The organism is Nocardia sp. NPDC051030, assembly GCF_040683015.1.
Classification (GTDB): domain Bacteria; phylum Actinomycetota; class Actinomycetes; order Mycobacteriales; family Mycobacteriaceae; genus Nocardia.
This window is the reverse complement of the sequence record NZ_JBFBCD010000001.1, coordinates 237,756-294,276: the sequence shown is the minus strand read 5'-3', so window position 1 is coordinate 294,276 and position 56,521 is coordinate 237,756. Positions and strand designations below refer to the sequence as shown.

The window sequence follows — 56,521 nt, the reverse complement described above, 5'->3', positions numbered from 1 at the left end:
CGCCATCACCACCCACGCCGACCCGGCCGGGGCGGGGTCAGTTCCAGTCCGACCAGATCGGGGGCGGGCCGACGATGATGACGCCGTAGCTTTCGAGGAAGTCCAGGTGTTGGTCGTCTTGGCGCTCCTCGGCTGCGCCGATGCCCTTGAAATAGCCTTCGATCGCGCCGGGGGTGTTTCCCACCAGGACTTCGGCGGAGTCGGTGATCGACTGGAAGGTGTGTGGAATATTGCGGGGGCCGTACACGAATGAACCGGCGGGGGCCTCGGTGACGACGCATTCGGTCAGGGAGTACCCGCCGACCCAGAATCGGACGCTTCCGGACAGGATGACCCAGAACTCGTCCTCACGGGTGTGGTAGTGCAGCGGGGGCGCGTCGTCCGGGGTGCAGGAGGCCCGCATGACGGTGAGGGAGCCCGCGGTGTCCTGTTCCGACAGGGTCTGCTCGAAACTGCCTCCGTAGTACCGGGTTTCCGGCTGCGACCATGGTGCGCGAACTCCGACGGGGCCTGCGTAAACCATTGCGATCTCCTTTGCTGATGTTCGGGATCCGCATGAATCCCGAACACCAGCAAACCGATCAGGCATCAGCGGTGGATAAGTGGTTGATCACCGATCTCGATCCGCCGAGTGATCCGGCGGTGATCGGCTACCGCCTCCGGTACGCCGACCCCGCGGCCACGATGGCGACCACCGCGAGCCCGGCGCAGGTGAGGAATCCGATCGAGAACCCGTGCGACAGCGCGTCCGATACGACACCGGGTGACGGCGCGGTGCCGGTCAGTCGGTGCTGTGTCGCCCGGGACGCGATCGTCGCCAGCGCCGCGACTCCGACCGTGCCGCCCACCTGTTGCGCAGCGCCGAGCACTCCGGACATGACTCCCGAATCGGCCGCGGGAACTCCGTCGATGGCCGACAGCGTGACGCCGACCGTGACGCAGCTGACCGCCAACCCGAGCAGAATCAACCCGGGCAACAGCGTCGGGTAGGAGTCGCGGACATGCGCCGCCAACCAGAGGGCGACACCGAGGTAGCCGATCGCGCCCGCGACCATGAGCGGCTGCGGACCGGTCCGCACCACCAGCTGTTTGGCGATACCGGCCGCCACCAGCATGGCGAATCCGCACGGCAGGAACGCCAATCCCGTTTGCAGAGCCGAGAATTCGTGCACATCCTGCATCAGGCGGGTGCCGAAGAACAGGATCGGATACAGGCAGCCATAGGTTGCCGCCATGGTCACGATCGCGGCGCACCGCACGCGATCGTTCAATAGGCCGAGCGGCAACATCGGTGCGGCAGAGTATTTTTCGACAGCGCGGAAGATGAGCGCGAGAATTGCGGACATGGCGAGGAGCACCATCGTCAGTGGCTCTGTCCAACCATGCGCGCCCGCCCGAATCGCGCCGTACACCAGGCACGACAGGGCCGCGGTGCCGATGACGGCGCCGGGCAGATCCAGGCCGCGAGACCGTGCGCCCCGCGCGGCGGGCAGCGCCAGCGGAGCCACCGCGAGCAGCGCGATCCCCACCGGCACATTGACGAAGAAAACCCAACGCCAGGATAGGAATTCGGTGAATACCCCACCGAGCAGCTCGCCACCGATCGCGCCCAGTCCGGCCATTGCCGCGTACAGGGTCATGGCCCGCTGCCGCGCCGGGCCCGCCGCGTAGAGCACCGTCACCAGGGAGAGTGCCGCCGGTGCCACCGCGGCGGCCCCGAGGCCCTGAAGAACCCGTCCGGTGAGCAGAACCACAGGCGTGGTGGCCATTCCGCCGACCAGCGATCCCACGGTGAATACGGTGATGCCGAGCACGAACATCCGGCGGCGACCGAACAGATCCGCCGCCCGGCCACCGGCCAGAAGCAGTGCGCCGAAGACGAGCGTGTACGCGTCCACCACCCACGCCAGTCTGGAATCGGAGAACCCCAGCCCGCGCTGGATGGAGGGGATCGCGATATTCACGATGGCCACATCCAGCACCACCATGAACTGGGCGAGGCAGATGATCGGCAATGCCATGCGCCGCAGTCGATTCGACCCGGGATCAGATTCGACCAGGGTGTTCGATATGGACTGCCCGTCGATACGCGGTCGAGTCATCGGGAGACCTCCTGCGCGCCACGGGTCCGGTTCTCGAAGGTCTGGAGCCAGATCTCGCGACACCGGTTTCGGCGCAGTTTGCCGCTGGTGGTCACCGGTACGGTGCCTCGCGGTACGAGGTGGACGTCGGCGAGCGCCACACCATGTGTTGCCGCCACCGCCTGCCATACGGCACGCACCACCGCGCCTTCGGCTGTGGCGAAGGATGTTTCGGCCACCACTACGGTGCGTCCGTCCACCGTGAACGCTGCGCACGCATGGGAGCGAATCGCAGGGTGTGCCTTGGCCGCGGTTCGCTCCAGATCGGCCGGAAGGTGCCAACCGGACTCCAGCACAAGCAGATCCGCGCACCGGCCCAGGACGAACAGTTCACCGTCGATCAGGCAGCCGAGGTCTCCGGTGGGCAGCCAGCGGACAATGTCGACTCCCACGCCCGGTCTCGGTCCGGTCCAGTAGCGTCCCGTGACACTCGAACCGTTCAACAGAATCTCGCCGATCCGCCCGTCTGCGACGGGGTTGACGGTGCCCAGCTCGACGATCATGACCGAGACGCCGGGGCCGGGACGGCCACTCGACACCAGCGCGATGGTGTCCTCGGTTCCCGGACGTAATTCGCCGCCCGCCAAAGCCTTTCGATCCGCGTGCAGGACAACAGGCTCGACGCCCAGCGGCGCGATGCACACGTGTGCCACCGCTTCGGCGAGCCCGTATCCGGTATTGAGCACCCCTGCCCGCAGCCCCGCATCGGCGAAACCCGCGACGAATCCTGTCATTTTGACCGGATCCAAGGCCTCGGCGGCGATGCGTGCGATGCGCAAACTATCCAGCCGCAGGTCACCGCGCTGCTCGATGGGTATGCGCCGCAAGAGCATCTCGTAGCCGAATTCCGGCAGCGCGATAATGGTGGCGGCCCGCTCGGACACCAAGCGCAACCATCCGGCCGGGTCGGCGACGAAGTGCTGCGGTTGGGTCAGGACCGCCTCGAACCCGTCGAACAGCGGCTGGAGCACCTGGCTCACCACTCCGAGATCATGGAACAGCGGCAGCCACCCGACGAGGCGATCGTCCGGCGTGAGCGCGTGATCGGCGCTGGACAGGCGCAGGTTCGCCAGCACACTCGCATGGGTGTGCACCACTCCGCGCGGGGAACCCGTTGTGCCGCTGGTGTATTGCAGGTAGGCGATATCGGACGGCCGCACCTCCACCGGGATGTACGAGGCCGGGAGATGGGAGTATTCGTCCTCCGCCGGGTCGTCTGTCGCGAAAACCGCGAGCCCCGACGCCGCCAGCAGCGGTTGCCATTCGCTCACGGTGAGCACCAGTTCCGGCGCGCAGTCCGCCACAATGGCGGCAAACCGTTCGGCCGTCGCGCCGTGCAGCGGCGGTGGGCTGGGTACCGGGATCACGCCCTCGTACAGGCATCCGAAGAACGCCGCCACGAATTCCGGTCCGGTGGGGTAAACCAGCAGCGCCCGGCTGCCACGCGGTATGCGATTGCGCATATCCCGCGCGACCAGCCGGGCAGCGGCATCCAGTTCCGCCAGTGTCGGGGCGACCTCGCGCCAGTCCGGAAAGATCAGGGGTCGGGCATCGGGCTCGGATTGCGCACGCAGGGTGAGCATTTCGGTGAGAGTGTCGACTTCATGCATGCCTCCAGCCCACCGGCCGGGCATAAGCGTCCGATCAGAGCCCGCTCAGTGCGCCCGTCGCCTGGTTCAGGCTGTCGCGGCCTCGATCGGCAGCCCGCGAGCGCGCAGTGCGAGCTTGTCGACCTTCCCGATCGCATTGTGCGGCAGCGCATCCAGCAGACCGATGTGGACGGGCCGCTTGTACTTGGCCAACCGGCTCGCGCACCATGCGCTCAACTCGTCCGCCGTGGCCGGAGCGTCCTGGTTGAGCACCACGAAAGCAATGGGAATCTCACCGTATTTCGGGTCCGGCGCACCGACGACCGCCGCCTCGTACACCGCCGGGTGACCGCTCAGGACATCCTCGATCTCCTTCGGGTAGATGTTCTCCCCACCCCGGATGATCATGTCCTTGATCCGCCCGGCCACGATCAGGTAGCCGTCCTCGTCGAATCTGCCGATATCGCCGGTGTGCAGCCAGCCGCCGCGCAAGGCCTGCGCGGTCTCCTCCGGGCGATTCAGATAGCCGCGCATGACATTCGGTCCGGCGACGGCGATTTCGCCGAGCTCGCCGGGCGGCACCGGCACATCGTCCGGCCCCAGGATGGCGACCCGCTGGCCCGGGAACGGCAGCCCGACGGTTCCCGCCTTGCCGATGCCGAGCGGGGGATTGAGCGTCACCGCGCAGGTGGTCTCCGAAAGCCCGTATCCCTCACAGATTTTGATGCCGAATCGCGCCTCGAAGCCGGTCAGCAGCTCGGCGGAGGCGGGTGCGGCGCCACAGATCGCCAAGCGCACCGAGGAGGTGTCCGCGGTGACCTCCGGCGGCAGCGCCGCCAGCATCGCGAAAATGGTGGGTACTCCGGAGAAGTACGTCGGGCGCACGGTCTCGAGCGTGCGCAGGAAGGTGTGCGGTTCGAAGCGGCCGTGAATGGTGATCCGGCCACCGGCCCGCAGCGGCGCGAGCACGCTCACGACAATGCCGTTGACGTGGAACAGCGGCAGAATCAGCAGGGTGTGATCGCGCTCGTCGAATCCGAGGAATCCGTCCGCCAGCTCGAGCATGGCGAGCAGGTTGGCGTGATCGAGCATGACGCCCTTGGGTTTTCCGGTCGTGCCGCTGGTGTAGATCAGCAGTGCCAGCTCGGCCTCCACCGCGGGGGCGAGGTGCTCGATGTCCGACGCGGCGAATTCGGCCACCTCGAGAATCGGCGCATTCAGTGCGATCCCGTCGACAACCACGACGACCGCGTTCGAGTCCGCGATCTGGTACTCGGCTTCCGCGGCGGTCAGCGCGGGATTGATCGGGGTCACGGCCGCGCCGAGCCGCCAGGCGGCGAACATGAGCACGACGAATTCGACCCGATTGCCCAGCATCAGCGCGACCACATCGCCCGCGCCGACCCCTCGCGCGGCCAGGACGGCTGCGGCACGGCGCGTTTCGATGAGGAACTGAGCGTTGTCCAGGGCCCGGTCGTCGTCGGCGACGCAGGGCAGATTCGGCGATTCTTCGGCGCGAAGATCGGGTAGAGCGGCGAAGTGCATGTGTGTGCCCCTTTGGTTAAAAATATGAAGGCCTTAAAGTACGGCTTCGGCGAGACGGCTCACATCGTCGATGTCATCGGTGGCCGGGTTGAAAATCAGCTCGTCGATACCCGCATCGGCGTAGATCCGCACGGTTTCGCGGAGCGCCTCGGTCGCACTCTGGACTCCGGAAGCCATGGCGGCGGCACTTTGGCTGCCCAGCATGGAGTAGTAGTCGTGGACATTGGCGTGGCCCGCACCGGGATCGCCGAATGCGAAGTAGGACACCGCGACCAGGCGTGGCGCACCGGAGCGGCCCGCGTCCTTCCAGGCGGCTCGGGCCATCTCGAATGCGCCCAAGGCCATTGGGGCCGGAGCCGACGGACCGATGTAGCCCTGCCCCAGCCGTGCCATGCGCGCGTATGCCGCGGGTGCGAAAGCACCGAACAGCAAAGGGATCTCGCGAGTGCCCCGGGGCACCGCGGGATTGTCGCCGCCGACCGGCTTGCCCTGCCATATCTCCCGATAGATCTCGACGTCAGCGTCGAGCCGTCGTCCACGACCGCGGTGCGGCTGTCCGTCGGCGACGAAGTCGTCGGGCCGCTGATCGGTGCCCACGCCCAGGCCGAGGGTGAGCCGTCCACCCGAGACGCCGTCGATCCCCGCGGCCTCCTTGGCCAGCAGGGCCGCAGGCCATACCGGGCCGACCAGGATGGTGCTGATCAGCCCGATCCGAGTGGTCGCACCCGCCGCCGCGGCCAGTGCCACCGTGTCCATGACGCCCGGATAGGCGATGCGCCCGGTCGTGGCGAGCGATGAGAAGCCCAGGCTCTCGGCGCGCGTCGCCCATTCCGGGATGACCGTCGGGCGCAGGTCACGGACCTGATTGGGGAGTCCAATTCCGATTTTCACCGGTTTCTCCTGTGTTCGAGTGGTGGTTATGCGGCCAGGCCGCTACGAAGCAATTCGATGGGGCGGAACGGGTACCGCTGTGGATCGAGCAATGCGATCGTGCTGGTCAGTGCGAGCAGACCCGCGGCGTCGAGGCCGGGGCGCACCGCGTCGGCGTCCTGTGCGCGTTCGAGCAGACGGGTTGCCGAGGCGGTGAGCGCCGCATGCCAGCGTTCGAAGATCGGGCCCACATGCTCCGGACCGCATCCGGTGACCGCGAGTGCCAGCGGCGGTACCGAACCGACGTGATCGGCGAAGCGATCCAGCCAGGCGAACAATGCGGTCTCGGCATTCGGTGTGTCGAGTAATTCCGTTGCGAGCCCGATCAATTCATTGGCTTGGTCCTGGTACACGACCGCCAACAGGTCGGTCCGCACCGGAAAATTGCGGTAGAGCGTCGTGCTGCCCACGCCCGCGCGCCGCGCGACCTCATCCAGCACAAGATCCCAGCCGCGCTCGGAGATGAGTTGCCGGGCGGCGGACACGATGCACGCGGCGTTCCGGGCTGCATCCGCACGCCGCACCGGCATCAGATCGAGCACAGCGTTTATTTCGGGCACAGCATTTATTTCGGGCACAGCGTTCAGTTCCCGTAGAGACGAGCCTCAGCACGGGCGTGGGCCCGGCGTCCGACGAGCCGCCACAGCACGCGCGCCGGAACGGGAGCCTTGGCCAGGAAGGCCTTTCGCTCCTCGGGGGTGGCGACGGCCAGCAGTGAACTCAGCGCGGGCAGCAGATCCTTCTTCGCCAGCTTCTCCAGCCCACGCTCGCCCAGCTCCTCCCATTCGGCGACGGTGAGGTGCGCGGCGGCCAGGGGCAGGATCGTCTCCTCTTCCTCGGTCATATGCGCATCCACCACCGATCCCAGTTCCTCACACAGTCCGGCGGCGCGTTCGCGGATGTCGGCGTCGACATGGACATCCAATTCATTCAGTGCCGCGGTGAGTTTCGTGGTGAGAATGTCGAGCTGGTGATGCTGGTCCGTCATTCGGGAGATCGCCTCGGGCAGCGGGATGACCCGTTCCCGCAGTTTCGGCCACAGCAGGTCGTCCTCGCTGCTGTGATGCACCTCGAGCCCGGTCAGCAGGAAGCGCAGATGGTCGACGACCAGTCGAATGCGAGCCGTGTCACCCTCGCGCAGTCCGCGAATGAGCGCGGGCGCCCGGTCGAAGTTGTGCCGGAAATTGCGGTGCACCACGATCATGTCCTGCACGTCCGGCCTGGTATCCGCGATCGCGGGCATGGTCATCTCCTTCTCGTCGGCGCGGGTGATCCACCCGCCGGTTTCGATCATGCTGCGGGCTGATCACCGGCCGATAAGTGTTTGGTCAGTGACCCGGAAGCTTGGGTCGGCGCGGCGGAAAGAAGAGGTTGCCGCGACGGCTGCGGTCGCGCAGGGCCGCGCTGCGCCAGGTGAGCACCGGGTGGCTGGAGATGAAATTGGCGAACACGGTGAACAGGCCCCGCTCGGTGTACGCGGCTTCGGTGAACTCGTTCACGTCGACGACGCGATTGAGGTATTTCCCCGCCGCGAGCGTCGCCACCATGCCCGCCGCGCCTCGGTGGTTGTACGCGTAGCCGTAGTTGTCGGCGGTGTACTCCTGGGCGCGAATCACCGAGTTGCCCGCCATCGGGACCAGCCGGACGAGGGTCTCGCCCACCTGCCGCCAGAACGAGGTATGCCCGGCCGCGATATGGCCCACCTCATGGCCGATGACGAATGCCAGCGCGTCGGGATCCCTGGTGCTGTCGCCGAGTTCGAACAGGTCACTGTTCACCACGACGAAGCGGCGGAAGCCGTGCCCGGTGGCGTGCGCATTGATCTGGCCCTGGCCGATCAGCACATACGCGTCGGGAACCCGCTTCATGCCGAAGCGGGCGGCCGCCTCCTGAACCATGCGGTAGCCCTCGGGGAATTGGGTCGGCGACATCTTCACCGAGTCGACCCGCAATTTCGCCGCCTGCATCCCACGCGCGAAGTACAGGGCCAGCGGGGTTCCCAGGACGCCCCAGGTCACCGGTTCGGGCCCCTCGGCGTAGGCCACCAGCAAGGTGGCGATCACGACCAGTGCCATCAGCAGGCAGGCGATGGTCAGCAGCGGGATTTCCCACGGATGCCGGTCGGGCTTGGCGTATGGTGAAATAGCTTGCGGGGTAGGGTAATTCGCGAGGTGTGTCGGTGCGGGATACATCACCGTTGCGACGCTAGGGTCGGAAGATCAGCGTGTGATCAGTGGCAGATCAGCGCGATCTCGAACAGTGCGGTGAGCGGTTCAACGGGTCGCTTGCAGGCGGTCGTATGCGCCGTAGACGCGTTGCGCCGCAGCGACGTTCACATCGGCTCGGTCCGAACTCAAGGTGGTGAACAATTGGGCAACCTCCTTGTGGAAAGAGGCCGGGCTGGTCGGATCGTCGACGTCTCCGCCGACCGTCTCGGATTCGACGAAGTACTCGACGCCTTCCGCGTCCCGCCCTTGATCCGCCAGCACCGCCGCCAGTAGCCGGGTGGACATGTACAGCGAAAGTGGATCGCCGGTGGCGCGCTCGCGCCGAATCGCTTCGCGCAGATCGGTTTCCGCCGCCGCCAAGTCGCCGCGAATATAGGCGAGCCACGCGCGCGCGTGCCAGGCGCGGGCCCGCCAGGGCTCCGGGCCGTCGTTTCGCTCGGACGCGGCGACCGCCCGGTCCGCGAGTCGTTCCACTTCCCGCTGATGGGCGGGACCGGGGAAGAGGCCGCTCATTGCGATCACCGAGAGCGCGTCGACGACGATATGCGATCCACTCGGAATGTCGCGCAGCACATGAGAGAAGGCCGCGACCAGCAGCGTGTGCTCGCTCAGCAGCCAGGCGCGCGCCGCGTCCGCGTCGGCGAACCGCATGCCGGTGTGCTCCGTCGAGAACAGATTCGTGACGACCGAGGTGACCGGCGCGGTCGCGCTCATGGCTCGCAGCAGGGTGGCATACAGGAAGTCGACGAGCCGCATCAGGGCCGCGTCCCGATCCGCGGCGGACTCTTCCTCTCGCGCGCGGCCGACGGCGAACAAGCGCACCAGGTCGTGGAAGCGATAGCGGTCGTCGGCATGCGGTTCCAGCAGACCGGCCGCCACCAGATCTTCGAGCAGGTCCTCGGTTTCGGTTTCGGACCGGTCGAGCAGGACCGCGGCGACGGCGATCGGGAAGTCGGGCGCTTCCAGCAGCGCGCAGATCCGCAGCGCCCGCGCCTGCGCCGGAGTGCGGGCCTGGTACCCGACTCGGATAGTGGCTTCCACCGACACGTCTCCGACGCGCAATTCGTCGAGTCTGCGCCCCTCATCGCGTAACCGCGTCAGCAGCATGCCCAGCCCGCGTTCGGGCCGTGCCGCGGCGCGGGCGCCGAGAATGCGCAATGCCAAAGGCAGTTGCCCGCACGCCCGGACGAGTTCGCGCGCCTGTCCCGGTGCGACGGCGACCTGCTCGCCGCCGATGAACCGCGCCAGCATTGCCACCGCCTCGGATTCATCGGGTAGTGGCACCTGGAAACGTGCCGCTCCCGGTGGTGCGAGCAGCCGGTGCCGGGTGGTGATCAGTGCGGCATTGCCGGACGTGCCGGGAAGCAATGGCGTGACCTGCGCGGTGTCGAAGGCGTTGTCCAGCAGGACAAGTATTCGGCGATCGGCCGTCAGGGTGCGATAGGCCCCGATGCGTGCGGTGCGGGTCGCGGGAATCTCGGCGGCGGGCAGGCCGAGCGCGCGCAGGAAATCGGCGAGCACATCGGCGGAGTCCGCGGGCTCCTCGCCGTCACCGCGTAGATCCACATACAGCTGGCCGTCCGGGTAGTCGTCGCGAATGCGATGCGCGACCCGCAGCGCGAGTGAGGTCTTGCCCACTCCGCCGATACCGCTGAGTACGGTGACCGCGAGCGCATCCGCGCCGGGCCGCAGGGCGGCACGAATCCGATCCTGCAAGAGTTCGCGACCGATGAAATCCGCCGGGGCGGGCGGAAGCTCGCGCGGATGCACGGCAACCGGCTGCCTCAGGATGGAATCGGTTGCCGCCGAGACCGATTCGCCACCGTGTGATCGCGCCTCGATCTCAGACTTCGCGGGAGCCGCGAGATCACCGGCGAGGATCTGCTGCTGCAGGGCGGCGAGATCCGGGCCGGGCTCCACGCCGAGTTCCTCGATGAGGGTCCGGCGGATATCGGCGTACACCTCGAGCGCCTCGGCCTGCCGCCCCGAGCGCGACAAGGCGGTCATCAACTGCACGCGCAGACCCTCATCGAAGGGATATTCGGCGGTCAGGCTCATCAGCTCGCCGATCAGTTCCGCATGCCGCCCCAGTACGAGGTCCAGCTCTATCCGCAGGCGTCGCACCGCGAAGTGCTGTTCGAGGAGCCGAGCCCGATGCGCTTCGGCATACGGTCCGGGCACTCCCGACAGCGGTTCGCCGCGCCACACCGGTCGCAGCGAGATCAGTAGGGCGTGGGCGCGGGCCGGGTCACCGGCCGCGGCCACCTCGGTGGCCAGGCGGAAAGTGTCGGCGAAGGTGTCGCTATCGACCGCACCCGCGGGAAGCCGGAGGGTGTAGCCGTCTCCCGCCGAGACCAGGATCTCCGGTGGGGTGCGGGACTGGCGGTCGGGTTCGAGGACGGTGCGCAGGTCGGCGATGTGATTGCGGATCGCCCCGGCGGCGCGGGCCGGTGGTTCCGTCCCCCAGACGGCGTCGATCAATTGCGCCAGGCTCGCGGTGTGGTTGTGCTGCAACAGCAATGCGGCCAGTACGGCCTGTCGCTGTGGAGATCCCACGTCGAGCGCTGCCGTGCCGCGGTGGGCGGTCAGCGGTCCGAGCACCGCGAACCGAATCTCATTCATCCCAAAATCCTAAGCGTAGGTCACGACGGGAATATCCCTGTATGGGTCGAGGTTGGTTGCCACGTCCACCAAATTAGCAAGGAGTATCTCATGACCACCACCACCGCTCTCGCCGCCGGAACCTGGACCATCGATTCGGCGCACTCCACCCTCGGTTTCTCCGTCCGCCACATGATGGTGAGCAAGGTCCGCGGCCGCTTCACCGACTTCTCCGGCAAGCTCGTCATCGGCGAGGACGGCTCCACCAGCGCCGAGGCCGAGATCCGGGTGGACTCGGTGACCACCGACAACCCGCAGCGCGACGCCCACCTGCGCACCGCCGACTTCTTCAATGCCGAGAACTTCCCGCTCGCCACCTTCAAGTCCACCGGATTCCGGTTCGAGGGCGGGGACTTCGTGGTCGACGGCGAATTCAGCATCGGCGGGGTCACCAAGCCGGTCTCGCTGGAGGTCGAATACCTGGGCGTGAACCCGGGCGTGGGTCAGGGCGCGGTCGCGGGCTTCGAGGCCAAGACCGTCATCAATCGCCGTGACTTCGGCATCACCATCGATATGCCCCTCGCCGACGGCGGCGCGGTCATCGGCGACAAGATCACCCTGACCCTCGGCATCGAGGTCGTCCGCCAGGACTGAGCGAGGTCGACTGCTCTCGCACGGCATGGTCCGCCCGTAGGCCACCGGATATCCGGTGGCCTACGGGCATTTTCGGTGGGCGGTGATCAAACGCTGATTCGTAGCTGATGCCGGTTCGGTGTCCTTGTCTCGAGACGATTCGAGAACCGAGAGGGCATCACCATGGTTTACAGAGGTCCTGCGGGAGTTCGCGCTTTCCGCACCGCGATCGCATCGGCATCGGCCATCGCCGCGCTCTTGCTCACCGGATGCGATGACAGCGACACACAACCCATGCTGTTCCCGACCGGACCCACCGGCGTATTCGACTCGGCGAAACTCGGCGGCCCCGCCACCTGTGACACGACGAATACCACGGTCCACGTGCGCGAGATCTCTCGTCCGATCAATCACCTGGTCCTCGAGCTCACCAATATCAGCGCGGCATCGTGCGCCGCGTACTGGTATCCGCATCTGCGCTTCGACGACAATCCCGCCGCGATACCCGCCATGCCGGACAGCCGACCGCAGTCGGTGGTCGAGATCGCCCCCGGTGCATCGGCTTTCGCGGTGCTGCTGAAGTCCGCGGCGAACAATCCCGAAGTGGTTCCGGCGCAACGGATCACCATCACCTACTCCGACCGGAATGGTGACGAGACCACCGGCAGGGTCGAGTTCCCGCTCCCGGACAACACCAATATCGGGCGCGCTGCCAAGGTTTCCTGCTGGCAGAGCGACCTTCAACAGGCGCTGGTGTGGTGAACAACCCTTCTTCGGATCCCAAACGGCTGCTGTGGCTGCTGGGGTTGATCGCTCCGGGTTGCGCATTGCTTCCCTCACAGTTGGTGTTGCGCACCGGGTTTCCGGTGTTCTGGTGGATCGGTCCGATCATCGTGTTGATCGTGATCCCGGTGCTGGACCGGGTGGTGGGCGAGGACGGCGATAATCCGCGCGACGAGGATTACGAACGGCTCTCGGGCGACCGGTACTACCGGTGGTGTACCTACCTGTTCCTGCCGATCCAACTGGTGGGCTTGGGGATCGCGTCCGCCATGTGGGCGGGCAGCGATTTGAGCGTTATCGACAAACTGGGTCTGGCCGCGACGGTCGGCGTGGTCAGCGGCATCGGGATCAATGCCGCGCACGAACTCGGGCATCGGACCGAACGTCTGGAACGGTGGCTAGGGATGGTCGCGCTGGCGCAATCGGGGTACGGGCACTTCTATGTCGAGCACAACCGGGGTCATCACGCCCGGGTGGCCACGCCCGAGGATCCCGCCAGCGCGCGGTGGGGGGAGTCGCTGTGGGAGTTCCTGCCGCGCAGTGTGCTCGGCGGGCTCCGCTCGGCTGTGCATTTGGAGCGGGAACGACTGCGGCGCAAGGGATTGCGCTGGTGGAGCCGCCGCAACAATATTATGCGGGCCTGGTCGATGACCTTCGCGCTCTATGGGGTGCTGCTGATCGTGTTCGGCCCGGAGCTGCTGCCATACCTGTTGTTGCAGGCGATCATCGGCATCGGGCTCCTGGAGACGGTCAATTACGTCGAGCACTATGGCCTACTGCGAGGTCGGCGACCCAATGGGCGATGGGCGCGGTGCTCACCCGCCGACAGCTGGAACTCGGACCGATTGGTCACCAATATCTTTCTGTTCCACCTGCAACGGCACAGCGATCACCACGCGAACCCCGGCCGCCGCTACCAGACCCTGCGCACCACACCCGAATCGCCGCAGCTCCCCGCCGGTTACGCCACCATGATCCTGCTGGCGGCAATCCCGCCCCTGTGGCGGCGCGTCATGGACCCGCGGGTGCTGGCCCACTACGACGGCGATCTCGACCGAGTCAATATCGCGCCGGGCAAACGGCATGGCCGCTCGACCGCGAACCTGATCCCACGCTGATCGAACGCTTACGCCGGGCGCACAGTGTGAAGTCCTCTCCCGCAAGGGTTCATCGAGGAAAAGACATCATGAAGTATCTGAATGGCAGATCGCGTTGGCTGTCGGTCCTGGCGCTGGCCGCCGTGGTCGCGGCTTCCGCCACCGGCTGCGCCGCATCGAACTCCACCGCTGCCGACACGACCACGGTCACCGTCGACACTGGTTCCCTGAAGGGCCGTGAGGACGGGGAAGCCCGTCTGTTCCAAGGCATTCCGTATGCGGCGGCCCCGGTCGCGGAGCGGCGCTGGCAACCGCCCGCATCCGCCGCCCACTGGGACGGTGTTCGCGACGCCACTTCGCCCGGTGCGCGCTGCATGCAGGCTCCCGACGGGCACGGCTTGCTGCCGGTCAACCTGGCACCCGCGTCGACCCCCGAGCCGACCAACGAGGACTGCCTGTTCCTCAATGTCCGCACTCCGGCCAAGGCCGCCGATTCGCCACTGCCCGTGATGGTCTGGATTCACGGCGGATCATTCAGCGGTGGCAGCGGAGCCGCCTACGACACCACTCGGCTGTCCGAACAGGGCATCGTCACGGTCACCCTCAACTACCGCCTCGGCAGCCTCGGCTTCCTGGCCCACCCCGACCTCGATACCGACGGCACCGGCGGCAATTACGGACTGATGGATCAGCAGGCCGCCCTGCGCTGGGTGCAGCGCAATATCGCGGTATTCGGTGGTGATCCGGCCAAGGTGACCATTGCGGGGGAGTCCGCGGGCGGTGTCTCGGTCTGTGGGCATCTGGCCGCGCCCGGTTCGGCGGGCCTGTTCCGTGCGGCCGTCATGCAGAGTGGCCCCTGCGGTTTCGCGGTACCGCATCAGGTGGCGGTCGACACCAGCGCCGCTTACGCCACGAGTCTGGGCTGCACCGCGAACGTGGCCGACTGCCTTCGCAAAGTCCCGGCGGACAAGCTCGCCGCCACCCCGGTGAACTTCCCGGTGTGGTACGGCCACATGTCGGCGGGTACCGGATATTGGCTGCTGCAAGGTGGTTCGGTGCTGCCCGAGCATCCCGCCGTCGCCGCCACCCGCGCCACGGTGCCGGTACTCATCGGCACCAATCGGGATGAAATGCGGATGGGCGTGTACCTGGGCTTCGAATCGCAGCATCAAACCCTCGGCGCGGCAGCCTATTCCGCCGCCGTCGCCTCGGTCGACAAGGACGCACCCGCGCAGTATCCGCTGAGCGCCTACGAGAGCCCCTCGATCGGCTACGGCGCGGCCGCCACCGACGCCTGGGTCTGTGACGTCAATACCATGGCGCGCCAATTCCCCGCCACAACACCGGTTTTCGCCTACGAGCTCGCCGATTCCGCCCCATTCCCCACCACGACATCGTTCCCGATGGGTGCGTACCACACCGGCGAACTGCCTTACTTGTTCAACGTTGCCGACCTCCCGGTGACCCTGGACCAGCAGCAACGGCAGCTGTCGGATCGCATGATCCGCTACTGGGCGAACTTCATCCGCACCGGAGACCCGAATGCCTCCGGTCTCACCGAATGGCCCATGGCCACAACCGGTTCCGTTCTCTCCCTGGCGGCCGAACAGACCGCGATCGACACCAAGTTCGAGAGCCGCCATCACTGCGGCTTCTGGACCCAGCGACCGCAGCCCTGACCGTCCGTAACCCCCGGGCCGCCTCGCCTAGGACAGGGCGGCCAGCTGGTCGCGCAGGGCGGTTTCGTTGCTCAGGCCGTACCGCATCGCGAGTTCGTACGCGGTGCGGATCGCGCCGAGTGCCTCGGCGTCGCGGCCCAGTGCGCTCAGGGCCTGCCCGTACACGTTCAGGGTCGCGGTCAGCGTCACGGGATTACCGGTGAGGCCGATGCATTCGATTGCTTCCTGGGCGCTGGCCGCCGCCGACCCGGGGTCTCCATCGGCGACCTGCGCCTCGGCGAGCCGGGCCGACACCCAGCCTTGCAAGAGCAGGTGCCGGGATTTGCGTGCGTGCTGTAAGGCGATGGTGCACAGGCGCACCGCCTCGGCGGGACGGCCGCGGTCCAGCGCCAGCTGGCCGTGCGTCTTCATCGCGAAGGCCTCGATGAACTCGTTGCCGATTCGCTGCGCGATCGTCAGCGCCCGATTCGTCAGGGCCTCCGCCTGATCCATGAGACCGGCCTCGATGGCGGCCCAGGCGGCCAGCGCATTGGACCAGGCATTGCCGAACTGGTCATCGACACTGTCGAATAGGAATGCCGACTTGTTGTAGTACGTGACCGCCTCGGTCGCATCGGTGACCACGGTGAGTCCCCCGCGCAGGAGTTCCGCCGTGGCCAGCAGCCGTCGGTCTCCCAACTGGGTCGCGAGCTCGGCCGCTCGCGCGTAGCCATTGCGGGTGATGTCGTCGTACTGACCGGAGACCAGATTGCAGTGCACGTATATCGCGGTCCGAATGCGCGCTTCGGCCCGGACATTTCCGACTTCGACGGCGCTGTCGAGCAGGGCCGAGAGTGCGTGGATCACATCCAGCGCGTCCTCGGACTCGGCGAACATGGTTTCGGCCATCGCCCACGCGAGATCGGCGGCGGTGGCAATCTGTCCGGGCTCGGTGGCCTGGATGTACAGGGCGGTCAGGGTGCCGCGTTCGCGGCGCGGCCATTCGCGGACCTCGGACTCGTCGGCGAACGGTTCACCGGCCGAGACGGTCGCCGACAGGTGTTCCGGCAGCCGGGTGCCGCGATTCCATTCGGCGGTAATGTATTTCGCGGAGGCCAGGTAGAAGTCCAGCACCCGCAGCAGCACCTCGTGCTGCTCGGCGTCGGCTTGATTCCTGGCGAATTGCCGGAGCAGGTCGTGGTAGCGGTAGCGCCCGGAGGCCGTGGTCTGCATGAGATTCAGATCCACCAGCGTCTCGCACAACTGCTCGGCCTCCGCCTGGCCGCGCTGAAGCAACCAGGCGATCGCGGCGATCGGCAGATCGGGAACCTCGGGCACGGCGACCAGGCGGAACGCGCGGGCCAGTTCGGTATCGAGTTGCTGATAGCTGAGCCGGAAGATCGTTTCCACCGCGACGTCACCGGCCTTGAGCTCATGCAGTGAGCGTTCCGTGGCCACCCGGTCGGCCACGGCGGCGAGCGACCATTGCGGCCGGGCCGCCACCCGAGTGGCGGCGACGCGCACCGCGAGGGGAAGTCCCTTGCAGGCGTCCACGATTCGATGCGCCGCCGCCATCTCCGCCTCGACGCGTTCCGGGCCGACAATGCGGGTGAACAGGTCCACGGACTCGTCGAAGGTGAGTCCATCGATGGTGGCCGGGGTGACCCCGGGCAATCCGGTCAATGCCGCCCGGCTGGTGATCAGCACACTGCTGCCCGCGGTGCCCGGCAGCAGCGGCCGGACCTGTTCGACGCCGGCGGCATTGTCCAGCACGATCAGAATATCCTTGTCCGCCAATGCCGTTCGGAACAATGCGGACCGGGCGGACAGTGCCGACGGCAGTTCGGCCTCGGCGTATCCCAATGCCACCAGGAAGCCGCCGAGCACGACATCGGGTGCGGCCGGGTGCGCGCCCATGCCGTCCAGGTTCACGTACAGCTGCCCGTCCGGGAACTCGCCCCGAACCTGATGTGCCACATGGACGGCGAGGGTGGTCTTGCCGATTCCACCCATGCCCGCGACGGCCGAGATGGTCACCGCCTGGCCGTCGTGAGAGTGCAGCCGACGCATGAGCTGTTCCACGATATCGGTGCGACCGGTGAAATCGGGTATGTCGGAGGGCAGTTGGGCCGGTGGTCGCGTTGTCAGCAGTGGTGCGGGTCGCGGGGCGGGTGCAGGGCGATCGGCGGCGAGGATCTGCTGGTGCAGGGCGGCGAGATCCGGGCAGGGTTCGACGCCGAGTTCTTCGATGAGGGTCCGGCGGATATCGGCGTATGCCTCGAGTGCCTCGGCTTGGCGGCCCGAGCGTGACAGCGCGGTCATCAGTTGCGCGAGAAGTCCTTCGTCGAGGGGATTTTCGGCGCTCAGGCTCGCCAGTTCGCCGACCACTTCCGCATGCCGTCCCAGCGCGAGGTCCAGGCCTATCCGCATGCGTCGCACCGCGAAACGCCGTTCGATCAGCCGGGCTCGCTGGGCTTCGGCATACGGTCCGGGGATGCCCGCCAATGGTTCGCCACGCCATAGCGGTCGCAGCGAGGTCAGCAGGGCATGAGCGCGTGCCGGGTCACCGGCGTCGGCCGCGTCGGCGGCTCGGCGAACGGTATCGGCCGTGGTGTCGATATCGACCGCACCCACGGGCAGCCGGAGCGCGTAACCGTCTCCCGCCGACACCAGGACCTCCGGTGGGGTGCGGGCCGCGCGGTCGGGTTCGAGGACGGCGCGCAGGTCGGCAATGTGATTGCGGATCGCCCCCGCGGCGCGGGCCGGTGGTTCCGTTCCCCAGACACCGTCGATCAATTGCGCCAGAGTCGCGGTGTGGTTGTGCTGGAGCAGCAATGCGGCCAGCACGGCCTGCCGCTGTGGAGAACCCACGTCGAGCGCCTCCGCGCCGCGGTGAGCCGTGAGCGGTCCGAGTACCGCGAACCGCATCTCGTTCATCCCAGCATCGTAAGCGCAGGTAACTGTCACGTTGCGGGGGGTCGACTCATGAGTTCCCGGTCATCGAGACCGACCACGCGGCTCTTGCCCATCTGTCTGGGACGGCTTTACACTGTAGTTGCTTCGGACACTCAGTACTAGGTACTGGGTGTTCTATAAAGGATGGCCACTATGACAGTCGCAACGTCTGCGCCCACACCCAGTTACCCCAAGGCTCGCCGGATCGAATTCCGTTTCGACGGACCGGATTCCGACAAGAAGTACTTCATCGCCGGGGACATGGTCTTCTCCCATTTCATCGCCACCCTCTCGGGTGCCTTCCCGGCCGCGGAGGAATCGTTCATCCGGTCCGTTCGCCGCTGCTCCGATCGAATCACCGACCCGGACTTGCGAAAACGCGTGGCCGGGTTCATCGGCCAGGAGGCCTCGCACGGCGCTCAGCATCGCAACCTCAACGAAAAGCTGGTGGCACACGGCTATCCCGTCGCTTGGGCGGACACGCCGGCCCTGCGTGCGTGGCTGCGAGCGTTCGAGGAGAGTGTGCCCCCGGTGGTTCACCTCGCTGCGGTCGCGTCCGCCGAGCACGTCACCGCGTTGCTCTCCGAACGGTCGCTCTCCAGTACGGAGATTCAGTCCATCCCGGCCGAACCCGAGTACTGGAACATCATGAACTGGCATACGCTCGAGGAGATCGAGCACAAATCGGTGGTCTTCGACGTGTTCCGCGCCATGGGCGGCTCCGAGACCACCCGGATCGGCGTGACGGCGGTCATGACCGCTGTCGCACTCCCGGGCGCCTTTGCGGCACTGGCGATTTCGATCGCCCTCGACCCGGTGGCGAACCGTCGGCCGGTGCGGCTCACGCGCGAGGCATACCGCCTGTTCCGCGGCCCGATCTTCCGCGGCCTCACCCGAGATCTGGCCAAGTACCTGCGCCCGGGCTTCCATCCCGACGACCACGACACCGCCGAGTTGCTCGAGCATTGGCAGCAGGAACTCTTCGGCCCCCACGGCGCCCTGGTGGATCACCTGAAGTAGCCACGCAGCACGGTCTGGTTCAGATCTCTCAGCCGTAGTCGTGAATGGCCGGTGGCGTCTGATCAGTTGAAGGTCACGCTCGGGCTCGCGTAGTGGTCCACTCGGCCGTCGGACCAATGCACCTGGAGTTCGGCGTGGTAGCTGTGCCCGGCAGCGGGATTGGCCAGACCGCCCGGCGTATGCGAGGTGAAATTGGTGCCGCAGGCGAACGGGGTGGTGAATACGGGCCAGTCGCCGTCCATCAGTTGCAGCACCAGATTGCAGCGGTCGCCATTGGGGTAACTGGTGTAGCTCCAGTACTCGATCGTGCCGCGCGTGCTGTCGGTGTCGACGCAGACGCGTGCGATATCCGGCCCGGCGCATTGGCCGGGAGCCGCTCCCGAACCGGTGTTGGGTACCGCGGTGGCGGAGCCGGTGCCGACGATGCTCGCGAGCATTCCCAGACCGGCGAGGGCGGTAAGCATTCGGCGGCGAGGTGACGTGGTGAAGCGCATTCTCATCTCCTGACGTCCCGGTGCGTCCGGGACCCGGTGATCGTGCCCGCCCGCAATCAGGAGGCGATCAGCGTCGAACCGGGCCGTGTGCGGGGGCGGTGATCGAATGCTGATTCGCCGGTGCTTGCCGTTCGATGTCCTTGTTATGGAAGAGATTCCGGCAGGGTGGCCAGCCTGTCGCGCAGCTCGGTTTCATTGGTCAGTCCGAGTCGCACGGCGAGGTCATGGGCGGAGCGGATCGCGTCCAGTGCTTCGCGATCTCGGCCCAGTGCACTCAATGCCTGCCCGTAGGCGTTCAGGGCCGAGGCCAGTGTCACCGGATCGCCGGTTCGGGAGATGCTGTCGACTGCTTCGCGTGCGCTCACCGCCGCCGAGTGCGGGTCTCCGGCAGCGATCTGTGCCTCGGCGAGCCGGGTCGACACCCATCCCTGCAATAGCCGATGCCGGGTCTGCCGGGCGTAGGCCAATGCCGTGGTGCACAGGCGAACTGCTTCCTCGGGCTGATCCCGCCGCAGCGCCACGCGGCTGTGCGTCTTCATGGCGAAGGCTTCGATGAATCGGCTCCCGGCCACGCCGCCGAGGCGGAGTGCGCGGTCGGCCGCGGCCTCCGCCGAATCCAGCAGACAGGCTTCGGCATTGGCCCAACCGGCCAGGGCCGTGGCCCAGCCATTACCCCACAGATCATCCATATCGCCGAAAAGCTTTGCGGCCCTCTCGAATAGCGTAATGGCAGCGGCGGCATCGGTGACCATGGTGAGAGCGCCGAGCACGAGGTCCGTCGTCGCGAGTAGGCGGCGATCATCCGCCTCGGCGGCCAGTGCGGCGGCCCGGGCATAGCTGCTGCGAGTGTCGTCGCCGTACTGACCGGAGACCAGGTTGTGATGGGTGTACATGGCGGTCCGGATCCGCGCCTCGGCCCTGGTATTTCCGGTTCGGACCGCCCCGTCGAGCAGGGCCAGCAGTGAATGACTCACTTCCAGGCCATCTTCGGACTCGGCGAACAGGGTTTCGGACATCGCCCAGGCGAGGTCGGCGGCGAGGGTGATCGCCGGTCCCGCGTCGGCGGCGGCGTGCGCGTACAGGGCGGCGAGGGTGGCGTGTTCGCGGCGCGGCCAGTCCCGGGCGGCGTCCGCATCGGGGAACAGCTCCCCGGTCGACGTGGTCGCGGACAGGTGTTCCGGCAGCCGGGTGCCGCGATTGCATTCGGCCGTAATGGATTTCGCGGACGCCAGATAGAAATCGAGCAGCCTCGCCAGCACGGTGTCCCGTTCGGCGTCGGGTTGATTGCGCGCGAACTGCCGGAGCAGATCGTGATAGCGGTAGCGGCCGGATGCCGTGATCTGCAAGAGGTTCAGATCGACCAGGGTCTCGCACAGCTGCTCGGCATGTGCGTGGGTGCGCTGCAACAGCCAGGTGATGGCGGTGATCGGCAGGTCGGGCACTTCGGGCACGGCGACCAGGCGGAAGGCTCGCGCGAGTTCGGCATCGAGCTGTTGATAGCTGAGCTGGAAGATCGTTTCCACCGCGAGGTCACCCGTGGCGAACTCGTGCAGCGATCGGTCCCGGGCGATCCGGTCGGCCACCGCGCCGAGCGACCACTGCGGCCGCCCCGCCAAGCGAGCTGCGGCGACCCGCACCGCCAGGGGAAGACCCTTGCAGGCAAACACAATTCGCTGTGCGGGCTCGGGCTCGGCCGCCACCCGCTCCGAGCCGACGATATGGGTGAACAGCTGCATGGCCTCGTCGACGGCGAGCACATCGATGGGTGCCAGTGTCGCCCCGGACAGTCCGGCGAGCGTGGTCCGGCTGGTGATCAGTACTCCGCTGCCGGCGGTGCCGGGGAGCAGTGGCCGGACCTGTTCGGCGTCGGCGGCATTGTCCAATACGACCAGAACATTCTTGCCCGCCACAGCGGTTCGGAACAATGCCGCTCGCTCGGCCAGGGCGGTCGGCAGGTCGCCCTCCGCGTATCCCAGTCCCACCAGGAAGCCACCGAGCACGACATCGGGTGCGGCGGGGTGCGCACCCATGCCGTCGAGGTTCACATACAACTGCCCGTCCGGGAAGTCGGCGCGGACGAGGTGAGCCACGTGCACCGCGAGGGTGGTCTTGCCGATTCCGCCCATGCCGGAGATCGCCGAGATGGTCACCGCCCTGCCATCGCGGGCGCGCAGCTGGCTGACGAGGTGTGGCACGGTATCGGTGCGGCCGGTGAAATCGGCTATGTCGGAGGGTAATTGGGCCGGTGGGCGCGGTGCCGGAACGGTGGCCTGCCGGGCTGCCGGGGCAACGGCCGGTTGTGGCGGATACGCCGTCTCATCACCGGCGAGGATGTGCCGGTGCAGGGCGGTCAACTCCGGACCGGGTTCGACACCGAGTTCATCGATGAGAGTCCGGCGGATATCGGTGTACACGTCGAGGGCCTCGGAGGGGCGGCCCGACCGCGACAGGGCCGTCATGAGCTGGGCGTGCAGCCACTCGTCCAAGGGATGTTCGGCGGTGAGGGCCACCAACTCACCGATCAGCTCCGCGTGCCGCCCGAGGGTGAGCTCCAGATCGATGCGGGTGCGGCGCACCGCGAACCGGCGTTCGATGAACCGCGTGCGCTGGGATTCGGCGTACGGTCCGGGCACTCCCGACAGTGGTTCCCCGCGCCACAACGATCGCAGTTCGGTCAGCAGGCCGTGGGCGCGGACCGGATCACCGGCCTGTTCGGCCTCGGTCGCCAGACGGACGGTCTCGGCGGCGATCTCGACATCGACCGCGCCCGGCGGCAGCCGCAAGGCATAACCGTCACCCGCCGAAACCAGCATCGTCGGCGGCGTGCGCGCCGGGCGGCCGGGTTCGAGCACGGCCCGCAGATCCGCAATGTGGTTGCGAATCGCGCCCGCTGCCCGAGCCGGTGGCTCCGACCCCCACACCGCGTCGATCAACTGAGCCAAGCTCGCGGTGTGGTGCTGCCGCAACAGCAATGCCGCCAGCACCGCCTGCCGCTGCGGCGATCCGGTGTCGAGTGACTCCGTACCACGCTCGACAGTGAGCGGACCGAGCACCGCGAACCGAATGTCATGCATACGAACATCGTAGGCACTGGTAATAACCAGTCTTTTGCGGTGTCGCCTGCGGCCGGGCTGCCGCGATACCGTAGGAGGCGAGCGTGACTCGGGTCGTTCGTCCAGCCGTCGGTGCGGATGTCGCGAGCAACGAGGTGGCTTCGGCTTCGAGTGGGTGGTGAGCGGCTTCGATATGGTGGGTTCGGAGCGTTTCCTTGCGGCGTTGGCGGCCGTACCGCGCAGGTTCGTCGGGCCGTCGCGCATCTGTGTGGCCTGTGTCGAGGTGCTGGCCGTGCAGGGTGCCGCGATCGCGATCGATGCCACCGATACCGGCTGGGAAGTATTGTGCGCCAGCGATTCGGTCGCCGACCGGTTCGAGGCATTACAGGCCACCGCGGGGCAGGGCCCGGGAATCGACGCGGCCCTGGGATGCGAGGTGGTGGTGGTCGAGGACAGGGCGTTGATCCAGCACCGATGGCCGCTCCTGGGTGCGATGATGGACCGCGGGGAGTCCGGGGCGGTCTATTCGATTCCGTTGCAAGCCGGGGCCGCCCGATTGGGTGTGCTGGATCTGTTCTGTGAGAAGCCGGGAAATCTGGATAGGGCGCAGTGGGCGGCGGTGTCCTCGGTCGCGACGATGGTGACAGCGATCCTGCTGTCGGATCAGCACGCCGACGCCGACAGCGTCGAGATGGTGCTGGGGCAGTGGTGGAGTTCCGCGCTTCGCACCCGCGAGATCCATCAGGCGAGTGGAATGGTCGCAGTACAACTGGGTGCCCCCGTTCGTGACGCTTACTCCCGCATGCAAGCCCACGCCTTCGCGCGGGGACTCACCTTGGCCGAAGTCGCCGCCGACGTGGTGGCGCGCCGATTGCGATTCAGCGATGTGACCGAGACACCATGACCCGCAACGGATATCGAATCGAAACGCAATAGGAGGCGGTCATGATGGAGCGAGAAGGCCCGCTCGTGAAGGCATTCGTGGAACTGGCGGATACCCTCGTCGCGGACTACGACCTGATAGAACTGGCGCAGCGCCTCGTCGATGACTGCGTGCGCCTGCTGGCTGTCGACGCCGCGGGCATCCTGCTGGCAGCGCCCGGTGACGGATTGCAGGTCCTGGCCTCCACCAGCGAACAGACCCGACTGCTGGAACTGTTCCAGGTGCAATCGGAGGCCGGTCCGTGCCTGCTCGCCTTTCAGACCGGCGTCGTGGTGCTGGTCGAGGATCTGACGGTCGAGCCGGATCGGTGGCCCGCGTTCGCGCATCGCGCGATCCAGGACGGGTTCCATGCGGTGTGCGCGCTGCCGCTGCGGCTGCGCGACGAAAGAATCGGAGCGCTGAATCTGTTCTCCGCCACCGCAAGTGTCTTGTCGCCCGAGGACATCCTCGTCGGGCAGGCGCTGGCCGATGTCGCCACCATCGGGATTCTGCACCAGCGTGCGGCCACCAGGTCGGAGACCATCAACCGGCAGCTGCAGACGGCGTTGAACACCCGCGTCATTATCGAACAGGCGAAAGGCATACTCGCCGAGCGTCGCGGACTCGACATGGACAAGGCCTTCGGGCAGTTGCGCGCTTATGCCCGCACCAACAACCTGCGCCTCACCGACGTCGCCCGCGCCGTCGTCGAGGGCGCCACCGATATGGCGCCGCTACTCGATGGCTCCGGCCTCTGAACCGCGATCGGGGGTGTAACGGAGCGCCGCACCGGTCCGGTTCAGCGGGAGGAACGCCAGCAGAAGATGTCGGTGACCTGCCGAGGCTGGTCTCGTTCGACATGCCGGGCAGGCAGAGCGTTGGACAGTACTTTCTGCCATTGCGTCGCCGTCAGCGCACCTCTCCACCCCGTGCGGGCCCGGGACTGCGGGTCCTCGAGCATCGCGAGCGCGACGTGTTCCACATGCATTTGCCGGTGCCCGCTGGCGTTGGCGAGATCCACCGCGCGTTGTAGCACCTGTTCGAGTTCTGCGGTGATCCATCCATCGATGTGGGTCATGTCCGTCGTCTTGGTGGGCGGAGAGACCCACTCCTCATTACCGGTGCGCGGCGTCGTTGTCACTGTCGTCTCCAGTCTCGTATGGGCGATCGGGATGGATTGCCGGGGACCAGAGCAAGAGCCATGATGCCGACAAAGGCGACATATCACCAGGTCAGCGTGGTAATTCCCATCATTGTCCACCTGAAGCGCTGAAACACCTACAAACAAACCGCAAGCCCACCAGACGAACCGGGCGAACGGTTTCCTCCGCGGGAAGTGACCGTGGCCCGCAGTCTCATTCGACGGACCGCCCACCGAGATGGCCTAGGCTGTCGGGGCGGCCGGAATTCGGTTCAGAGATGACGGACTGCGCTGTCGACTCGGGTTTACGGGCGCCAGCTCGGACAGGGAGCGCACCATGGCCGATGGCCGCCAATCGGGCGGCGGCAGCGAGTGACTATCGCCGATTCCGCCGTCACCCGCTTCCTGACCACCCTCCGGGACGGGGCCGGGCCCATCGCCCGCTTCTCGGGAGGCAACGAGCTGTGCGAGGCGAGTGTGCGGGTGCTGGCCGCGGCGGAAGCGGCGATCACGCTGGCCATGCCGGATGGCCGTTGGGAGGTCTTGGGTGTCGCGGGCGCGAACGCCGCGCGATTCGCCGATGCCCAGGCCGCCGTGGGCGAGGGACCCGGGCCGGAGGCGCTGCACGCCGGTGTGCCCGTGCGGCTGCACAGCTTCGCCGACTCCTTGTCGGCCGGTCGCTGGCCGCTGCTGGCACAGTGGGACGGCACCGGACCCCTCGGGGCGATGTGCTCGGTCCCGCTGCGAATGGGCGCCATCAAGGTGGGATTCCTCGATCTGCTGGACGCGGACGACATCGTGACGACCCGGTCCGGCTACCAGGATGCGGTGCAGGTCGCCAACGCCATCACCACGCTCCTGCTCTCGACGCTTCCGTCCGCGAACCACGGGACCGAGATCGACGCGGCCGCCGCGGGGCAGTGGTGGGAACAGCCGGTGTCGACGCGCGAGATCCATCAAGCCACCGGAATGGTTGCGGTGCAATTGGATTGCCCGGCGGCAACGGCATATGCCCGGCTCGTGGGTCATGCGTTCGCCACCGGGCAGGCGCTGCCCGAGGTGGCCGCCGACGTGGTCGCTCGCAAGCTGCGGTTCTCACCGGAACCCGAGGCCGACGGCCGGTCGTCCCGGGGTGCGGCGCCCGATCCGGTCGCGGGGGTGTGAGCGTCATGCGGGAAGTCCTAGGATCGGTAACCGGAAGGGTGAGTGACATGGCAGCTCGAGACGGAGCATTGACCGCCGCGCTGATGCGGCTGGTCGACACCCTGGTCCTCGAATACGACCCGGTCGAACTGACCCAGGACCTCGTGGACGCCAGCGTCGAGTTGCTGGCGGCGGACGCGGCCGGGCTACTGCTGGCCGACGGCGGCGGGACATTGCAGGTGTTCGCCTCGACATCGGAAGAGACCCGGCTGCTGGAGCTGCTGCAGATCCAGTCGGCCGCGGGGCCGTGCCTGCAGGCGTACGCCACCGGGGAGCAGGTCCTCGTCAGCGATATCGACGCCTCCGCGCAGCGGTGGCCCGCCTTCGCCGAATACGCGGGCCGCCAAGGGTTTCGCAGCATGTGCGCGCTTCCGATGCGCTTGCATTCCGAACGCATCGGCGCACTGAACCTCTTCACGACCGCTACAGGTGCGTTCAGCGCGGAGGATTTGCGGATCGCGCAGGCGCTCGCCGACTTCGCCACCATCGGCATTCTGCATGCCCGCCTCCTGGCCGACTCCCTCACCGTCAACGAACAGCTCGATACCGCCCTGAACACCCGGGTCATCATCGAGCAAGCCAAGGGCATGCTCGCCGAACGGGCGGGACTCGATATGGACACCGCCTACCGGAAGCTGCGCGAGTACGCGCGCACCAACAGTCTGCGATTGTCCGAACTCGCGCACGCGGTGGTCGATCGCACCGTCGACCTGAACGGCATCACCGGCCACGCCTGACGAATATCGCGGCTCAGTCGTCGACGGTCTTTGCCGCGGCGGCAATCGGTTCGAGCTTCGCGATCAACTCGTCGAGTTCGTCCGCGCTGAGCACGTCGTACGCCGACGCCGCCAATTCATCGGTGAGCGCCTCGATCCGCTGCCTGGTTTCCCGGCCGGTGTCGGTGAATCCCCCTGCGGCGTCCACGAGGCCGCGGTCGCGCAACCCGTCGAGGACTGCGGCCAGCTGTGCCTTGGGCAGGTGGTGGATCCGACCGAACTTCTCGGCCTTCATTCCGAGGGACAGAGCCATGAGAACGTGAGATTCGATGCCGCCGATGCCCTGTGCGGTGAGGACCGCATTGTGCCCGTCCCCGCGATGCTCGCGCAGCAGCGTCGCCGCATGCCACAGCCCTGCCACCGGATCCTCGGGCATTGCGAGCGCCCGCAGCCCGGCGTACAGCGGGCGCCCCTCGGTCGGCGCACTGACAGCTGCCCGAGCAGCGAGCTCGGCGACCCGCACCAGATCGGGAGACTCGGCAAGCTCCCCGATCTGCTGCCGCAGCGCGTCGGCGCTACTGCGCTCCCGCACGGCGATCGCCTCCTGCGGGGTGACCTTGCCCCAGACCCAAGGGATATGACGCGCCACCTCACCATCGGCGAAGTTGTAGAAGACCGCATGCACCACCGCGGCCGGTGCCAGCCCCAACGGTGCCGCCCGCCCCGCGAAATATCCATCCCAATAGTTGCGCATGCCCAGGGCACGAAATGCCTCGTCCACCAACGCGGAGAAGGTAACCGTGGCAACGGGTTCCACGAGCTCGAACATGCGGTGGATCTTGGCCTGCACGTGTGACATCGCTCAACACTCCTTCTCAGCAGGGGCTGCTTCACTTCGCGCCCCATCACGGCGGAAGTGTCGCTGAAGTAGACGCCACGCAGCGGCCGAACTCATCGACTTGGCGATGTTGCCGCTGAACGCGCTCATCAGATTCCACGGTCGATCATGTCCAGGAGTTGGGCGGTGAGGTCGTCGAGTTGGTCGGGTTCGAGAAAACGAAGCGGTCCGTCGACGGCCAGGTACGCCAGTCCGTGCACGGTCGGCCAGACGAGAAACTCTGCGCCGGGCCGCCTTTCGGGCTGCAGCAGACCAGCTTCGGTCAAGCCGTCGAGCGCATCGGCGAGCAGTTCGATCGCCGATCGCCCGGTGGGTCCTGCCGATGCCGGTTCCGCGACCGCGGACACGTCGCTCTGAGTCGCGAAAGCGGTGCGGAACAGCCCGGGTTCCTCACGCGCGAATCGCAGATACCCCGTGCCGATGGCTCGAAAGCGCGCCCGCGCCCGCGCAGCGGCGGTGCCCGGCTCCGGCAGCGCGTCCTGTTCGGCGGTCATGGTCGCGGCCAGCCTCGCGAGTGCGACCCGGGCGACGGCCTGCACCAGCGCTTCTCGATCCTTGAAATGCGTGTAAGCCGCGTTCGGTGCGACCCCCGCGCGCCGGGCCGCCTCACGCAGCACGATCGCCTGGGGCCCACCGCCCTCGCGCGCCATAGCCACTCCCGCCTCCAAGAGGGCTTCTCGTAATGCGCCGTGCCGGTAGGTGGTTCGCTGGGCCGACTTGGCCGCGGTGTCACTCATCGCTGCTCCTGGCTGTGCTGGACAGGTTTTCTGGACGTTGTTCAGATTCTATCTGGACAACGTCCAGAAGTCGTGTATCTTTTGTTCTGTACAGCGTTCAGATAGTAAAACCAAGCCCCTACCAGGAGATCCCCATGCGCACCCTGATCAGCTCCGCCTTCATCTCCCTCGACGGCGTCGTGGAGGCCCCGGGCGGCGAGCCCGGCTACCGCAACACCGGATGGACCTTCAAGCACCTCGACTTCCTCCCCGAAGCATTCGAGATCAAGGGGCGGGAGCAGGAGGAATCCACAGCGATTCTGCTGGGCCGCACCAGCTACCAGGCATTCAGCCCGGTCTGGCCGGATATGCCCGACTTCGCCGGATACAAGGAAATGCCGAAATACGTAGTCTCCACCACGCTCACCGACGACGACCTGGTGTCGAACTGGGGAGAAACCACGATCCTGCGCTCGATCGACGAAGTCGCGAAGCTCAAGGAAACCGAGGGCGGCCCGATCATCATGCACGGCAGCGCTTCCCTCAACCGCGCCCTGTCCGACGCGGGCCTCATCGACCGCTACCACCTCCTGGTCTTCCCGCTCCTGCTCGGCGCGGGCAAGCGCCTCTTCAGCGCCACAGACAAGGACACCCAAAAACTGAACCTGGTCGAATCCCAGTCCTACGCAAACGGCTTGCAGAAGAACATCTTCGACGTCGTCCGCTGACTACGCCGCCGCGGCTTCGATGAAATCGGCCCTCGATGACCGTCTCCTTCGGAGAACCCACGAGGGCCGCAGCCTCGCGGCCACTTTCATCATTGAGAAGAGCATCCCATGTTCAAGTCCGCCCTGGTCGCCCTCTCCGCCCTCACCGCTGTGGCGGTCCTGGCCGGATGCGGCGACGGCTCCACCGCATCCGCCGCATCCTCGGCCCGGCCGCAGCCCGGCCGCCACGCTCAGGTGAACGGCCTCGACATGTATTACGAGGTGCACGGGCAGGCGAACGAGAAGCCGCCACTGGTGCTGTTGCACGGCGCGTTGTCCGGCATCGGCACCGACTTCGGCGACCTGATTCCCCTGTTGTCCAAGGACCGCCAGATCATCGCGGTCGAACAGCAGTCGCACGGGCACACCGCCGATATCGACCGGCCGCTGCGTACGGAGTACATGGCCGACGACACTGTCGCCCTGCTGAAGCAGATCGGAGTCGACCGGGCCGACATCTTCGGCTACAGCATGGGTGCGGGTGTCGCACTCGACATCGGACTGCGACACCCCGAGGTGGTCCGCAAACTGGTGCTGCTCTCGGTCAGTCTGTCGCCCACGGGATTACACCCCGGCCTGCTCGATGGCATCACCGATCTGCAACCAGAAATGCTATACGGCACACCGTTTCACAAGGACTACCTAACCAATGCACCGCGCCCGCAGGACTTCCCGGTCCTGATCGCCAAGATGAAGGACATGGACGCCCACACCCCCACCTTCGCGACGGATGCGGTGCGAGCCATGACCTCCCCAACCCTGACCATCATCGCCGACTCCGACATCATCCTCCCCGAACATGCCGTCGAAATGTTCCGCCTCCACGGCGGCGGCATCATGGGCGACACCCCCGCCGGACTCCCCGACTCCGAACTCGCCATCCTCCCCGGCGCTTCCCACGTCACCGGCGTCCACCGCCCCGAACTCCTTTCCCCGATGATCACCACCTTCCTCAACCGCCGCTCTTCCCCTGCGTAGGCGGCGGAACGGGATGTGCCGATTCCGACTGGGCTTCGGTCGTGCGCTTTCCTACTTCAAGTAGTAAAGTTGCCGTGTGACTGCACTACCTGAGGAGTACCCCCCGGGCTCTGGGCCGGCGGCGAAGGTCAGCGTCTCGTTGAGGGCGGGGAATATCCGGGCGGTCAGGGAGCGAGTTGGCTCACGCGGGTTCTCGGCCTATGTGGATGCTGCCGTTGAGCGCCAGATCGAGCGGGATCTACTCGAAGAGGCGTTGCTTGCCAATGAAGAACAAGCCGGGGTTGTTCCGCAGGAAATCAAGGATGAGGCGGCGGCGTTGTTCCGCGAGGTGAAGTCCTCGCCTGAGCTGCAGGGGGACAGTGAGTGGCACGCGCGCGAAGCAGACTGAGCGCTGGAGCGCTTGTTCTGGATAGTGAAGGGCTGTCGAAGTGGTGTGCGGCGGATCAAAGGGTCACCGCGTACGTCCGCGAAGCGCAAGACAACGATTTCCGGGTCATCGTCAGTGCCCTCACGCCCATCGAGGCATACGACATGCGGGTCAAGAACGATCGTTTTCGCTGGCATCTGTCTCGATTGCGGATCGAACCCGTGACGGATGAAATCGCCTTCCACGCAATCGATCTACTCCGCGAAACTGGCCTGCACGGTCATAAATGCGCCATTGACGCCGTGGTGGCCGTGACGGCGCTGCGCGCGGTAAAGCCCACGGTGATCTTGACTTCGGACGTGGATGACATGACCAAGCTGTGTGGCAAGCAGATTCGCATCGTGGGGGTATAGGCGGGGACGCCGCCGCGCTGCCTCAGTCCAGGAAGCCGCGCAAGGCGGGGTTGGCCTGGGTCGGGCAATCCTCGTGGGCGTTATGTCCACACCCCGGCGGGATGACTGCGGCGGCTCCGGGGATCCGTGACCGCATTTCTTCCGCTTGGGACATGTTGTCCCACCTGTCAATCATCATGCACGGCAGCGCCTCCCTCAACCACGCCCTATCCGACGCAGGCCTCATCGACCGCTACCACCTCCTGGTCTTCCCCCTCCTGCTCGGCGCGGGCAAGCGCCACTTCAGCGCCACAGACAAGGACACCCAAAAACTGAAGCTGGTCGAATCCCAGTCCTACGCGAACGGCTTGCAGAAGAACATCTTCGACGTAGTCCGCTGACTACGCAGTCGCACGGGCAGGCCGGAAGGGGCGGCTGCAGCCCCTGATCAGGCGGGGAGGCGGCGGGTTAGTCCGGCCCGGACAGTCGGCCAGTCTTCGCTGGTGATCGAAAACAGGACGCTGTCGCGGATGGTTCCGTCGCCCCGGCGGAAGTGGCGGCGCAGGGTGCCTTCGTACTGCGCGCCGAGGCGGGCAATTGCTTGTTGCGAGCGATGGTTTCGGATATCGGTCTTGAGCTGGATTCGCCCTGCCCCGAGGGTGCCGAAGGCGTAATCGAGTAGTAGCAGTTTGGCTTCGGGATTGACCGCGGTGCCCCAGACGGACGGTGCATAGAGGGTGAATCCGATCTCCAACCCTGCGTCGCGCGGATGGACGTCCATATAGGCGGTCACGCCCAGGATCGATCCGGCGGGCTTGTCCCCGATCGCCCGTCTGGCCCGCACGATCCACACCTGCCAGTCGTCGACCGACTTCCTTTGCCGCAGCCTGTCTTCGAGCTGCCGTGGATTGGCGGGACGACCGGGAATGTGTGCCCACACCTCGGCATGATCGAGGGCGTGAAACAACTCTGTCGAATCCGCTGCGGGATCGGCAGGGGTCAACCGCACGACCTTCCCGTTGAGCACGGTGCAGTCCGGTACGGGCCATGTCATATCCGGCCACGCATCATCATTCGGGCGCGGATCGGCAAGCGGCTGAAAGCGATCCAACCCCGGGGCCGTCTGTGGTTCTGACCAACTCTCGGTCGACATGCTGCTAGGGCCCTTCTCATGCGGAGGCGGCGGAACGGGATGTCCCGATTCTGCCTGGGCTTATGTGGACATTGCCGTTGAGCGCCAGATCGAGCGGGATCTACTCGAAGAGGCGTTGCTTGCCAATGAAGGACAAGCCGGGGTTATTCCGCAGGCAATCAAGGATGGGGCGGCGGCGTTGTTCCTGCCCTCACGCCCCTAGAGCCATACGACCTCAGCTCCGGAAGTCGCGAAAGGTGGGATTGGTTTGGGCTGGGCAATCCTCGTGGGCGTTGACAATCCGGAATGTGCTGCTCTCTGCGGGCTGATGGTCTGGAACGGTGGCGCCGAGTTCGAGCGTGCGGGCGGTCGCGGTGGTGACGTTGTCGACGCTCAGGTCGAAGTGGACGCGTTTGCGCATCTGATGGCGATACCGACCGAGGCGTTCTTGCCACGGAAGAGCCGGTTGGCGTACAGCGCGAAGCGTCCACTCAGCCCGTACTTCGCGGCGATGAGTGAACGCACGCGTTGGGTGCCGTCGAGGTCGAGAACTTCCGCTGTGGCGGCGATTTCGGGTCCGCGATGGTTGCCGCGCACGTCGCAGTCGGCGACCGTGACGTTCGGATTTCGGCGCATCCGTTTGACTTTCCAGGTGTCGGCGTTCTCCACCCAGACCGCGAGGTGATCGTCGTCCCGCACGAACCAGATCGGAATGCCAACGGGCGTACCGTCTTTGCGGAAGTGGGTGAGATAGATGTAGCGGCTCTCACCCAGTCCGGTGAATGCTTCACTCACGGCCCACCGACTGGATCTGGTTGACGCCGATCTCCATGACGTTCTCCTTTTCGAGGTGGCGGCCCCGGAGTCCGCGGCCGCTGGGTTGCTGGGCGGACGACCTTCAGGCTCAGCCGCCGAGGTAGTCGGTCTGTACGGCGATGCGTCCATCGCGCAGGCGCAGTACCGAGCAGAAGCTCGTCTTCAAGACGGTGCCCGCCGGCGGCAGACCCGCGACCTTCCCGGAACTGGTTCCCTCGAAGCGGTATTCGACGGCGATCAGATCCCCGTCCACGATCACCTGATCGAGGATGAACCGCCGATCCGGCACGCCGTCGGCGTACTCGCGGATGTGTTGCAGGAAGGCCTCACGCCCGGTGAAAGCGTGGCCGAGCGCAGCGATGGTGTAAACGACGTCGTCGGTGTTCATCGACGCGAAGCGGTCGAAATCCTTGTCGTTGTAGGCCTTCACCCACTGCTGGACGAACTCGGAATTGGACATCGCAAACTCCTTTCGTGGACGAACCAAGTGGCTGCTAAAAGTTTGCCACACTACGGAACAAATGTACAAGTACAGAAGTACAATACTTAAAACTTGCACTACCCCGCCGTCGGCAGCGGTGCGCGGCCGCTTCTTGTACAGCTGTACGGTGACGTGATCGATTACCTGGGACGGAGTGGAGGAAAATGTCGACGGACAAGCCCGCTCGGCGGCGGCGTGATCCTGTGGCGCGGGTCGAGGAGATCGCGGCCGCGACCGAGCGGGTGATCGCGGAGCGGGGGATCGAGGGGTTGACCCATCGGGCGGTGGCCGCGATGGCGGGAATGCCACTCGGTGCGACGACATATCACTTCGCTACGAAGGACGACCTGATCGAGGCGGCCCTGCGACGGGCAGTCGACCGATTCGCGGTCTATCTCGAGGATTGGCGCGCCGCGAATCCTCGACTGGATCCCGGGGAACTTGTTGTAGCACTTGCAGATTCGATGATGTACACCATCGAGGATCAACACGATCGCAATATCCTCGAGTCCGAGCTCTACCTTGCCGCACTGCGCCGCCCCGCGCTGCGACCGATCGCCGATCGCTACACCCGGCTCAGCTACGAAACCCTGCTCCACTACACCGATCCGGATACCGCCGCGGCTGCGACGGCCGCGATGACCGGCTTCAGCCTGCAGTCGGTGGCCACGAGCACACCCCCGGCGCGCCAGGAGATCGAAACCATCCTCCGCCGCATCCTCACCCCGAACCCGGCCCTTTCCTAGGCAACGAACGACTTGCACAGAGGTATGAGGAACAATCCAAACAGACCTCGACCGGTCGGGTGAGGCAGGGGCATAGGCTGACTGGTGTGAACCGATTGGGCAGTGCGACCTCGCCTTATTTGCTTCAGCATGCCGACAACCCGGTGGATTGGCGGGAGTGGGGCTCGGATGCGCTGGTGGAGGCGGCGGAGCGGGATGTGCCGATTCTGCTGTCCATCGGGTATGCGAGTTGTCACTGGTGTCATGTGATGGCGCATGAGTCGTTCGAGGATGAGGGCACTGCGGCGCTCATGAATGAGCACTTCGTGTGTATCAAGGTGGATCGGGAGGAGCGGCCTGATCTGGATGCGGTGTATATGAATGCGACCGTGGCCATGACTGGGCAGGGTGGGTGGCCTATGACTTGCTTCTTGACGCCTGCGGGGGAGCCGTTTTATTGCGGGACTTACTACCCGAAGACGGCTCGGCAGGGGATGCCCTCGTTTACGCAGTTGCTGACTGCGGTCAATGACACCTGGGTGAATCGGCGGGGGGAGGTCGATACGGCGGCGGCGCAGGTGGGGGATGCGTTGCGGCAGCAGACGGCGGGGTTGCCGGAGGGGTCGGTGCAGGTGGGGGCGGAATTGCTTGCGCATGCGGTGAATGCGGTGGTGCGGGATGTGGATCAGCAGCATGGGGGGTTCGGGGGTGCGCCGAAGTTTCCGCCTTCGGCGTTGTTGGAGGGGTTGTTGCGGTATTACGAGCGGACCGGGGATATTGGTGTGCGGCATGTGGTTTCGTTCACGGCCGAGGCCATGGGGCGGGGTGGGATCTATGACCAGTTGAGGGGTGGGTTCGCGCGGTATTCGGTGGATGCGGCTTGGGTGGTGCCGCATTTCGAGAAGATGTTGTACGACAATGCGCAGTTGTTGCGGGTGTACTCGCATCTCGCGCGGCGGGAGCGGGATGGGGAGGAGTCGCCGTGGCGGGATACCGGCAAGGGATCGGGTGCTTCGGATCCGTTGGCGCTGCGGATAACTCGCGAGACGGCGCAATTCCTGCTGGATGATCTGGGGACCGAGCACGGCGGGTTCGCCTCCGCGCTGGATGCGGATACGCACCTGGAGCCGGGGCAGCCTGGTGTCGAAGGCGCGACCTACGTGTGGACTCCTGCCGAGTTGAACGGCGTGCTGGGTGCGATCGATGGGGCTTGGGCGGCAGAGGTTTTCGGTGTCACCACGGCCGGGACCTTCGAGCACGGCACGTCGGTTCTCACCCGGTACAAGGACCCGGATGCGGCCGAATATGAACGGCTGGAACGTATTCGCGCCGCTCTTAGCGCCGCGCGCACCCGCCGTCCTCAGCCCGCCCGCGACGACAAAGTGGTCACGGCCTGGAATGGCATGGCCATTGCGGCCCTCGCCGAGGCGGGTGCGGCGCACCTGCACCTGAATTGGGTGGCCGCCGCCGAACGTTGCGCTCGATTCCTGCTGGAAACGCATGTCACCGACGGGCGCGTCTGCCGCGCCTCGCTGGGTGGCGTGGCCGGGGCGGCACCGGGCGTGCTCGAGGATTACGCTTGGCTCACACTGGGTTTGCTCGCTCTGCATCAGACTTCGGACGGTGACTGGCTCGCCGATGCCCAGCGCATTCTGGATGCCGCCATCACCCACTTCGCTGATCCTGATTCCCCCGGCAGCTGGTTCGATACCGCCGATGACGCCGAATCCCTGGTCACTCGCCCCCGTGATCCCCTGGACGGTGCGACCCCGGCCGGTGCGTCCGTTCTTGCCGACGCCCTGCTGACCGCAGCCGCTCTCAGTGACCCGGACCGTGCCACCCGCTATCGCGATCTCGCCGACCGCACCCTCGAACGCGGAGCCATCCTCCTGGCCCGAGCGCCGCGCTCGGCCGGAAACTGGCTCGCGGTGGCCGAAGCCTCGCTGCGGGGCCCGATTCAGGTCGCCATCGCGGGCGACGAAGCCGACACCCTCGGCCTGGCCGCGGAACTGGCCCTGGCCGCCCGGATGGCCGTCCCCGGAGGATCGGTAATCGTTGCCGGACTACAGGATTCACAGCCCCTGCTGGCCGACCGCCCCTCGGTGAACGGCACCCCCGCCGCCTACGTCTGCCGCGGTTCGGTCTGCGACCTGCCGGTCACCATGGCATCGGAAGTCCGCATCGCGCTGCTCCCACCGCAGTCGGCCTGACCGGTCAGCTGCGGCGGAAGTAGTTGCCCGCGCGGAGCATTGCGGGGACGGCGATCAGGACGGCGATGACGTGCAGGACGCGGAATAGGCAGATCACCCACGAGGTCGGGGTCCAGTCCGCGAACAGGTCGCCCGGGCCGTCGGCGGACGTGATCGCGCCGAGCGGCTCGATCACGAGTGAGGCCAGTCCGAGGATGCCGAGCCCGCCCACGAGAGCCGCTCGGGCCCAGCGACTTCCGTCGGCCATGCGGTATGCGACGGTGAGCACCAACAGGTAGATGAACGTGCGCATGAGCAGCCCGGGCACCAGCTCGCCCATGCCGTCACCGTCGGCGAGCGTCCTGGCCACGTGCACCACTGTCTCGGCGACCCCGGCGAGCAAGGCGGCCACAATGGCCCGGAAGGCCAGCGTCACCGAGGGCGGCCGGGCGGGCTTCGATTCGAATGAAGTCTGAAGTGAGGCGGCGTGAGTCATGCAGTGACTGTGCCGCCGACCATCCCACCGGGAGATCCCTCGCGAGTACGAGCCACCCCCAGTACCGCAGTACGAGAATCCGGGGCGGCATATTCCGTTGCTGGGGAGGTCAGGCGGTTCTACAGTCCGGGACTTGTGACTACTTTGATTTTGTCGCCGCGGTACACGGATGACTCTCGGATTATGCGGGGAGCCGCCATTCGGGCTGGGTGGAGTGTGCGGCGGCTCGGCGGATGGCGCGCTCCCGAGGATCTGGAGGGGGAGGCGGTCGCCGTTTATGGGGAGCCATTGTTCGCCGAGGTGATCGCGACGCAATTGGGGCAAGCGTTGATGGATGTGCCGGACGGATGGCTGCCCGAGCTGCCGCAGGAGCATCGGCGGCGCGACATACGGGTCGCGACCCTCGAGGAGGCTCGCACTTGTGCCACACCGGTTTTCGTGAAACCCGCCGATGGGCGCAAAGGGTTCGAGGGTGCCGTTTACCGACACGGGGTGGGGTTGCCTTCGGTGGAGGCGTGCCCGGATGACACGACGGTGCTGATGGCCGAACCCGTGCGGTGGGAGCTCGAGGTGCGGTGCTTCGTGCGGGATGGGCGGGTGTCGACCATGTCGCCGTATCTGCGCGACGGGGAGCTGGCTCGGGCGGAGGACGGGAGTTGGCCGATGTCCGAACAGGAGTCGGCGGCTGCGCGGGAGTATGTGGATCGAGTCCTGGCCGAGGTGGCGGTGCCACCCGCGGTGGTCATCGATATCGGGTTGATCGAGTCCCGCGGCTGGGCGATCGTCGAGGCCAATAGCGCTTGGGGCGCAGGCGTTTACGGATGCGATCCGCAGCGGGTGCTGGAGGTGCTCGAGCGATCGTGCATACCTCGCACGGAATTGAGTGCGGCGGATGCGACGTGGGCCGCGGCTCCGGCGGTGCGGGCGGAATGATCAGCGATCAGCAGCCTGGTCGGCGGCGGGCTCGGGGGCCGGGGCTGGGTCCGGCGGGGGCGCGGCGGCCGGTCGGGCGGTGCCGTTGCGGCGGGATCGCGTGGGAGCCGGAACGTCGGTCCACACTGCCGTGGGCTCCTTGCGACCCCGGAGGTGGATGGTGTCGCGGAGGATCCACTTATCGCGTTCGGAGTCGCAGGCGGCGTCGATGACGGCCTGACTGGCCAGGATTCGCCGGGGAACCTGCTTGGCCTCGGTGGTGAGCCGGGCGGCCTCGTTCACGGCATCGCCGATGACGGTGAATTCGAGGCGGGTGTCCGCGCCGATATCACCGGCGAACACCAGCCCGCGCGCCACGCCGATGCCGACATCGAGTTCACCGGCATCGGCCACCTCGTCGCGAATGCGGCGGGCGGCGCGCAGCGCGGGCGTGGCGTTGTCGTCCAACGCGATGGGCGCGCCGAAAATGCACAGCGCCGCATCGCCTTCGAATTTATTGACCAGCCCGTGATTGTCCTCGGTCGCGGCCACCACAATGGACAGCAGCCGATTGAGCTTGGCCACGAAATCATCCGGTTCAAGCTCGGTGGCCATCGCCACCGACCCGGTCACATCCACGAAAAGCGCCGTCACGACCCGCATATCGCCGGTGAGGCTGGCGGTGCCCGCGAGCGCCCGCTCGGCCACCTCGGTGCCCACATGGCGGCCGAAAACGGTCCGCATGCGTTCGCGCTCACGGAGATTGGCGGCCAGCTCGTTCACCGAATGCTCGAGCCGCCCGATCTCGCTGGTGCTGCCGATCGGCACGCTCACCTCGAGCTCACCGCGGGCGATGCGGTCCAGCGCGTCGCGCAGCGTATGCATGGGCGTGGCCACGGCCCGGGCCAGCGCCGCCGTGGCGACAATGCCCGCGGACAGCCCGACCACGGCCAGATAGATGCCGGTGCGAATCCGGTCGCTCGCATTCGAGGACGGGTCCGCGAGCACGGTGATCAGCATGAACAGCGGCACCGCACCGGTCACGGCGAAGGTCACCAGCACCCGCGTGAGCACACTGGAACTCCAGTGCGCGGTGCCGTCCAAGACCTCGGCCACCACCGGAATGGTCGGCCGGATCAGCCGGTCCACGATCAGATAGGTGAGCGCCGCCGATTCCAGCCCGCCGAGTGTGAACATGGCCAGCACCACCGCGAAATCCCGCTGCGGAGTGGCATGCGCGAACAGCGCCGCCGCGATGATCACACCGGGCAGCCAGATCGCCAGCGCCCGCATCGTGATCCCCATGGGCAGGTGCAGCAGCCGCTTCGCCTCGGTTTCGGTGGGCGGCCGCCGCTGATCGAGCCAGCCGAAATAGTGGGTCCGGTCCCGCACCGCGAGCACGATGCCCACGAACGCGCCGATCGCCGGATACACACCCACGCCCGCGAAGGTGTTCATCCACGTCGACCCGAGCCGCCCGAAGAATCCGCTCAGCCACAGTTCGGTGGTGATGACCGCGAGACCGCCGAGATTGCACGCCATGACGACGAGGGACAGCCCCCACCGCGCACGCAGCGCCCAGAGAATGACCCTGCTGATCACGTCGCCAAGGGTGTCGCGGGCGCGGCGATCGGTGCGTTCATAGCGGTCTGGTGCCTCGGTGTGTGGTCCGGCTGTTGCTCAGGACTTTAGAGACCTTTCGGCCCAGATTGCACGTTTGTGAGTAATTGCTCGGTTCACGTCAATAGGACGAGCCACACAGCGATGTAATGGCACAGCGCCGCGACGACCGTTGCGGCATGGAAGAACTCGTGATGCCCGAATACCTCCGGCCACGGATCCGGCCAGCGCGAGGCGTACAGGATGCCGCCCACGCTGTAGGCGATGCCGCCCGCGATCAGCAGGAGCACCGGCGTCCAGCCGACATTGTGGACCAAGGTCCCGGCCACCGGCACGATGGCCCAGCCGAGCAGCAGATACAGCGGCACCCCCAGCCAGCGGGGAGCGGTGGGCCACAGCATCTTCAGCGTCACCCCGGCCAGCGCACCGATCCAGACGACCGCCAGCAGTATGGCCCCGGCGCGCCCGCGCACACCGAGGAGCGCGAACGGCGTGTAGCTCCCTGCGATGAACAGGAAAATCATGCTGTGATCGGCACGTTTCATCCACATGCGGGCACGCGCGGTGGCCCAGTTCACCCGGTGATATGTGGCGCTGATCCCGAACACGCCGCAGACGGTCAGCCCGTAGACCAGCGTCGACCAGGTAGCGGTCGCCGAGATCGTGGTGGCCTTGGCGACCAGTGCGATCACGCCGAGGGCGGCGATCCCGACGGCCCAGGCATGAATCCAGCCGCGCAGGCGGGGTTTGATCAGCGCGGGTTCTTCGAGAACGGACACCAGTTACCTCCTGAGTAACCTACGGTACCGTAGGTTAGTGGCCGATGAACCGTCACGCCGCTCACTACAAATCCAACACATAGCGCACACGGATCGCACATCCACGGGGCGTATGTTGGTCGCCGTGAAGGTTGCGAGTCAGGTGCGTGGACTGCCATATCGCATTTACGAAGCTCGGCTGTCCCAGCAGCTGGCCGGTAAGCAACATCCCCGGCACATTGCGGTGATGTGCGACGGGAATCGGCGCTGGGCGCGGGAGAACGGCTTCACCGATGTCTCTCACGGGCATCGGGTGGGGGCGCTCAAGATCGCCGAGCTGGTCGGGTGGTGTGGCGAGGTCGGCATCGAGATGGTGACCCTCTACCTGCTGTCCACCGAGAACCTGGGCCGCGACTCCGACGAACTCGACACGCTGTTCGAGGTGATCACCGATGTCGTCGAGGAACTCTCTGCGCCGGAACAGCATTGGAGCGTCCGCATCGTCGGCGCGCTGCATCAGCTACCGGAGGATGTGGCCAAGCGGCTGCGCTATGCCGCCGACCGCACCGACGGCCGCACCGGCGTGCACGTGAACGTGGCCATCGGCTACGGCGGCCGCCAGGAGATCGCCGACGCGGTGCGCTCACTGGTCCGCCAGGAGATGGAGGCGGGCGAGACCGGTGAGGATCTGGTGCAGTCCATCACCGTCGAGGCCATCGGCCAGCATCTCTACACCTCCGGTCAGCCCGATCCGGATCTGGTCATCCGCACCTCCGGCGAGCAGCGGCTCTCGGGATTCCTGCTGTGGCAGAGCGCCTATTCGGAGATCTGGTTCACCGAGGCGTACTGGCCGGAGTTCCGGCGCGTGGATTTCCTGCGGGCGCTGCGGGATTACGCCGCCCGGCATCGCCGCTTCGGCGTATAGACACGGCAATTCAACGGTTCCATTGCAGTGCAATGGCATCCGGGTTCGCCAGCGTGATGCTCCCGTACCGTCGGATTGCATGAGCGAGCTGCGCGAGGGGGCGGTCGGTCCCATGGATTCAGCACCGGTCGGCCCCGCGGATTCCATGGTCACCGCCGCAGAGTCCTACATCACCTACGAGGAGTTCGGGCGGCGCTTTCTCGAATACGCGGCCTCCCCCGAGCGGATAGCCGGGGCGTTCGAGAAACTCACCGGCGAGGAGTTCGCATTCGGCCCGATCGGCGTCGGCCCGGGGCGTATCGCGAAACTCTCGGCGGACATCCGGCTCGGCCAGCCCCGGCTGAATCAGGAAGTCGAGCAGAACATTTCGTTCGACCTGGTGATCCCCCTGGATGTGGACCTGCTCATCGACCTCTCGGTGGACCGCTATCCATTCCATGTGGACGGCACCATTCACCTACATCTGACGGTCCGCACCGCAGCCCCGTTGCGGGTGCTCATCGATATTGCCGAACCGCAGCCCAGCAATGTGCGCATCAATGTGGCGAGCGCTTCCCGGCGCGGTGAACTACTGCGCATTCTGGCCAGCGTCGATCACGAGATCCGCCGATTCGTCGCGCGCTACATTGCCGCCGAGATCCGCAAACCGAATATCCAGGCCGCCACCGATATCGATGTGGCGGCCCGCCTGGACGCGGCCTGGAAGCTGTGACCTGCGCGCGTGCTCAGAGCTTGCGCAGCCGCAGCCTGTTGATGGTGTGGTCGGAATCCTTGCGCAGCACCAGGGTCGCGCGCGGCCGGGTGGGCAGAATATTGTCCACCAGGTTCGGCCGGTTGGTGTTGTGCCAGATTTCCTTGGCGGCGTTGGTCGCCTCCTGATCGTTGAACTTCGCATAGTGATGGAAATGCGAGTTCGGATTCGCGAAGGCGGTCTCGCGCAGCGACAGGAAGCGCTGCACGTACCAGTTCTCGATGTCCTCGATGCGCGCGTCCACATAGACCGAGAAGTCGAACAGGTCCGAGACCATCAGCCGCGGCCCGGTTTGCAGGACGTTCAGGCCCTCCACGATCAGGATGTCGGGCTGGCGCACGCAGTGGTATTCGCCGGGCACGATGTCGTAGGCGATATGCGAGTACACCGGCGCGCACACCTCGGTCGCACCGGATTTCACCTCGGTGACGAAGCGCAGCAGCTTGCGGCGATCATAGGACTCCGGGAAGCCCTTGCGGTGCATGATGCCGCGCCGGGTGAGTTCGGCTGTGGGGTAGAGGAATCCGTCGGTGGTGACCAGATCCACCCGCGGATGGTGATCCCAGCGGGCCAGCAGCGCCTGCAGCACACGCGCGGTGGTGGACTTGCCGACCGCCACCGAGCCCGCCACGCCGATCACGAACGGCACCTGGCGGTCCGGATGGGTTTCGCCGAGGAAGGTGGCGGTGGCGGCGAACAGGCGCTGTCTGGCGGCGACCTGAAGGTGGATGAGGCGGGCGAGTGGCAGGTAGACCTCGGCGACTTCCTCGAGATCGATCTGCTCACCCAGGCCGCGCAGGCCGATCAGCTCTTCTTCGGTGAGCACCAGGGGAGTCGACTTGCGCAGTGTGCGCCACTGTTTCCGGTCGAATTCCACATAGGGACTCGGCTCGCTCATCCGTGCCACTCAGTCACGTCCCCGGGTGAGCGAACAACAGCTCCGTTCGGACGAATTCTCACACCAGCCGTGCCCGTGGTGGTGAGATCCGGTCCACACCTCTCGCATACGCGAATTGTGCTCGGCTCCAACATCGCGGTGAACACCAGGTGTACCTACTCGCCGGTAACCCCGAGTGAGATATGCCACCCGGGCCGCGCCCGGGAGTTGCCGCGATCCAATAAGGTCGACCCTTATGGGAGCGCATCCACTCGTCACCGAATACCTGCGGCTGGGTTTGGCCTTCGACCGATTGGAAGAAGGATTCGTCGACGCCTTCACCGGTGATCCGGCATTACGGCGCGAGGTGGAGAACGCGCCCAAGCCCGAACCGCGGGACCTCGCGCATCGAGCTGCCGCACTGCGCAAGGAACTTCCGGACGCGGGCCTCGGATCCGAGCGCACCGAATTCCTGGACGTGCACCTGCGCGCGCTCGAATGCTCCGGCCGCAAGTTCGCCGGTGATGACATCAACTTCATCGATGAGGTGCGCGCCTACTTCGATGTCGATATCGCACCCGGCGACGAGGACGACTACCGCGAGGCGCACCGGCAGCTCGACGAGGTACTCCCCGGCGACGGCCCGCTCTTCGACCGCCTCACCGCGCACCGCCGCGCCGACGAGATCCCGCCCGACCGCCTGAACGACTGCGTGGCCGCCTTCTCCGGCGCACTGCGCGAACTGGTCCGCCAGCGCTACCCGCTGCCCGACCACGAACGCGTCGAATACGAAGTGGTGGGCGATAAGCCGTGGTCCGGCTTCAACTACTACCTCGGCAACTATCAGTCCAAGGTCGCCATCAATTCCGATCTGAAGCAGCACATGTCGCAGCTGCCGCACCTGATCGCGCACGAGTCCTACCCGGGCCATCACACCGAGCACTGCCGCAAGGAGGCCGGACTGGTCGCGGCCGGGCAGGACGAGCAGACGCTGTTCGTGGTCAATACCCCGCAATGCCTGATGGCGGAGGGGCTGGCGGATCTGGCGCTGAAGTCCATCGTCGGGCCGGGCTGGGGCCTGTGGGCGCAGGAGATCTTCGCCGATCTCGGACTGCGCTTCGACGGTGAACGCGCCGAACAGATTTCGACCGCCTCGGCGAATCTGCTGAGTGTCCGCCAGGATGCGGCGCTGCTGCTGCACGATCGCCGCCGCGATGCCGACGAGGTCGCGGAATTCCTGCAGCGCTGGAGTCTGGTCACACCGGAACGCGCGCGGCAGTCGCTGCGCTTCCTGTCCTCGCCGCTGTGGCGGGCCTACATCAGCACCTATGTGGAGGGATATCGGTTGCTCGGCGGCTGGTTGGACGCAGCCGCCGATGCGGGGGAGCGGTCCGAGCGATTTTGTCGCCTATTGGACGAACCCCTCACACCCGGCGCTATTCGCGGGATGTGAGGGGCTACTCCCCGAAGGTCCTACTGGCGGATCAGACGCCCCAAGTCCCGCAGCTGGCACCACCGCTGGACAGCGTGCACAGGGTCTTCAGGATGGTGACGAGAAAGTCGGGGAGTCCGCCGCCGGCAATGTAGTTCATGTGATTCCTCAAAGCTCAGATGGGCCAATGTCACTGGCCTATAACAAGGCCAGCGGGGCGTAACAATACCGAGATTTGTTGCCCCGTCATAGCCCGAATATTCGACCCTGTCCACCGGAACGGGCAACCACATCCGCGACCGTGGACGGACCACCCGGATGCCCCGATTTTTCGGGGCACGGTGGTACGTCCACCCGGCTGGAATTCGCGCGGGATAAGCTGGCAGGACCGCGACTGGCGCAATCGAGGTGGAATGAACCACCGGGAAGCACCGAAGTCCTGCACCGCGCGCCTGGGTGCCGGACCGCCCTTGGGGTACCCCGGGGGCATCCGGAGCACGGAGGTTGCGATGCATTCTCAGATTCCCGTCGACACGCAGAACCCTCTGATCGGCGATGTCGCAGCGGCCAATACACTCGGCGGCGTGACCCAGACGAGTACTTCTGTCAACAGCCAGTCCCTCGCCGAACTCGATCCCGAGGTCGCCGCCGCGATGGGTGGGGAACTCGCCCGGCAGCGCGACACCCTCGAGATGATCGCCTCGGAGAACTTCGTGCCGCGCGCGGTCTTGCAGGCGCAGGGCAGCGTGCTGACCAACAAGTACGCCGAGGGTTACCCGGGTCGCCGCTACTACGGCGGCTGCGAGAACGTCGATGTCGTCGAGGATCTGGCCCGCGCCCGCGTCACCGAACTCTTCGGCGCGGATTTCGCGAACGTCCAGCCGCATTCGGGCGCGCAGGCCAATGCCGCCGTCCTGATGGCGCTGATGAACCCGGGCGAGAAGCTGCTCGGCCTGGATCTCGCGCACGGCGGCCACCTCACCCACGGCATGCGCCTGAACTTCTCGGGCAAGCTGTACGAGGTGCACGCCTACGGTGTGTCCAAGGAAGACCACCGCGTCGATATGGACGAGGTCCGCAAGATCGCCCGCGACACCCGCCCCAAGGTGATCGTCGCCGGTTGGTCCGCGTACCCGCGGCACCTGGACTTCGCCGCCTTCCGTGAGATCGCCGACGAGGTGGGCGCTTACCTCTGGGTCGATATGGCGCACTTCGCCGGTCTGGTCGCGGCCGGACTGCACCCGTCCCCGGTCCCGCACGCCGATGTCGTCTCCTCCACCGTGCACAAGACCCTCGGCGGCCCCCGCTCCGGCCTGATCCTGGCCAAGCAGGAATTCGCCAAGAAGCTCAATAGCGCGGTGTTCCCCGGCCAGCAGGGCGGACCGCTCATGCATGCCATCGCCGCGAAGGCCGTCTCCTTCAAGATCGCCGGTACTCCGGAGTTCAAGGAGCGCCAGGAGCGCACCCTGTCCGGCGCCAAGATCCTGGCCGAGCGCCTGACCGCCGCCGACTGCACCGCCAAGGGCATCAATGTCCTCACCGGCGGCACCGACGTGCACCTGGTCCTGGTCGACCTGCGCAACTCGCAGCTCGACGGCCAGCAGGGCGAGGACCTCCTGCACGAAATCGGAATCACCGTGAACCGCAACGCCGTTCCGTTCGACCCGCGCCCCCCGATGGTCACCTCCGGCCTCCGCATCGGCACCCCCGCCCTCGCCACCCGCGGCTTCGGCGACACCGAATTCACCGAGGTAGCCGAAATCATCGCCGCAGCCCTCACCGGCTCCGCCGACCTCGACTCCCTCCGCCAGCGCGTCTCCAAACTGGCCCAGGACTTCCCCCTCTACGAGGGCCTCGAAGACTGGCGCCTCCTGGGCTGATCCCCACCCCCGACCTGAAACAGGCCCTCCCCGACCGAATTCCGGTCGAGGAGGGCCTCTTTCATGATCAAGGAGCTGTGGTGGCGTGATTCGGCCCGGAATTCCGCCACCACAGCTCCCTGATCATGAAGCCTCGTGTCGTCCTGCGCCCCTGAGTGTCAGAGGCGTTGCAGGCGGGGGATCGGGCCGAACTTGCCATGGCGGAAATCGCGGTAGGCCTGCTCGATCTCGTCGCGAGTGCCCATGACGAAGGGGCCGCCGAAGACGATGGGCTCGCGAATCGGCTTGCCCGCGAACAGGATTACGGTGGTTCGGCGTTCCGGGTCGGTGCCGCGGATTTCCAGGGTGGTCGGGTCGGGGACGTCCATCGGATCGGACCAGGCCACCTGGCCCTCGGCCACCGCGGTGCCCGCCATCGTCGCATTGCCTTCCAGGACATAGGCGAAGGCGCGATCCTCCGGGGAGAGCAGGGGGCTGTAGCTGCTGCCGGGCTCCAGCGTCACGATGAGACCCGTGATGGGCCAATGGTTTTCGGCGGGCCCGGTGATGCCGGACGCAGTGCCGGAGACCACTCGGACGAGGACGCCGGGGGCTTCGAGGGTGGCCTGATCGGCGAGACGCAGGTCCTGGTAACGGGTTTCGACCATGCGCTTGTCGGCGGGCAGGTTCAACCACAGTTGCAGGGTGTGCGCGTGTTCGTTGCGGTAGGCGAGCTCGCGGTGGATGATGCCGCGACCCGCGGTCATCCACTGGATGTCGCCGGGCTCGAGTGCGCCCGCGTGGCCGAGGCTGTCGCCGTGTTCGAGGACGCCGTCGAGGACCACGGTCACGGTTTCCACGCCGCGATGCGGATGCCATTCGAAGCCGGGGGAGGAGAACCAGTCCTCCGCCATGAGCAGGAACGGATCGGTCTGGCTGACGTTCTCGGGGGAGATGACCAGGGCGTTCTTATCGACCTGTTCGGTCGGGCCGCCCATGGCCTTGGTCCGGACGCGGTCGATCTTCCGGGATACCGGCACTGATGTGGTCATGCGCGCTCCTCTCGTCGGCCGGACGCCATCGATTTTGATGACACATCAACTAACCGGCGGGTGCATCCGGGTATTCCCGGCTGTCAGCCCCGCAAACGCCGGGGTCACCGGTCGGCGAGGACGTGTCGGCGGTCACGGTCGCGGGCGGGTCGGTGCGGCAGTCGCGAGATCGCGCGCGGGATGGAGTGAATCGGCCTATCCTGCAATCGGATCGGAGGCACTCATGACGACCACTGTGCTGCTGCTCGGGGTGAAGGCGATTGTTGTCGACGATGCCCGGGAGCGAATCGACCTGCCGGACATTGAATTTCACTCGGGGACGGGTCTCGAGGACGTGAAGGCGGTGTTCGCGGAGACGGCCGTCGATCACGTCATCATGGGTGCGGGGCTGGATCTCGAGCTACGACTCAGCATCGTGCGCGAGGTCTTCGAGACCAGCGACCGCACCACCGTGCATATGAAGGATTTCGCATCGGGCTCGCAGGGCTTCCTGCCGTTCGTGCGCGACGTACTGGCGGGACTACACGGCTCCTAGCCGCTCCGCACAACTCGGCCGCGCCTCCGGATCAGGAGTGCTTGGTGAGGTAGTCGAGGTACATGGGACGCAGCACCTCGCCGATCTCGCCCTCGCCCGCGTGCCGGTAATCGTCGAGCAGCGGCAGCAGGTATTTGATGTCGAGTTCGCTCTCGCCCAGATTCCCGGCGGCGGCGGAGGCGGCCGGGATGGACTTCAGGAGCTCCCAGAGGAACTTCACATCGCCATGGCGAACCGCCAGCTTCACGGCGCGATCGTGTAGCTCCTTGGTGGACAGCGACTCGAGATCCTGCGTTTCGGCCATGACGTCGACTCTAATGGACTTCATGGCGCAGCAACCGAGGTACCGGGTCAAGCGTGTGTACGACGTGCCGGAGGCGGGCGACGGCCGCCGGGTGCTGGTGGATCGGCTCTGGCCGCGCGGGGTCAGCAAACAGGAAGCGGCCATAGACGAATGGGCCAAAGACGTGACCCCGTCGAACGAACTGCGGAAGTGGTACCACGCCGATCCGGGGACGCGCCGGGCCGACTTCGAGCGCAAATATCGATCCGAACTTACCGCGGACGAGGCGCGGGAGGGGCTCGCGCGGCTGCGCGAGGAGGCCGCTGCAGGACCGTTGACGCTAGTCACGGCGGTGAAGGATCCGGAGCACAGTCATGTCCCGGTACTGCTGGATGAACTGGACGAAACACGCAGAGCAGACCCGCGTTAACGGGATCTTCACCAACACGCCTGTAATCCGGGAGGCCGGAAAACGATTTCGGCGGTAGCGTCGGGGGTGCGGGCCGCGTAGGTGTGGTTCGTACGGGAGGTCCTGATCGTGACTGAGCAAATCAGTGCGAGAGGGCCGGCACCCGGCCCTCGGGTCTTTTAGACCCCAAGGCCCGACCGGCCCAGCGAGAACGCTCGCGCGGTGTCGCGCGAGTGGCAAAGGAGCCCACCGTGACTGATGCACGCTCCGTCAACGCTCCCACCAGGGATGCCCGCTCGATCGCGAGCGAGGACACCACAGGTCAGGGAGTTCGCGCCTCGCAGTCGTCCGATTCCGGACTGAAAACCTTCGTTGTGGATACGTCGGTGCTGCTTTCTGACCCGTGGGCACTGACCCGCTTCGGCGAGCACCATGTGGTGCTGCCGCTGGTGGTCATCAGTGAACTCGAGGCCAAACGCCATCACCACGAACTGGGCTGGTTCGCCCGGGAGGCGCTGCGCATGCTGGACGATCTGCGTCTGGCACACGGTCGGCTCGATCAGCGGGTGCCCATCGGGACCGGGGGTGGCACGCTCCAAGTGGAGCTCAACCACACCGATCCCAATGTGCTGCCGGTCGGATTCCGAACGGACACAAACGATTCCCGCATCCTCGCCTGCGCCTTGAATCTGGCGGCCGAGGGTCAGCGAGTCGTACTGGTATCCAAGGACATTCCGCTGCGCGTCAAGGCGAGCGCGGTCGGATTGCAGGCGGACGAGTATCACGCACAGGATGTCGTCACCTCCGGGTGGACCGGCATGGTGGAGATCGAGGTCGGCTCCGATACCGTCGACAAGCTCTACACCGAGAGCGTCATCGACCTCGACGAGGCCCGGGATATGCCCTGCCACACCGGAATCCGGCTGCTCGGCGGGCGCGGCAGCGCGCTCGGCAGGGTGACCCCGGACAAGCGGGTGCAGCTGGTGCGCGGCGATCGGGAGGCGTTCGGGCTGCACGGCCGGTCGGCCGAACAGCGCATCGCCCTCGACCTGCTGCTGGACGAGAGCATCGGCATCATCTCCCTCGGCGGCCGGGCGGGCACCGGTAAGTCCGCGCTCGCGCTGACCGCCGGATTGGAGGCCGTGCTGGAACGCCGCTCGCACCGCAAGGTGGTGGTGTTCCGTCCGCTGTACGCGGTCGGCGGACAGGATCTCGGCTATCTGCCCGGCAGTGAGAGCGACAAGATGGGGCCGTGGGCGCAGGCCGTCTTCGACACCCTGGAAGGGCTCGCCAGCCCGGAGGTGATGGAGGAGGTACAGGCGCGCGGCATGCTGGAAGTCCTGCCGCTCACCCACATTCGCGGCCGGTCGCTGCACGACTCCTTCGTGATCGTGGACGAGGCGCAGTCCCTCGAACGCAATGTGCTGCTCACGGTGCTGAGCCGTTTGGGCAGCGGATCGCGGGTGGTGCTCACCCACGATGTCGCACAGCGCGACAATCTGCGGGTCGGACGGCACGACGGCGTGGCCGCCGTGATCGAGAAGCTCAAGGGGCATCCGCTGTTCGCGCATGTCACCCTCACCCGCAGTGAGCGGTCGCCGATCGCGGCGCTGGTCACCGAGATGCTGGAGGAGTTCGGGCCCAACGCGTGAGCTAGCGGTCCAGTGCCCGATCGGGCGGCTCCGGCCGTTCGATCGGGCTACGCCATAGCGTGTGTTTCACCTCACAGTGCTCAGGGTATATTCCCCGCAAATACCTGTTCTGCTGGAAATTCGGCGCACCCTTCGTAATTCGCTGAATGGTTGCCAGTAGGTATCTCCGTGGCCTGAGTTACCGAGAGGATGGAAATGCATCACTTCGCTCGACGTACGGCCGGCATCATCGCGGCGGTCGCGGTCGTGACCCTGTTCGCCGCGGGTTGCGACAAGGACAAAGACAAGGACGCCAAGTCCGAAACGGGCATGACCACCAGCGCCGAAATGACGAACGGTGGCGCGAGCGAGACCAAGATCGCCACCCGGGACGGTTCCGAGGTCACCATCAGCGGCGACTTCCTCACCAAGTACACCGAGCTCGGCGGCGAAACCGGGCCCATGGGAACGCCTTCCGGACCCGAGAAGGAAGCACCCGGCGGCGGAATGGAACAGGAGTTCGCGGGCGGCGCGATCTACTCCAGCCCGGCCACCGGAACCCACGTGGTGTGGGGCGAGATTCGCAAGGCATGGGAGGCCGACGGCGGCCCCGACGGCAAGCTCGGGTACCCGACCACCGACGAGGTCACCATGACCGACGGCGGCCAGAAGAGCGAATTCACCGGTGGCAGCATCACCTTCGTGGACGGCAAGACCACCGTCACCCCGAAGTAGTCCCGAACGTCCCGAGACGCGACTTTGTCGCGTCTCGGGACGCGGTCCCTCCGGACAACTGATTTCGTGAGTTCGGGGTAACTCGTCGGGACGTCCAAGATTGTTTCGGCTCTCAACCGGCGGCACGCATACACAGCGGTCAACGCTCCTTCAGCCGGGCGCTGAAGATGCGGGGAGGCGGAACAGTTCCCACGTTTGCCGCGAAGCCGCTAGGTTGTCCACGTGCAGAACGTTTTGTCGGACCGGGAACTGCTGGAATCGCTCGCCCCCGAGGTGGAGGCAAACCTCACGCGACACATCGCCGTGGCCGCCGAATGGCAGCCGCACGACTATGTGCCGTGGGATGACGGCCGCAACTTCGAGTTCCTCGGCGGAACCGATTGGGACCCCGCGCAATCCGAACTGAGCGAGGTCTCCAAGACGGCGCTGACCGTCAGCGTGCTGATTGCCGACAATCTGCCCTCCTACCACCGCGAGATCGGCAAGTACCTGCGCATCGGCCCGTGGTGGCGCTGGGTCGGCCGCTGGACCGCGGAGGAGAACCGGCACGAGATCCTGATCCGCAACTTCCTCATGGTCACCCGCGCCGTCGATCCCATCGCCCTCGAGCGCATGCGCATGTCGCATATGACCGAAAACTACCGCCGCCCCGCCATGCACCTGATCGACGTGCTCGCCGAATGGGCCTTCGAAGAGGTCGCGGCCGCCGTGCGCCACCGCAATACCGAGAAGCTCGCCGACAACCCGACCGTCGCCGCCATCGCCTCGCGTCTGGCCGCCGATGACGAACTCCAGGCCGTCTTCTTCGCGAACCTGGTCTCCGCCGCCCTCGACCTGGCTCCCGACCAGGCCATTCGCGCCATCGCGGACCGCGTCGCGGACTTCCACGTCCCGGTCGCCACCCTCTCCGACGGCCGCACCAGCGATGAGGTGCTCGCCGAGGCCGGTATCTACGACCGCGCGAATGAGGCGGAGCTGGTCTTCAAGCCGCTGCTCGCGCAGTGGAATATCTTCTCCCGCACCGACTTCAGCGAAGCGGGCGACAAGGCCCGCGCCGAGCTGGAGCACCTGCGCTGATCTCCGGGGCCGAATCCGGTTCGGCCGCACCGTGATTGTTGAAAACCGCCCCCTCGGGAGCGTGTCGCTGACGTAGCGTATGACGTCGGGGAACACGGATTCCCGAGGGGGCGGTTCGTTATGGGCACTACGGGGAATCGAGTCGTGGTCATCGGCGCGGGCATTGCCGGGTTGGTGACCGCCAAGGTGCTGCGCGCCGACGGGTTCGAGGTGCTGGTCTTCGAGAAGGAGCCGCAGTTCGGCGGCGTCTGGATCGAATCCCGGACCTATCCTGGCCTGCGCACCAATAACTCCCGCGATACCTACGCCTTCTCCGACCATCCGTATCCGGAGTCGGCCGATACCTTTCCGGCCGCGGCTCAGGTGCGTGCCTATCTGGCGTCGTATGCGGAACGTTTCGGCCTCGTGGAGTGCATTCGACTGTCCACCGAGGTCGTTCGGGTCGAGCGTGCCGAGGACGGATTCGAGATCGATCTGCTCGGCCCGGACGGACCCGAGACGGTGCGCTCCGACTTCGTCGTGGTGTGCAGCGGGGTCTTCTCCGAACCGCAGCTGCCGGTGATCGACGGCGCGGACCGATTCGACGGCGTGCTGGTGCATTCCAGCCAGGCCACCGATCCGGCGCTGTTCACCGGTAGACGCGTCGTGGTCGTCGGCGCGGGCAAGTCCGCGCTCGACTGCGCCGCGTGGGCGGGCGCGCGGGCCGAGACCTGCACACTCGTCTTCCGCAAGCCGTACTACATGGCTCCCAGATACCTGCCCGGCGGCGCGCCGTTCGATAGGTTCGTCGGCCGGGGCGGGGAGCTGTTCCTGCCGTATCACCACATGGATCGACTCGAGCGTTTCCTGCATGGGCCGGGTGCGCCCGTGACCCGATTGTTCTGGCAGATCCTGAGTTTCTGGGCGCGCACACTATTGCGCATGCCGCGCATCCTGGTGCCCGACCGGCCCCTGCCGCACGGAATCGAGAATGCCGGTGTGGGGCAGGACTTCTACGATATGGCCCGCCTCGGGCGGATCCGGCTGCGTCGGGACACCATTGCGGGCTTCACCGGTGGTGACGGTATTCGATTGGCCGGGGGCGATCGAATCGACGCGGACGTCATCGTTTTCGCGACCGGCTGGCGGCAGTCCGCGCCCTTTCTCACGCCCGAACTGCACTCGGCCGTGCAAACGGACGGCAGGTACCGGCTGTACCGCCACATCCTGGCACCGACCGAACAGCGGCTCGGATTCATCGGCTTCGCCTCCTCGGTCGCCTGCCAGCTCTCCGCGGAGATCTCCGCGCACTGGTTGTCGCAAAGCTTCCGCGGCGAGTTGGGTGTGCCGCCGCTCGAGGACATGCTCGCCGAGATAGCCCGAGTCGCCGCCTGGCTCGGTGAGGTCATGCCGGGCCGCCCGGAGGGCTATTTCATCGGGCCGTACCTGTCACACCACATCGATGATCTGATGCGCGATATGGGCCTGCCCACCCGGCGAACCGGCAATCTGCTCACCGAATATCTGGGCGTGCTGCTGCCGGGGCGCTACCGCGGTATCACCGAAGAGCGATCCCGGGTGCGCGAAGGCCTTGCGCCGCAGCGCAGTTCACAGGGGTCGAGCGTCGCACAAGCCGTCGGAGCCCTCGCGGTGCTCGGCTCGGCCTATGCGCTCATTCGTCACTTCATGCGCGGGTCAGCGGCGAAATAGCGCCTGGAAGACGCCGACGGCGGTGCCGCGCAGGAAGTTCTCCCAGCTGAAATGGTCGTGCCAGAGGATGATGCGGCCATCGCGGAGTTCGAAGGTGCCGCAGACCCAGAAGGAGATTTCGACCGGGCCGAAGCGTAGGTAGTCGGTGCGCTCGGTGAGCACCACATTCTCGCCGTCGGCGGCGATGTGGTGCATATCGGCGCGGAAGCCGAACTGGGGCCGGTTCAAACCGCTCAGCACCCAGCGCACCCGGTCGATGCCGCGCACATCCGGCAGGGAGGTGTTCTTCCAGACGATGCCGGGATCGGCGAGATCCAGGGCCTCGTTGACGATGTTCATCTCCATCGCGGCGAAGAACTCGCGCACCGTGGTGATCGCATCCTGCTGCAATTCGGGGAGCTCGGGCATGCTCCCGACTGTAGGGCCAATCCCCGCACCGGCATAGGGATTCCGGACCTTCGCACGCCCGCGGGTCCGGCGTGTCTACTGTCGGCTGGCCATCAATGCGCCGAGGCCGTCCAGAATCCGGTCGATGCCGAAGGCCAGGGCATTGTTGCGCCCGGGGTCCGCGGCCGCGGCCTGCTCGGCATAGGTGGCCGCGATATACGGATAGCGGTCGGCGTGGGCGGCCAGGACCGCGGTGATCTCCCGGGCGACGCGGGCTTCGGCATCGCCGTCGTCGGCGCCGGTCATAAAGGGCACCAGGCTGCGGGCATGACCGATCAGCAGCACGACGCTGTCGATGCGTTCGCCGGGGGTCAGCAGGCTGTCGGCCAGCACGGCCAATGCGGCTTCCATCCAGCTCATCTCGTTCGGGCCCATGGGGCGCACGCGCGACGCGATTTCGAGGCCCCAGGGATGGGCTTGCATGCGTTCGAACAGCGTCTCGGCCCAGTCTCGAAGGTAGGAGCGCCAGGGTTCGCCGCTCGAATCCGCGTGTGCGGCAGGCAATTCCGGTGGCGTGTCGAAGGCGCAGTCCAGCATGAGCGCGGTCAGCTCGGTCCTGCCCGGCACATAGCGATAGAGCGCCATCTTGGCGCAGCCGAGGCGTTCGGCCAGCCGCTGCATGGACAGGTTCGCCAGTCCCTCGGCATCGGCGAGGGCGATCGCCTCGGCGACGATCTGCTCCAGGGTGAGCGAGGGCTTGGGCCCTCGCCGGGGTGGTGTCGATGAGCGCCACAGCAGTTCGGAGGTGGTCGGTGCGGGCATGGCGTCATCCTTCCGGAAATTACCTGTTGACGTGAAACTGCGTCCAGAATACGCTAATCATCATAAACAGCGTCCATGGGACGCAGTTCTTGAAGGAGTAGCCGCCATGCGCAACACCACCGTCCTCATCTCCGGAGCCAGCGTCGCCGGCCCGGCCCTCGCCTACTGGCTGCACCGCTACGGTTTCGCCGTCACCGTCGTGGAGCGGTCGCCGAGCCTGCGTGCGGGTGGCCAAGCCATCGACTTCACCGGCGAAACCCATATGACCGTGCTCGAGCGCATGGGCATGCTCGACGACATCAAGCGGCGGCAGACCGGCAAGACGGATTGGCTGATGGTCGACGAAGCCGGGGAGCAGCAGGCGATCATCTCCGGCGACTTCATCGGCGGCGATCTCGAGATCCTGCGCGGCGATCTGTCCGAGGTCATGTACAGCCGCACCGCCGACGAGTGCGAATACCTCTTCGGAGACACCATCACCGCCCTCATCGAGACCGCGGACGGCGTGCACGTCGAATTCGAACAGGCCCCGGCCCGCACCTTCGATCTGGTCTTCGGCTGCGACGGAATCCATTCACGCGTGCGGAAACTGGCCTTCGGACCGGAAAAGGAGTTCGTCACCCACGAGGGCTACTACTACGCGCTCGCCGGAGCCTCGCACTGGGAGGACATGCCGGAGGGGCCGCGCGAGCGGGCGCAGTCCCTCGTCTGCAATGTTCCCGGACGATTCGCCATGACCGGCGGGCCCAAGGCGGGACAGTTCTACATGTTCGCCTCACCGGAACTCGGTTACGCGCGCGACGACCTCGACGCGCAGCGGCGCATCGTCGCGGACAAGTTCGCGGGGATGGGCTGGGAGGTGCCGGGCATGCTGGCCGAACTCCCGAACCTCGACGGCTTCTACCTCGACGCCATCGCCAAGGTGTCGATGAAGGAGTTCGCGCGGGGGCGGGTCGCGCTGGTCGGCGATGCCGCCTACGGCCACACCCTGGGCGGATTCGGTACGGGGCTCGCGGTGGTCGGCGCGTACGTGCTGGCCGGTGAACTGGCCGCCGCCGACGGCGACTACACCGTGGCGTTCGCCCGCTACGGGGAAATCATGAAGCGCTATACCCGCAAGGCCGACGATGCCAGCCCGGGCCGCTTCCTGGCCCCGAAGACGGCTCGTGGTCTGCGCCTGCGGAATTGGTTCCTCGGCTCATTCGGCTTCAAACTCATGGTGAAGTATGCCGATTCCGCCAAGAATGATATCGATCTGAAGAACTACCCGGAACTCATTGCCTCCAAATGACACTGGACGTGGGTATGGCGGCTTGCGCCGCCATACCCACCGACCGTGTCATTCAAACGATGATTCCGATTGCCGCCAGGAAGGCGGAAGCGCCCAGGCCGAAAAGGGCGACGAGACCTGCTACAACTGCTGCCAACATTGTTCTGATCCTTTCGTGAAACACCGCGTTTGCGGTCACTCAGCTAATCGCAGGCAATGCGTGATGCGTTTCACAGCGATTATCGAAAAGGAAAAATAGGTTGCTGACCTGCGGACTTACTTGCCTTGTGTGAGTACTGTGTGCTCTTTCGAAACGAAGAAGGAAACGCCAGATGTCTCCAAAGTGCAGGTCACGCCCACTTCTCGGGACGAGCACTTGTAGTTCCGGATCTTCAGGTAAGACCCGTACGGCAACGCCGGATCATCTGTTCCCCCGTAGAACGCCCCGCCGTCGCCGAGGCAACCGTAAAGCGGGCCCGCGACGCCCAAGGCGAATCCGGGCATGGCCTGACCATTCTTCGCGCACTCCTGTTTGCCCTGCGGAACCGCCGCTTGACCCTGGCAACCCGCTTCGATCGCGTTTTCACCGGCGAATGGAATCGGCTTGTCGAGGATTGCGCAATGGAAATTCCCACTGGGACTGGTAAAGAAATATCCCGCGACACCCGCACCGCCAGTGGATTGGCGATAAATGGTCGGATCGGCTTCCGTCCCGGGAGAATTCGGAGTGGTGAACGGAATGGAGGTCGGCGCAGCCGGTTTGGTGGTCGCGGCGGTCGAGGTGGAGGCCGGAGCGGCATCCGGGTGGTGGTCGCTGCCCGACGAGCAGCC

General features: G+C 66.3%; 54 protein-coding genes and 2 pseudogenes (1 of these 56 running past the window's edge). 28 read left to right on the top strand and 28 right to left on the bottom strand.

Annotated features, from left to right (window positions below; translation table 11 throughout):
* Nucleotides 1-37: 37 nt before the first annotated feature.
* The 9 genes from AB0N05_RS01365 to AB0N05_RS01325 form a co-directional block, all read right to left on the bottom strand.
* Complete coding sequence (locus AB0N05_RS01365; protein ID WP_364685932.1) at nt 38-523, bottom strand: cupin domain-containing protein; 486 nt, start codon at nt 521-523, stop codon at nt 38-40.
* Nucleotides 524-650: 127 nt separating this feature from the next.
* Nucleotides 651-2,102 (bottom strand): MFS transporter, encoded by a 1,452-nt coding sequence (locus AB0N05_RS01360; protein ID WP_364685929.1) that lies wholly within the window; start codon nt 2,100-2,102, stop codon nt 651-653.
* Nucleotides 2,099-3,751, bottom strand: coding sequence for an AMP-binding protein (locus tag AB0N05_RS01355; RefSeq protein WP_364685926.1), 1,653 nt, complete (start codon nt 3,749-3,751; stop codon nt 2,099-2,101). Before AB0N05_RS01355 ends, AB0N05_RS01360 begins: the two co-directional genes overlap by 4 nt.
* A gap of 66 nt (nt 3,752-3,817) precedes the next feature.
* Nucleotides 3,818-5,275: an AMP-binding protein gene (locus tag AB0N05_RS01350; protein ID WP_364685923.1), complete on the bottom strand. Its 1,458-nt coding sequence runs from the start codon at nt 5,273-5,275 to the stop codon at nt 3,818-3,820.
* A 33-nt stretch (nt 5,276-5,308) separates the two neighbouring features.
* Nucleotides 5,309-6,166, bottom strand: a complete 858-nt coding sequence (locus AB0N05_RS01345; RefSeq protein ID WP_364685920.1) for an LLM class flavin-dependent oxidoreductase — start codon at nt 6,164-6,166, stop codon at nt 5,309-5,311.
* A 26-nt stretch (nt 6,167-6,192) separates the two neighbouring features.
* Nucleotides 6,193-6,747 carry a helix-turn-helix domain-containing protein gene (locus AB0N05_RS01340; RefSeq protein ID WP_364685917.1) on the bottom strand — a complete coding sequence of 185 codons (555 nt, stop codon included), beginning with the start codon at nt 6,745-6,747 and terminating at the stop codon, nt 6,193-6,195.
* Nucleotides 6,748-6,788: 41 nt separating this feature from the next.
* Nucleotides 6,789-7,499: a hemerythrin domain-containing protein gene (locus tag AB0N05_RS01335; protein WP_364685914.1), complete on the bottom strand. Its 711-nt coding sequence runs from the start codon at nt 7,497-7,499 to the stop codon at nt 6,789-6,791.
* Between the two features lie 34 nt (nt 7,500-7,533).
* Entirely contained in the window at nt 7,534-8,397 is an 864-nt protein-coding gene (locus AB0N05_RS01330) for a M48 family metallopeptidase (protein ID WP_364687415.1), read from the bottom strand.
* Nucleotides 8,398-8,478: 81 nt separating this feature from the next.
* A complete protein-coding gene (locus tag AB0N05_RS01325) occupies nt 8,479-11,055 on the bottom strand; it encodes a BTAD domain-containing putative transcriptional regulator (RefSeq protein ID WP_364685911.1) in 2,577 nt (858 codons plus the stop codon).
* A gap of 90 nt (nt 11,056-11,145) precedes the next feature.
* Between AB0N05_RS01325 and AB0N05_RS01320 the strand changes: the two genes are divergently transcribed.
* The 4 genes from AB0N05_RS01320 to AB0N05_RS01305 all read left to right on the top strand — a co-directional run bounded on the left by AB0N05_RS01320 (nt 11,146) and on the right by AB0N05_RS01305 (nt 15,226).
* Nucleotides 11,146-11,688: a YceI family protein gene (locus AB0N05_RS01320; RefSeq protein ID WP_364685908.1), complete on the top strand. Its 543-nt coding sequence runs from the start codon at nt 11,146-11,148 to the stop codon at nt 11,686-11,688.
* A gap of 162 nt (nt 11,689-11,850) precedes the next feature.
* Nucleotides 11,851-12,429, top strand: coding sequence for a DUF4232 domain-containing protein (locus tag AB0N05_RS01315; protein ID WP_364685905.1), 579 nt, complete (start codon nt 11,851-11,853; stop codon nt 12,427-12,429).
* Nucleotides 12,426-13,568 (top strand): alkane 1-monooxygenase, encoded by a 1,143-nt coding sequence (locus AB0N05_RS01310; RefSeq protein WP_364685902.1) that lies wholly within the window; start codon nt 12,426-12,428, stop codon nt 13,566-13,568. Before AB0N05_RS01315 ends, AB0N05_RS01310 begins: the two co-directional genes overlap by 4 nt.
* Nucleotides 13,569-13,636: 68 nt before the next feature.
* The gene (locus AB0N05_RS01305) at nt 13,637-15,226 is read left to right on the top strand and encodes a carboxylesterase family protein (RefSeq protein WP_364685899.1); all 1,590 of its coding nucleotides are present in this window, start codon (nt 13,637-13,639) and stop codon (nt 15,224-15,226) included.
* 27 nt (nt 15,227-15,253) lie between these two features.
* Here AB0N05_RS01305 and AB0N05_RS01300 read toward each other — a convergent pair whose 3' ends face one another.
* Complete coding sequence (locus tag AB0N05_RS01300) at nt 15,254-18,142, bottom strand: BTAD domain-containing putative transcriptional regulator (RefSeq protein WP_364685896.1); 2,889 nt, start codon at nt 18,140-18,142, stop codon at nt 15,254-15,256.
* A 171-nt stretch (nt 18,143-18,313) separates the two neighbouring features.
* Between AB0N05_RS01300 and AB0N05_RS01295 the strand changes: the two genes are divergently transcribed.
* Nucleotides 18,314-19,180 (top strand): metal-dependent hydrolase, encoded by an 867-nt coding sequence (locus AB0N05_RS01295; protein ID WP_364685893.1) that lies wholly within the window; start codon nt 18,314-18,316, stop codon nt 19,178-19,180.
* A 62-nt stretch (nt 19,181-19,242) separates the two neighbouring features.
* Here AB0N05_RS01295 and AB0N05_RS01290 read toward each other — a convergent pair whose 3' ends face one another.
* Both AB0N05_RS01290 and AB0N05_RS01285 read right to left on the bottom strand, forming a co-directional pair.
* Nucleotides 19,243-19,674, bottom strand: coding sequence for a hypothetical protein (locus AB0N05_RS01290; protein ID WP_364685890.1), 432 nt, complete (start codon nt 19,672-19,674; stop codon nt 19,243-19,245).
* A gap of 143 nt (nt 19,675-19,817) precedes the next feature.
* Nucleotides 19,818-22,748 carry a BTAD domain-containing putative transcriptional regulator gene (locus AB0N05_RS01285; RefSeq protein WP_364685887.1) on the bottom strand — a complete coding sequence of 977 codons (2,931 nt, stop codon included), beginning with the start codon at nt 22,746-22,748 and terminating at the stop codon, nt 19,818-19,820.
* Between the two features lie 157 nt (nt 22,749-22,905).
* Between AB0N05_RS01285 and AB0N05_RS01280 the strand changes: the two genes are divergently transcribed.
* Both AB0N05_RS01280 and AB0N05_RS01275 read left to right on the top strand, forming a co-directional pair.
* Nucleotides 22,906-23,631: a GAF and ANTAR domain-containing protein gene (locus AB0N05_RS01280; RefSeq protein ID WP_364685884.1), complete on the top strand. Its 726-nt coding sequence runs from the start codon at nt 22,906-22,908 to the stop codon at nt 23,629-23,631.
* A gap of 41 nt (nt 23,632-23,672) precedes the next feature.
* Nucleotides 23,673-24,407: a GAF and ANTAR domain-containing protein gene (locus AB0N05_RS01275; protein ID WP_364685881.1), complete on the top strand. Its 735-nt coding sequence runs from the start codon at nt 23,673-23,675 to the stop codon at nt 24,405-24,407.
* A gap of 41 nt (nt 24,408-24,448) precedes the next feature.
* On the opposite strand, the gene AB0N05_RS01270 is transcribed toward AB0N05_RS01275, so the two are convergent.
* Nucleotides 24,449-24,790: a Clp protease N-terminal domain-containing protein gene (locus tag AB0N05_RS01270; protein ID WP_364685878.1), complete on the bottom strand. Its 342-nt coding sequence runs from the start codon at nt 24,788-24,790 to the stop codon at nt 24,449-24,451.
* Nucleotides 24,791-25,162: 372 nt separating this feature from the next.
* On the opposite strand from AB0N05_RS01270, the gene AB0N05_RS01265 reads away from it, so the two are divergent.
* Entirely contained in the window at nt 25,163-25,954 is a 792-nt protein-coding gene (locus AB0N05_RS01265; RefSeq protein ID WP_364685875.1) for an ANTAR domain-containing protein, read from the top strand.
* 47 nt (nt 25,955-26,001) lie between these two features.
* On the top strand, nt 26,002-26,730 hold the full coding sequence (locus AB0N05_RS01260) for a GAF and ANTAR domain-containing protein (protein ID WP_364685872.1): 729 nt from the start codon (nt 26,002-26,004) through the stop codon (nt 26,728-26,730).
* A gap of 13 nt (nt 26,731-26,743) precedes the next feature.
* Here the strand turns inward: AB0N05_RS01260 and AB0N05_RS01255 are convergent, their stop codons facing one another.
* Both AB0N05_RS01255 and AB0N05_RS01250 read right to left on the bottom strand, forming a co-directional pair.
* A complete protein-coding gene (locus tag AB0N05_RS01255) occupies nt 26,744-27,568 on the bottom strand; it encodes a MarR family transcriptional regulator (RefSeq protein ID WP_364685869.1) in 825 nt (274 codons plus the stop codon).
* Between the two features lie 128 nt (nt 27,569-27,696).
* Nucleotides 27,697-28,344 (bottom strand): TetR/AcrR family transcriptional regulator, encoded by a 648-nt coding sequence (locus tag AB0N05_RS01250; protein WP_364685866.1) that lies wholly within the window; start codon nt 28,342-28,344, stop codon nt 27,697-27,699.
* Nucleotides 28,345-28,478: 134 nt separating this feature from the next.
* On the opposite strand from AB0N05_RS01250, the gene AB0N05_RS01245 reads away from it, so the two are divergent.
* The 5 genes and pseudogenes from AB0N05_RS01245 to AB0N05_RS01225 form a co-directional block, all read left to right on the top strand.
* Nucleotides 28,479-29,051: a dihydrofolate reductase family protein gene (locus AB0N05_RS01245; RefSeq protein ID WP_364685863.1), complete on the top strand. Its 573-nt coding sequence runs from the start codon at nt 28,479-28,481 to the stop codon at nt 29,049-29,051.
* A gap of 108 nt (nt 29,052-29,159) precedes the next feature.
* Nucleotides 29,160-30,068 carry an alpha/beta hydrolase gene (locus AB0N05_RS01240; RefSeq protein WP_364685860.1) on the top strand — a complete coding sequence of 303 codons (909 nt, stop codon included), beginning with the start codon at nt 29,160-29,162 and terminating at the stop codon, nt 30,066-30,068.
* Nucleotides 30,069-30,144: 76 nt separating this feature from the next.
* A complete protein-coding gene (locus AB0N05_RS01235; RefSeq protein ID WP_364685857.1) occupies nt 30,145-30,456 on the top strand; it encodes a hypothetical protein in 312 nt (103 codons plus the stop codon).
* The gene (locus AB0N05_RS01230) at nt 30,432-30,848 is read left to right on the top strand and encodes a DNA-binding protein (RefSeq protein WP_364685854.1); all 417 of its coding nucleotides are present in this window, start codon (nt 30,432-30,434) and stop codon (nt 30,846-30,848) included. Before AB0N05_RS01235 ends, AB0N05_RS01230 begins: the two co-directional genes overlap by 25 nt.
* 170 nt (nt 30,849-31,018) lie before the next feature.
* A pseudogene (locus AB0N05_RS01225) lies at nt 31,019-31,228 on the top strand (dihydrofolate reductase family protein); the annotation flags it as partial.
* 47 nt (nt 31,229-31,275) lie between these two features.
* On the opposite strand, the gene AB0N05_RS01220 reads toward AB0N05_RS01225, so the two are convergent.
* From AB0N05_RS01220 to AB0N05_RS01205, 4 genes and pseudogenes are all read right to left on the bottom strand, one after another.
* The gene (locus tag AB0N05_RS01220) at nt 31,276-31,881 is read right to left on the bottom strand and encodes a GNAT family protein (protein ID WP_364685851.1); all 606 of its coding nucleotides are present in this window, start codon (nt 31,879-31,881) and stop codon (nt 31,276-31,278) included.
* Nucleotides 31,882-32,194: 313 nt separating this feature from the next.
* A pseudogene (locus AB0N05_RS01215) lies at nt 32,195-32,398 on the bottom strand (VOC family protein); the annotation flags it as partial.
* Nucleotides 32,353-32,754 carry a PPOX class F420-dependent oxidoreductase gene (locus tag AB0N05_RS01210; protein ID WP_364685848.1) on the bottom strand — a complete coding sequence of 134 codons (402 nt, stop codon included), beginning with the start codon at nt 32,752-32,754 and terminating at the stop codon, nt 32,353-32,355. The pseudogene AB0N05_RS01215 and the gene AB0N05_RS01210, both read right to left, overlap by 46 nt.
* Nucleotides 32,755-32,863: 109 nt before the next feature.
* Nucleotides 32,864-33,235: a nuclear transport factor 2 family protein gene (locus tag AB0N05_RS01205; RefSeq protein ID WP_364685845.1), complete on the bottom strand. Its 372-nt coding sequence runs from the start codon at nt 33,233-33,235 to the stop codon at nt 32,864-32,866.
* A gap of 185 nt (nt 33,236-33,420) precedes the next feature.
* Between AB0N05_RS01205 and AB0N05_RS01200 the strand changes: the two genes are divergently transcribed.
* Together AB0N05_RS01200 and AB0N05_RS01195 are read left to right on the top strand one after the other, a co-directional pair.
* A complete protein-coding gene (locus AB0N05_RS01200; protein ID WP_364685842.1) occupies nt 33,421-34,002 on the top strand; it encodes a TetR family transcriptional regulator in 582 nt (193 codons plus the stop codon).
* 86 nt (nt 34,003-34,088) lie between these two features.
* Nucleotides 34,089-36,191 (top strand): thioredoxin domain-containing protein, encoded by a 2,103-nt coding sequence (locus tag AB0N05_RS01195; RefSeq protein ID WP_364685839.1) that lies wholly within the window; start codon nt 34,089-34,091, stop codon nt 36,189-36,191.
* A gap of 4 nt (nt 36,192-36,195) precedes the next feature.
* Here AB0N05_RS01195 and AB0N05_RS01190 read toward each other — a convergent pair whose 3' ends face one another.
* Nucleotides 36,196-36,666: a hypothetical protein gene (locus tag AB0N05_RS01190; protein ID WP_364685836.1), complete on the bottom strand. Its 471-nt coding sequence runs from the start codon at nt 36,664-36,666 to the stop codon at nt 36,196-36,198.
* Between the two features lie 183 nt (nt 36,667-36,849).
* Between AB0N05_RS01190 and AB0N05_RS01185 the strand changes: the two genes are divergently transcribed.
* Nucleotides 36,850-37,599 (top strand): ATP-grasp domain-containing protein, encoded by a 750-nt coding sequence (locus AB0N05_RS01185; protein WP_364685833.1) that lies wholly within the window; start codon nt 36,850-36,852, stop codon nt 37,597-37,599.
* On the opposite strand, the gene AB0N05_RS01180 is transcribed toward AB0N05_RS01185, so the two are convergent.
* Nucleotides 37,600-39,180 (bottom strand): adenylate/guanylate cyclase domain-containing protein, encoded by a 1,581-nt coding sequence (locus AB0N05_RS01180; protein WP_364685830.1) that lies wholly within the window; start codon nt 39,178-39,180, stop codon nt 37,600-37,602. It abuts the gene before it with no gap.
* A 134-nt stretch (nt 39,181-39,314) separates the two neighbouring features.
* Complete coding sequence (locus tag AB0N05_RS01175; protein ID WP_364685827.1) at nt 39,315-39,977, bottom strand: hemolysin III family protein; 663 nt, start codon at nt 39,975-39,977, stop codon at nt 39,315-39,317.
* Between the two features lie 112 nt (nt 39,978-40,089).
* Here AB0N05_RS01175 and AB0N05_RS01170 point away from each other — a divergent pair, with 112 nt between their 5' ends.
* Both AB0N05_RS01170 and AB0N05_RS01165 read left to right on the top strand, forming a co-directional pair.
* Nucleotides 40,090-40,881: an isoprenyl transferase gene (locus AB0N05_RS01170; protein WP_364685824.1), complete on the top strand. Its 792-nt coding sequence runs from the start codon at nt 40,090-40,092 to the stop codon at nt 40,879-40,881.
* A 145-nt stretch (nt 40,882-41,026) separates the two neighbouring features.
* Nucleotides 41,027-41,593, top strand: coding sequence for a hypothetical protein (locus AB0N05_RS01165; protein ID WP_364687413.1), 567 nt, complete (start codon nt 41,027-41,029; stop codon nt 41,591-41,593).
* A gap of 13 nt (nt 41,594-41,606) precedes the next feature.
* Here the strand turns inward: AB0N05_RS01165 and coaA are convergent, their stop codons facing one another.
* Nucleotides 41,607-42,539, bottom strand: coding sequence for a type I pantothenate kinase (gene coaA, locus AB0N05_RS01160; RefSeq protein WP_364685821.1), 933 nt, complete (start codon nt 42,537-42,539; stop codon nt 41,607-41,609).
* A 226-nt stretch (nt 42,540-42,765) separates the two neighbouring features.
* Here coaA and AB0N05_RS01155 point away from each other — a divergent pair, with 226 nt between their 5' ends.
* Together AB0N05_RS01155 and glyA are read left to right on the top strand one after the other, a co-directional pair.
* On the top strand, nt 42,766-43,962 hold the full coding sequence (locus AB0N05_RS01155) for a DUF885 domain-containing protein (protein ID WP_364685818.1): 1,197 nt from the start codon (nt 42,766-42,768) through the stop codon (nt 43,960-43,962).
* 563 nt (nt 43,963-44,525) lie between these two features.
* Complete coding sequence (glyA, locus tag AB0N05_RS01150; RefSeq protein WP_364687411.1) at nt 44,526-45,821, top strand: serine hydroxymethyltransferase; 1,296 nt, start codon at nt 44,526-44,528, stop codon at nt 45,819-45,821.
* A gap of 158 nt (nt 45,822-45,979) precedes the next feature.
* On the opposite strand, the gene AB0N05_RS01145 is transcribed toward glyA, so the two are convergent.
* Nucleotides 45,980-46,852 carry a pirin family protein gene (locus tag AB0N05_RS01145; protein ID WP_364685815.1) on the bottom strand — a complete coding sequence of 291 codons (873 nt, stop codon included), beginning with the start codon at nt 46,850-46,852 and terminating at the stop codon, nt 45,980-45,982.
* A gap of 223 nt (nt 46,853-47,075) precedes the next feature.
* On the opposite strand from AB0N05_RS01145, the gene AB0N05_RS01140 reads away from it, so the two are divergent.
* Complete coding sequence (locus AB0N05_RS01140; RefSeq protein WP_364685812.1) at nt 47,076-47,387, top strand: hypothetical protein; 312 nt, start codon at nt 47,076-47,078, stop codon at nt 47,385-47,387.
* Nucleotides 47,388-47,418: 31 nt separating this feature from the next.
* On the opposite strand, the gene AB0N05_RS01135 is transcribed toward AB0N05_RS01140, so the two are convergent.
* The gene (locus AB0N05_RS01135) at nt 47,419-47,691 is read right to left on the bottom strand and encodes a hypothetical protein (protein ID WP_364685809.1); all 273 of its coding nucleotides are present in this window, start codon (nt 47,689-47,691) and stop codon (nt 47,419-47,421) included.
* On the opposite strand from AB0N05_RS01135, the gene AB0N05_RS01130 reads away from it, so the two are divergent.
* The 5 genes from AB0N05_RS01130 (at nt 47,690) to AB0N05_RS01110 (ending at nt 53,211) form a co-directional block, all read left to right on the top strand.
* Entirely contained in the window at nt 47,690-48,100 is a 411-nt protein-coding gene (locus tag AB0N05_RS01130) for a DUF488 family protein (protein WP_364685806.1), read from the top strand. The two genes, AB0N05_RS01135 and AB0N05_RS01130, sit on opposite strands and share 2 nt — an antisense overlap.
* A 278-nt stretch (nt 48,101-48,378) precedes the next feature.
* Nucleotides 48,379-49,731 carry a PhoH family protein gene (locus AB0N05_RS01125; RefSeq protein WP_364687409.1) on the top strand — a complete coding sequence of 451 codons (1,353 nt, stop codon included), beginning with the start codon at nt 48,379-48,381 and terminating at the stop codon, nt 49,729-49,731.
* 195 nt (nt 49,732-49,926) lie between these two features.
* Nucleotides 49,927-50,445 carry an esterase gene (locus AB0N05_RS01120; protein ID WP_364685803.1) on the top strand — a complete coding sequence of 173 codons (519 nt, stop codon included), beginning with the start codon at nt 49,927-49,929 and terminating at the stop codon, nt 50,443-50,445.
* Between the two features lie 222 nt (nt 50,446-50,667).
* Complete coding sequence (locus AB0N05_RS01115; RefSeq protein WP_364685800.1) at nt 50,668-51,522, top strand: acyl-ACP desaturase; 855 nt, start codon at nt 50,668-50,670, stop codon at nt 51,520-51,522.
* A 120-nt stretch (nt 51,523-51,642) separates the two neighbouring features.
* Complete coding sequence (locus AB0N05_RS01110) at nt 51,643-53,211, top strand: NAD(P)/FAD-dependent oxidoreductase (protein ID WP_364685797.1); 1,569 nt, start codon at nt 51,643-51,645, stop codon at nt 53,209-53,211.
* On the opposite strand, the gene AB0N05_RS01105 is transcribed toward AB0N05_RS01110, so the two are convergent.
* Both AB0N05_RS01105 and AB0N05_RS01100 read right to left on the bottom strand, forming a co-directional pair.
* Complete coding sequence (locus AB0N05_RS01105; RefSeq protein ID WP_364685794.1) at nt 53,197-53,619, bottom strand: limonene-1,2-epoxide hydrolase family protein; 423 nt, start codon at nt 53,617-53,619, stop codon at nt 53,197-53,199. The genes AB0N05_RS01110 and AB0N05_RS01105 overlap by 15 nt on opposite strands.
* A gap of 75 nt (nt 53,620-53,694) precedes the next feature.
* On the bottom strand, nt 53,695-54,420 hold the full coding sequence (locus tag AB0N05_RS01100; protein WP_364685791.1) for a TetR/AcrR family transcriptional regulator: 726 nt from the start codon (nt 54,418-54,420) through the stop codon (nt 53,695-53,697).
* Nucleotides 54,421-54,526: 106 nt separating this feature from the next.
* On the opposite strand from AB0N05_RS01100, the gene AB0N05_RS01095 reads away from it, so the two are divergent.
* The gene (locus tag AB0N05_RS01095; protein WP_364685788.1) at nt 54,527-55,711 is read left to right on the top strand and encodes an FAD-dependent monooxygenase; all 1,185 of its coding nucleotides are present in this window, start codon (nt 54,527-54,529) and stop codon (nt 55,709-55,711) included.
* 255 nt (nt 55,712-55,966) lie between these two features.
* Here the strand turns inward: AB0N05_RS01095 and AB0N05_RS01090 are convergent, their stop codons facing one another.
* Nucleotides 55,967-56,521, bottom strand: the 3' portion of a protein-coding gene (locus AB0N05_RS01090) for a hypothetical protein (protein WP_364685785.1). It continues 54 nt past the right edge of the window; only the last 555 of its 609 coding nucleotides appear in the window; its start codon lies beyond the right edge, outside the window; it ends in the stop codon at nt 55,967-55,969.

Bases quoted from the DNA above. Each gene is read 5' to 3' on its own strand.
- AB0N05_RS01260 (WP_364685872.1), top strand. From the start codon at position 26,002: ATGGCAGCTCGAGACGGAGCATTGACCGCCGCGCTGATGCGGCTGGTC.
- AB0N05_RS01095 (WP_364685788.1), top strand. From the start codon at position 54,527: ATGCGCAACACCACCGTCCTCATCTCCGGAGCCAGCGTCGCCGGCCCG.
- AB0N05_RS01185 (WP_364685833.1), top strand. From the start codon at position 36,850: ATGCGGGGAGCCGCCATTCGGGCTGGGTGGAGTGTGCGGCGGCTCGGC.
- AB0N05_RS01165 (WP_364687413.1), top strand. From the start codon at position 41,027: ATGGTCACCGCCGCAGAGTCCTACATCACCTACGAGGAGTTCGGGCGG.
- AB0N05_RS01355 (WP_364685926.1), bottom strand. From the start codon at position 3,751: ATGCATGAAGTCGACACTCTCACCGAAATGCTCACCCTGCGTGCGCAA.
- AB0N05_RS01295 (WP_364685893.1), top strand. From the start codon at position 18,314: ATGACAGTCGCAACGTCTGCGCCCACACCCAGTTACCCCAAGGCTCGC.
- AB0N05_RS01105 (WP_364685794.1), bottom strand. From the start codon at position 53,619: ATGCCCGAGCTCCCCGAATTGCAGCAGGATGCGATCACCACGGTGCGC.
- AB0N05_RS01300 (WP_364685896.1), bottom strand. From the start codon at position 18,142: ATGAACGAGATGCGGTTCGCGGTACTCGGACCGCTCACGGCTCACCGC.
- AB0N05_RS01365 (WP_364685932.1), bottom strand. From the start codon at position 523: ATGGTTTACGCAGGCCCCGTCGGAGTTCGCGCACCATGGTCGCAGCCG.
- AB0N05_RS01320 (WP_364685908.1), top strand. From the start codon at position 11,146: ATGACCACCACCACCGCTCTCGCCGCCGGAACCTGGACCATCGATTCG.
- AB0N05_RS01110 (WP_364685797.1), top strand. From the start codon at position 51,643: ATGGGCACTACGGGGAATCGAGTCGTGGTCATCGGCGCGGGCATTGCC.
- AB0N05_RS01360 (WP_364685929.1), bottom strand. From the start codon at position 2,102: ATGACTCGACCGCGTATCGACGGGCAGTCCATATCGAACACCCTGGTC.
- AB0N05_RS01330 (WP_364687415.1), bottom strand. From the start codon at position 8,397: ATGTATCCCGCACCGACACACCTCGCGAATTACCCTACCCCGCAAGCT.
- AB0N05_RS01350 (WP_364685923.1), bottom strand. From the start codon at position 5,275: ATGCACTTCGCCGCTCTACCCGATCTTCGCGCCGAAGAATCGCCGAAT.
- AB0N05_RS01275 (WP_364685881.1), top strand. From the start codon at position 23,673: ATGATGGAGCGAGAAGGCCCGCTCGTGAAGGCATTCGTGGAACTGGCG.
- AB0N05_RS01315 (WP_364685905.1), top strand. From the start codon at position 11,851: ATGGTTTACAGAGGTCCTGCGGGAGTTCGCGCTTTCCGCACCGCGATC.
- AB0N05_RS01170 (WP_364685824.1), top strand. From the start codon at position 40,090: ATGTTGGTCGCCGTGAAGGTTGCGAGTCAGGTGCGTGGACTGCCATAT.
- AB0N05_RS01290 (WP_364685890.1), bottom strand. From the start codon at position 19,674: ATGCGCTTCACCACGTCACCTCGCCGCCGAATGCTTACCGCCCTCGCC.
- AB0N05_RS01135 (WP_364685809.1), bottom strand. From the start codon at position 47,691: ATGGCCGAAACGCAGGATCTCGAGTCGCTGTCCACCAAGGAGCTACAC.
- AB0N05_RS01255 (WP_364685869.1), bottom strand. From the start codon at position 27,568: ATGTCACACGTGCAGGCCAAGATCCACCGCATGTTCGAGCTCGTGGAA.
- AB0N05_RS01155 (WP_364685818.1), top strand. From the start codon at position 42,766: ATGGGAGCGCATCCACTCGTCACCGAATACCTGCGGCTGGGTTTGGCC.
- AB0N05_RS01220 (WP_364685851.1), bottom strand. From the start codon at position 31,881: ATGACATGGCCCGTACCGGACTGCACCGTGCTCAACGGGAAGGTCGTG.
- AB0N05_RS01145 (WP_364685815.1), bottom strand. From the start codon at position 46,852: ATGACCACATCAGTGCCGGTATCCCGGAAGATCGACCGCGTCCGGACC.
- AB0N05_RS01140 (WP_364685812.1), top strand. From the start codon at position 47,076: ATGACGACCACTGTGCTGCTGCTCGGGGTGAAGGCGATTGTTGTCGAC.
- AB0N05_RS01245 (WP_364685863.1), top strand. From the start codon at position 28,479: ATGCGCACCCTGATCAGCTCCGCCTTCATCTCCCTCGACGGCGTCGTG.
- AB0N05_RS01240 (WP_364685860.1), top strand. From the start codon at position 29,160: ATGTTCAAGTCCGCCCTGGTCGCCCTCTCCGCCCTCACCGCTGTGGCG.
- AB0N05_RS01325 (WP_364685911.1), bottom strand. From the start codon at position 11,055: ATGAATGAGATTCGGTTCGCGGTGCTCGGACCGCTGACCGCCCACCGC.
- AB0N05_RS01305 (WP_364685899.1), top strand. From the start codon at position 13,637: ATGAAGTATCTGAATGGCAGATCGCGTTGGCTGTCGGTCCTGGCGCTG.
- AB0N05_RS01200 (WP_364685842.1), top strand. From the start codon at position 33,421: ATGTCGACGGACAAGCCCGCTCGGCGGCGGCGTGATCCTGTGGCGCGG.
- AB0N05_RS01205 (WP_364685845.1), bottom strand. From the start codon at position 33,235: ATGTCCAATTCCGAGTTCGTCCAGCAGTGGGTGAAGGCCTACAACGAC.
- AB0N05_RS01285 (WP_364685887.1), bottom strand. From the start codon at position 22,748: ATGCATGACATTCGGTTCGCGGTGCTCGGTCCGCTCACTGTCGAGCGT.
- AB0N05_RS01335 (WP_364685914.1), bottom strand. From the start codon at position 7,499: ATGATCGAAACCGGCGGGTGGATCACCCGCGCCGACGAGAAGGAGATG.
- AB0N05_RS01190 (WP_364685836.1), bottom strand. From the start codon at position 36,666: ATGACTCACGCCGCCTCACTTCAGACTTCATTCGAATCGAAGCCCGCC.
- AB0N05_RS01100 (WP_364685791.1), bottom strand. From the start codon at position 54,420: ATGCCCGCACCGACCACCTCCGAACTGCTGTGGCGCTCATCGACACCA.
- AB0N05_RS01250 (WP_364685866.1), bottom strand. From the start codon at position 28,344: ATGAGTGACACCGCGGCCAAGTCGGCCCAGCGAACCACCTACCGGCAC.
- AB0N05_RS01120 (WP_364685803.1), top strand. From the start codon at position 49,927: ATGCATCACTTCGCTCGACGTACGGCCGGCATCATCGCGGCGGTCGCG.
- AB0N05_RS01130 (WP_364685806.1), top strand. From the start codon at position 47,690: ATGACGTCGACTCTAATGGACTTCATGGCGCAGCAACCGAGGTACCGG.